Origin of the sequence: Bradyrhizobium lupini (genome assembly GCF_040939785.1) — a bacterium.
GTDB classification, from domain to species: Bacteria; Pseudomonadota; Alphaproteobacteria; order Rhizobiales; family Xanthobacteraceae; genus Bradyrhizobium; species Bradyrhizobium canariense_D.
Genome location: NZ_CP162553.1, coordinates 1,181,412 through 1,239,082, shown reverse-complemented (window position 1 = coordinate 1,239,082; position 57,671 = coordinate 1,181,412). Strand labels below are relative to the sequence as shown.

The 57,671-nt window shown below is 63.5% G+C and carries 47 protein-coding genes and 8 pseudogenes (1 of these 55 only partly in view); 34 read left to right on the top strand and 21 right to left on the bottom strand.

The window, feature by feature from the left end; all coding sequences use genetic code 11:
- Positions 1–625 precede the first annotated feature (625 nt).
- The 3 genes from AB3L03_RS06230 to AB3L03_RS06220 all read left to right on the top strand — a co-directional run bounded on the left by AB3L03_RS06230 (position 626) and on the right by AB3L03_RS06220 (position 2,732).
- On the top strand, positions 626–1,387 hold the full coding sequence (locus AB3L03_RS06230) for a sulfite exporter TauE/SafE family protein (protein ID WP_204510701.1): 762 nt from the start codon (positions 626–628) through the stop codon (positions 1,385–1,387).
- Between the two features lie 221 nt (positions 1,388–1,608).
- Entirely contained in the window at positions 1,609–2,202 is a 594-nt protein-coding gene (locus tag AB3L03_RS06225; RefSeq protein ID WP_039800453.1) for a hypothetical protein, read from the top strand.
- A 29-nt stretch (positions 2,203–2,231) separates the two neighbouring features.
- Entirely contained in the window at positions 2,232–2,732 is a 501-nt protein-coding gene (locus AB3L03_RS06220; protein ID WP_026233603.1) for a heme-binding protein, read from the top strand.
- A gap of 113 nt (positions 2,733–2,845) precedes the next feature.
- On the opposite strand, the gene AB3L03_RS06215 is transcribed toward AB3L03_RS06220, so the two are convergent.
- Positions 2,846–3,106, bottom strand: coding sequence for a DUF1127 domain-containing protein (locus AB3L03_RS06215; protein ID WP_083926524.1), 261 nt, complete (start codon positions 3,104–3,106; stop codon positions 2,846–2,848).
- On the opposite strand from AB3L03_RS06215, the gene AB3L03_RS06210 reads away from it, so the two are divergent.
- The 4 genes and pseudogenes from AB3L03_RS06210 to AB3L03_RS06195 all read left to right on the top strand — a co-directional run bounded on the left by AB3L03_RS06210 (position 3,018) and on the right by AB3L03_RS06195 (position 6,557).
- Positions 3,018–3,383 (top strand): hypothetical protein, encoded by a 366-nt coding sequence (locus AB3L03_RS06210; RefSeq protein WP_231190996.1) that lies wholly within the window; start codon positions 3,018–3,020, stop codon positions 3,381–3,383. The two genes, AB3L03_RS06215 and AB3L03_RS06210, sit on opposite strands and share 89 nt — an antisense overlap.
- A gap of 131 nt (positions 3,384–3,514) precedes the next feature.
- Positions 3,515–5,476: a PAS domain S-box protein gene (locus AB3L03_RS06205; protein WP_368508353.1), complete on the top strand. Its 1,962-nt coding sequence runs from the start codon at positions 3,515–3,517 to the stop codon at positions 5,474–5,476.
- A 233-nt stretch (positions 5,477–5,709) separates the two neighbouring features.
- Positions 5,710–5,898: a hypothetical protein gene (locus AB3L03_RS06200; protein WP_018458521.1), complete on the top strand. Its 189-nt coding sequence runs from the start codon at positions 5,710–5,712 to the stop codon at positions 5,896–5,898.
- A gap of 264 nt (positions 5,899–6,162) precedes the next feature.
- Positions 6,163–6,557, top strand: a pseudogene (locus AB3L03_RS06195) (response regulator).
- Positions 6,558–6,593: 36 nt separating this feature from the next.
- On the opposite strand, the gene AB3L03_RS06190 reads toward AB3L03_RS06195, so the two are convergent.
- From AB3L03_RS06190 to AB3L03_RS06180, 3 genes are all read right to left on the bottom strand, one after another.
- On the bottom strand, positions 6,594–6,788 hold the full coding sequence (locus AB3L03_RS06190; RefSeq protein ID WP_026233604.1) for a hypothetical protein: 195 nt from the start codon (positions 6,786–6,788) through the stop codon (positions 6,594–6,596).
- A gap of 657 nt (positions 6,789–7,445) precedes the next feature.
- Entirely contained in the window at positions 7,446–7,859 is a 414-nt protein-coding gene (gene rnk / locus AB3L03_RS06185) for a nucleoside diphosphate kinase regulator (protein ID WP_039800433.1), read from the bottom strand.
- 9 nt (positions 7,860–7,868) lie between these two features.
- Positions 7,869–8,360 carry a GreA/GreB family elongation factor gene (locus tag AB3L03_RS06180; RefSeq protein WP_018458525.1) on the bottom strand — a complete coding sequence of 164 codons (492 nt, stop codon included), beginning with the start codon at positions 8,358–8,360 and terminating at the stop codon, positions 7,869–7,871.
- A gap of 478 nt (positions 8,361–8,838) precedes the next feature.
- Between AB3L03_RS06180 and AB3L03_RS06175 the strand changes: the two genes are divergently transcribed.
- The 9 genes and pseudogenes from AB3L03_RS06175 (at position 8,839) to AB3L03_RS06135 (ending at position 16,853) form a co-directional block, all read left to right on the top strand.
- Positions 8,839–8,994, top strand: a complete 156-nt coding sequence (locus AB3L03_RS06175; protein ID WP_018458526.1) for a hypothetical protein — start codon at positions 8,839–8,841, stop codon at positions 8,992–8,994.
- 163 nt (positions 8,995–9,157) lie between these two features.
- Positions 9,158–12,079 (top strand): annotated as a pseudogene (locus tag AB3L03_RS06170) (monovalent cation/H+ antiporter subunit A).
- A complete protein-coding gene (locus AB3L03_RS06165) occupies positions 12,079–12,420 on the top strand; it encodes a Na+/H+ antiporter subunit C (protein WP_018458528.1) in 342 nt (113 codons plus the stop codon). The pseudogene AB3L03_RS06170 and the gene AB3L03_RS06165 overlap by 1 nt, the downstream one beginning before the upstream one ends.
- The gene (locus tag AB3L03_RS06160) at positions 12,417–14,045 is read left to right on the top strand and encodes a monovalent cation/H+ antiporter subunit D (RefSeq protein WP_368508352.1); all 1,629 of its coding nucleotides are present in this window, start codon (positions 12,417–12,419) and stop codon (positions 14,043–14,045) included. The genes AB3L03_RS06165 and AB3L03_RS06160 overlap by 4 nt, the downstream gene beginning before the upstream one ends.
- On the top strand, positions 14,042–14,530 hold the full coding sequence (locus tag AB3L03_RS06155; protein ID WP_247394515.1) for a Na+/H+ antiporter subunit E: 489 nt from the start codon (positions 14,042–14,044) through the stop codon (positions 14,528–14,530). The genes AB3L03_RS06160 and AB3L03_RS06155 overlap by 4 nt, the downstream gene beginning before the upstream one ends.
- Entirely contained in the window at positions 14,527–14,808 is a 282-nt protein-coding gene (locus AB3L03_RS06150; protein WP_018458531.1) for a K+/H+ antiporter subunit F, read from the top strand. The genes AB3L03_RS06155 and AB3L03_RS06150 overlap by 4 nt, the downstream gene beginning before the upstream one ends.
- Entirely contained in the window at positions 14,805–15,155 is a 351-nt protein-coding gene (gene mnhG / locus AB3L03_RS06145) for a monovalent cation/H(+) antiporter subunit G (protein ID WP_018458532.1), read from the top strand. Before AB3L03_RS06150 ends, mnhG begins: the two co-directional genes overlap by 4 nt.
- Before the next feature lie 413 nt (positions 15,156–15,568).
- On the top strand, positions 15,569–15,697 hold the full coding sequence (locus tag AB3L03_RS06140) for a hypothetical protein (RefSeq protein ID WP_018458533.1): 129 nt from the start codon (positions 15,569–15,571) through the stop codon (positions 15,695–15,697).
- Between the two features lie 253 nt (positions 15,698–15,950).
- A complete protein-coding gene (locus AB3L03_RS06135; protein WP_368508351.1) occupies positions 15,951–16,853 on the top strand; it encodes a universal stress protein in 903 nt (300 codons plus the stop codon).
- Between the two features lie 83 nt (positions 16,854–16,936).
- On the opposite strand, the gene AB3L03_RS06130 is transcribed toward AB3L03_RS06135, so the two are convergent.
- From AB3L03_RS06130 to AB3L03_RS06115, 4 genes and pseudogenes are all read right to left on the bottom strand, one after another.
- Positions 16,937–17,113 carry a hypothetical protein gene (locus AB3L03_RS06130; RefSeq protein ID WP_018458535.1) on the bottom strand — a complete coding sequence of 59 codons (177 nt, stop codon included), beginning with the start codon at positions 17,111–17,113 and terminating at the stop codon, positions 16,937–16,939.
- A gap of 425 nt (positions 17,114–17,538) precedes the next feature.
- Positions 17,539–18,123 (bottom strand): DUF1254 domain-containing protein, encoded by a 585-nt coding sequence (locus tag AB3L03_RS06125; protein WP_018458536.1) that lies wholly within the window; start codon positions 18,121–18,123, stop codon positions 17,539–17,541.
- Positions 18,120–18,699 (bottom strand): annotated as a pseudogene (locus tag AB3L03_RS06120) (DUF1214 domain-containing protein). Before AB3L03_RS06120 ends, AB3L03_RS06125 begins: the two are co-directional and overlap by 4 nt.
- A gap of 8 nt (positions 18,700–18,707) precedes the next feature.
- Positions 18,708–20,996 (bottom strand): transglycosylase domain-containing protein, encoded by a 2,289-nt coding sequence (locus tag AB3L03_RS06115; protein ID WP_085352296.1) that lies wholly within the window; start codon positions 20,994–20,996, stop codon positions 18,708–18,710.
- A 295-nt stretch (positions 20,997–21,291) separates the two neighbouring features.
- On the opposite strand from AB3L03_RS06115, the gene AB3L03_RS06110 reads away from it, so the two are divergent.
- The gene (locus AB3L03_RS06110; RefSeq protein ID WP_026233606.1) at positions 21,292–21,807 is read left to right on the top strand and encodes a YcgN family cysteine cluster protein; all 516 of its coding nucleotides are present in this window, start codon (positions 21,292–21,294) and stop codon (positions 21,805–21,807) included.
- Positions 21,808–21,962: 155 nt separating this feature from the next.
- Positions 21,963–23,542: pseudogene (locus tag AB3L03_RS06105) on the top strand (MDR family MFS transporter).
- A gap of 6 nt (positions 23,543–23,548) precedes the next feature.
- Here the strand turns inward: AB3L03_RS06105 and AB3L03_RS06100 are convergent.
- Together AB3L03_RS06100 and AB3L03_RS06095 are read right to left on the bottom strand one after the other, a co-directional pair.
- Positions 23,549–26,050: a GAF domain-containing protein gene (locus AB3L03_RS06100; protein ID WP_368508350.1), complete on the bottom strand. Its 2,502-nt coding sequence runs from the start codon at positions 26,048–26,050 to the stop codon at positions 23,549–23,551.
- A gap of 114 nt (positions 26,051–26,164) precedes the next feature.
- Positions 26,165–27,799, bottom strand: a complete 1,635-nt coding sequence (locus AB3L03_RS06095; RefSeq protein ID WP_368508349.1) for a thiamine pyrophosphate-requiring protein — start codon at positions 27,797–27,799, stop codon at positions 26,165–26,167.
- Positions 27,800–28,264: 465 nt separating this feature from the next.
- On the opposite strand from AB3L03_RS06095, the gene AB3L03_RS06090 reads away from it, so the two are divergent.
- Complete coding sequence (locus AB3L03_RS06090) at positions 28,265–28,618, top strand: hypothetical protein (protein WP_326951828.1); 354 nt, start codon at positions 28,265–28,267, stop codon at positions 28,616–28,618.
- Positions 28,619–28,695: 77 nt separating this feature from the next.
- On the top strand, positions 28,696–30,075 hold the full coding sequence (locus tag AB3L03_RS06085) for a hypothetical protein (protein WP_368508348.1): 1,380 nt from the start codon (positions 28,696–28,698) through the stop codon (positions 30,073–30,075).
- Position 30,076: 1 nt separating this feature from the next.
- On the opposite strand, the gene AB3L03_RS06080 is transcribed toward AB3L03_RS06085, so the two are convergent.
- The 7 genes from AB3L03_RS06080 to AB3L03_RS06050 all read right to left on the bottom strand — a co-directional run bounded on the left by AB3L03_RS06080 (position 30,077) and on the right by AB3L03_RS06050 (position 35,673).
- Positions 30,077–30,760, bottom strand: a complete 684-nt coding sequence (locus tag AB3L03_RS06080; RefSeq protein WP_210350868.1) for a class I SAM-dependent methyltransferase — start codon at positions 30,758–30,760, stop codon at positions 30,077–30,079.
- A gap of 8 nt (positions 30,761–30,768) precedes the next feature.
- Complete coding sequence (locus AB3L03_RS06075) at positions 30,769–31,764, bottom strand: glycosyltransferase family 2 protein (protein ID WP_085352302.1); 996 nt, start codon at positions 31,762–31,764, stop codon at positions 30,769–30,771.
- Between the two features lie 72 nt (positions 31,765–31,836).
- Positions 31,837–33,501 (bottom strand): hypothetical protein, encoded by a 1,665-nt coding sequence (locus AB3L03_RS06070; protein ID WP_368508347.1) that lies wholly within the window; start codon positions 33,499–33,501, stop codon positions 31,837–31,839.
- 185 nt (positions 33,502–33,686) lie between these two features.
- Entirely contained in the window at positions 33,687–33,851 is a 165-nt protein-coding gene (locus AB3L03_RS06065) for a Flp family type IVb pilin (RefSeq protein WP_018458549.1), read from the bottom strand.
- Between the two features lie 192 nt (positions 33,852–34,043).
- Positions 34,044–34,226: a hypothetical protein gene (locus AB3L03_RS06060; RefSeq protein WP_018458550.1), complete on the bottom strand. Its 183-nt coding sequence runs from the start codon at positions 34,224–34,226 to the stop codon at positions 34,044–34,046.
- A 169-nt stretch (positions 34,227–34,395) separates the two neighbouring features.
- The gene (locus AB3L03_RS06055) at positions 34,396–34,632 is read right to left on the bottom strand and encodes a hypothetical protein (RefSeq protein WP_018458551.1); all 237 of its coding nucleotides are present in this window, start codon (positions 34,630–34,632) and stop codon (positions 34,396–34,398) included.
- Between the two features lie 57 nt (positions 34,633–34,689).
- Positions 34,690–35,673 carry a Ku protein gene (locus AB3L03_RS06050; RefSeq protein WP_018458552.1) on the bottom strand — a complete coding sequence of 328 codons (984 nt, stop codon included), beginning with the start codon at positions 35,671–35,673 and terminating at the stop codon, positions 34,690–34,692.
- A gap of 233 nt (positions 35,674–35,906) precedes the next feature.
- On the opposite strand from AB3L03_RS06050, the gene AB3L03_RS06045 reads away from it, so the two are divergent.
- The 13 genes and pseudogenes from AB3L03_RS06045 to AB3L03_RS05985 all read left to right on the top strand — a co-directional run.
- Complete coding sequence (locus tag AB3L03_RS06045; protein ID WP_007593402.1) at positions 35,907–36,062, top strand: hypothetical protein; 156 nt, start codon at positions 35,907–35,909, stop codon at positions 36,060–36,062.
- Between the two features lie 231 nt (positions 36,063–36,293).
- Entirely contained in the window at positions 36,294–36,965 is a 672-nt protein-coding gene (locus AB3L03_RS06040; RefSeq protein ID WP_018458554.1) for a response regulator transcription factor, read from the top strand.
- Between the two features lie 121 nt (positions 36,966–37,086).
- A pseudogene (locus AB3L03_RS06035) lies at positions 37,087–38,462 on the top strand (ATP-binding protein).
- Between the two features lie 158 nt (positions 38,463–38,620).
- Entirely contained in the window at positions 38,621–40,021 is a 1,401-nt protein-coding gene (locus AB3L03_RS06030) for a hypothetical protein (RefSeq protein ID WP_018458556.1), read from the top strand.
- 100 nt (positions 40,022–40,121) lie between these two features.
- Positions 40,122–40,391 (top strand): hypothetical protein, encoded by a 270-nt coding sequence (locus AB3L03_RS06025; protein WP_007593394.1) that lies wholly within the window; start codon positions 40,122–40,124, stop codon positions 40,389–40,391.
- A gap of 131 nt (positions 40,392–40,522) precedes the next feature.
- Positions 40,523–41,638, top strand: a complete 1,116-nt coding sequence (ccmI, locus tag AB3L03_RS06020) for a c-type cytochrome biogenesis protein CcmI (protein ID WP_026233608.1) — start codon at positions 40,523–40,525, stop codon at positions 41,636–41,638.
- A 37-nt stretch (positions 41,639–41,675) separates the two neighbouring features.
- A complete protein-coding gene (ccmE, locus tag AB3L03_RS06015; protein ID WP_026233609.1) occupies positions 41,676–42,185 on the top strand; it encodes a cytochrome c maturation protein CcmE in 510 nt (169 codons plus the stop codon).
- Positions 42,182–44,164 carry a heme lyase CcmF/NrfE family subunit gene (locus AB3L03_RS06010; protein ID WP_368508346.1) on the top strand — a complete coding sequence of 661 codons (1,983 nt, stop codon included), beginning with the start codon at positions 42,182–42,184 and terminating at the stop codon, positions 44,162–44,164. The genes ccmE and AB3L03_RS06010 overlap by 4 nt, the downstream gene beginning before the upstream one ends.
- A 4-nt stretch (positions 44,165–44,168) precedes the next feature.
- Complete coding sequence (locus tag AB3L03_RS06005; RefSeq protein WP_026233610.1) at positions 44,169–44,651, top strand: cytochrome c-type biogenesis protein; 483 nt, start codon at positions 44,169–44,171, stop codon at positions 44,649–44,651.
- A 232-nt stretch (positions 44,652–44,883) separates the two neighbouring features.
- The gene (locus AB3L03_RS06000) at positions 44,884–46,467 is read left to right on the top strand and encodes a Do family serine endopeptidase (RefSeq protein WP_018458561.1); all 1,584 of its coding nucleotides are present in this window, start codon (positions 44,884–44,886) and stop codon (positions 46,465–46,467) included.
- A 283-nt stretch (positions 46,468–46,750) separates the two neighbouring features.
- The gene (locus AB3L03_RS05995; RefSeq protein ID WP_035969420.1) at positions 46,751–47,431 is read left to right on the top strand and encodes a response regulator transcription factor; all 681 of its coding nucleotides are present in this window, start codon (positions 46,751–46,753) and stop codon (positions 47,429–47,431) included.
- A pseudogene (locus AB3L03_RS05990) lies at positions 47,415–48,870 on the top strand (ATP-binding protein). The gene AB3L03_RS05995 and the pseudogene AB3L03_RS05990 overlap by 17 nt, the downstream one beginning before the upstream one ends.
- A pseudogene (locus tag AB3L03_RS05985) lies at positions 48,867–51,848 on the top strand (bifunctional [glutamine synthetase] adenylyltransferase/[glutamine synthetase]-adenylyl-L-tyrosine phosphorylase); the annotation flags it as partial. The pseudogenes AB3L03_RS05990 and AB3L03_RS05985, both read left to right, overlap by 4 nt.
- Here the strand turns inward: AB3L03_RS05985 and AB3L03_RS05980 are convergent.
- Positions 51,811–51,900: pseudogene (locus tag AB3L03_RS05980) on the bottom strand (formate dehydrogenase); the annotation flags it as partial. The pseudogenes AB3L03_RS05985 and AB3L03_RS05980 overlap by 38 nt on opposite strands.
- A 109-nt stretch (positions 51,901–52,009) precedes the next feature.
- Here AB3L03_RS05980 and AB3L03_RS05975 point away from each other — a divergent pair.
- On the top strand, positions 52,010–52,903 hold the full coding sequence (locus tag AB3L03_RS05975) for a LysR family transcriptional regulator (protein ID WP_018458564.1): 894 nt from the start codon (positions 52,010–52,012) through the stop codon (positions 52,901–52,903).
- Positions 52,904–52,906: 3 nt separating this feature from the next.
- On the opposite strand, the gene AB3L03_RS05970 is transcribed toward AB3L03_RS05975, so the two are convergent.
- From AB3L03_RS05970 to AB3L03_RS05960, 3 genes are all read right to left on the bottom strand, one after another.
- A complete protein-coding gene (locus AB3L03_RS05970; RefSeq protein WP_018458565.1) occupies positions 52,907–55,237 on the bottom strand; it encodes a PAS domain-containing sensor histidine kinase in 2,331 nt (776 codons plus the stop codon).
- Between the two features lie 227 nt (positions 55,238–55,464).
- The gene (locus tag AB3L03_RS05965; RefSeq protein WP_204510717.1) at positions 55,465–56,838 is read right to left on the bottom strand and encodes a cation-efflux pump; all 1,374 of its coding nucleotides are present in this window, start codon (positions 56,836–56,838) and stop codon (positions 55,465–55,467) included.
- A gap of 214 nt (positions 56,839–57,052) precedes the next feature.
- Positions 57,053–57,671 carry the 3' portion of a zinc-binding dehydrogenase gene (locus tag AB3L03_RS05960; protein ID WP_204510718.1) on the bottom strand. 350 nt of this gene lie beyond the right edge of the window, so only the last 619 of its 969 coding nucleotides appear in the window; its start codon lies beyond the right edge, outside the window; its stop codon occupies positions 57,053–57,055.

Here is a 57,671-nt window from a genome sequence, read left to right as displayed (position 1 = left end):
CCAAAATCAATCATCTGCGGTCCAAGCCGACAGCGACATATATGGGTGACACGTTCACGAGCACCAGCAGGTGACGAGAAGCTTGGTCGGATCCGCGCCGTCTAGTGGTTAGAAACAAAGCTTCGACGGCATTGACAAATTCGACCGGCGCGTAATATTTGCCTCACGGGGAAGCGATCTCCCCGTGAGGCGACATGCCCAAGAATCGCGTCCCGGTTTCGACAAGGACGCTGCATGTCTTCCGTTTTCCGATCCCCTCTCCAAGCCCCTTTATCCGTTTCGCGCCCACCAGGGCCTCGCTGTCGGCGGTGGGATCACCGTGCCGACGGACTCTGCCGGGCGGCAGCGATCGTGAACCATCCAACTCGAAATTCATCCGTGATCTCAATGGAGGACTGCCATTTCCTGCGTCATGAAGCCGCTGTCGTGCGACCCGAGTCGAATCCGCGGCATGTCGGACGAAGTCCATTATCGCTTCGTCTACGACCAGGACGGCACGCTTCGAAGCTATTCGATGGGCGAGAGAAGCATCTGACATAACAACTGACGATTCGGGGATACCGAGACCTCCCCGTGAGATGGAGTCCCATCCAAGCGCTCGCCACCTCGATCCCTGGACGATCATATGGACGCACTTGGCTTCGCTATCTTTGCTCTTGCCGCCCTTGCCGGTGGCTTCGTCAGCGGCTTCTCTGGCTTCGCGATGGGCCTGGTCGTCTCTGGTGTCTGGCTGCACATCATCACGCCGATCCAGACCGCCACTTTGATCGCGGGGTACGGTCTGCTCACCCAAGGCTACGGCATTTATAGGCTGCGACATGTCCTGGATCTGCGCAAGGCATGGCCTCTCGCGCTTGGAACAGTCATCGGCATTCCGATTGGCGTTGAAATTCTCGTCTATCTCAATCCCCTCTATCTGAGGTTCGGAGTCGGTGTGTTGTTGATGATTTACTCCATTTACGGCTTGGCGCGCCCTGTGTTCGCGCCCATGAGAATCGGCACCGGAGCAGACATCGCAATAGGCATCTCGAATGGGATGCTTGGCGGGTTGACGGGGCTCGGCGGCGTGATCTCCACGATATCGTGCCAATGGCGCGGTTGGCCGAAGGATTTGCAGCGGGCCGTGTTTCAGCCGGTGCTGTTCATCGCCTTCGTGGTCATCTCCTTGTCCCAGGCAGCGGCCGGCTCCATTACCAGGGAAACACTGGTGCTGTACGCGTTGGGCGTTCCCTTCATGGTCGCCGGCCTTTGGTCCGGCTTCAAGATGTTCGGGACCATCCAGGACGAGACCTTTCGCAAGGCTGTGTTGGCACTGTTGCTGTTGGCGGGGCTCTCGCTGGTCGTCTCGACCCTCCCTTTTTCCGCTGATCGGGCATCATGCTATTGAAGCGACTGGGCGTCATCGCCATCCCGAACGGACTGAACAGCGATTTCGATCACGCCGCGTTCGATCCGAAGACGCGCCGCGTCTTCACGGGGGCCTCCTCGCATTCTCCGATGAGTGATGAGTGCAGATCGAGCGCGGCAGGCCGCGCGCGAATTCAATCTTCTGCATGGGCCAGGCTTGCGCTGCCATCCATGCTGGCTTTGTTGATGGGAGGAAATGCCATGGCCGAGACCCTGAATTTCGACAGCGCTGCTGTCGGAACTTCGCCCGACGGGTGGACTTTGACGATGACCGGCAAGGGACAGCCGAAATGGACCGTCGAGGCCGAGGCTACGGCGCCAAGCAAGCCGAACGTTCTCAAGCAATCCGGACGGGCGACGTTTCCCCTCGCCATCAAGCGCGATACGTCCATCCGTGACGGCTTCGTCGAGGTGAAATTCAAGGCCGTTGCCGGCTCCGAGGATCGCGCCGCGGGAGTCATTTGGCGTGCGAAGGATGCCGACAATTACTACGTGGTCCGGGCTAACGCGCTGGAGGACAATGTCGTTCTCTACAAGACGATCAATGGCGTTCGAATGTCGCTCGAGATCGTGGGTCGCAGAGGCGGCTATGGCGTCAGCGCGCCGGTGTCGTCCGGGCAATGGCACCTGCTGCGCTGCGACTTTGCAGGAAGTCGGTTCAAGGTGAGCTATGACGGAAAGCAATTGTTCGAGGTGGAAGACGCCACCATTCCGGACGCGGGCATGATCGGCCTGTGGACCAAGGCAGATAGCGTGACCCTGTTCGATGATCTGACATATGGTGAGAGCAAATAGGCCTTTGGTCACCTATGCCGGAGATTGCCATGAACGTTCGATGCCTGTCGGTCGCGACGGCCCTGCTGATTGCGTCCATCTGCCCAGTACGGGCGGAGGAAGGTCTGGTCGCCTACAAATCGCTCGGTCCAGAACTGGCGCTCGATCTTGCGCGCGCTGCGTTGGCGAACTGCCGCACCCGTGGATACCAGGTTGCAGTTGCCGTCGTCGATCGCTTCGGCGTCACGCAAGTGATGTTGCGCGATCGCTTTGCAGGCCCTCACACGCCCTCGACGGCAGCAGGCAAGGCGTGGACAGCAGCTTCGTTCAAGACCAGCACGACCGAGCTCAATGCGATCAGCCAGCCGGGGATGATGCAGGCGGGCATTCGCAACCTTCCCGGAGCGGTCGTCATTGCCGGAGGACTGATCGTTGAAGCCGGCGGCTCCCTGGTCGGAGCGGTCGGCGTGTCCGGCGCGCCGGGCGGTGACGCGGACGAAGCGTGCGCGAAAGCCGGAATTGATGCCATACGCGACAAGCTGGACTTCTGAGAAGACGCCAACATCGCGGTCAAAAAGTCCTTCGGCCTTTCACGAGCCTGGCGGCCGTCTGATCCACAGGGACAAGCAGACGCGCCGCGTTCGCACGCGCAGGTGTGGGGCGCTCACCGACAGGAATCGACAATATCCGATTTGTCGCGCCAACCTGAGAAGTAACACCGTCGAGCTTCCCCAACGATTGTTCTCGATAAGCCGATGTCCGCGAGAAGCCGGTCATCCAGTTCGAGAAGCTCGTCGTATTGGCGGCGCCGTGTGATGCCGTCCAGCAGCGCGAGCGTGAGTTTCCAGAACCATGCAGGGCTTGGAGAAGGAACGAAGGCTGCGCTGGATGTGCCGATTGAGCCAGTGGTGCTGTCGCAAGACATGTTTCACCTCCATAATGGAGCGAAACAACGCTTGGCTCGAAAGCTGGTCGGGCGGTTGTGTTTGACCCGATGGCCTTTTCTATCATGCTCGTCTCTGCCGCACAAGCGATCCGCTGATCTGGAAGCTGGAGGCGTCGCTGGAGTGCCGGTCATGCTGAAAGGAACGTTCGGCGCCGCCCGTCCACTGGATCAAGCTGACCGCAACGCGGAGCATCACACCCTGCAAATGAGTGTATCCGACCGAGGAGCACTGATCGGAGCGCCGCCTGATGGTTAAGATCCTCGCTCCCTCAGTGGTGCAACTGAGATCCAGATCCCGACAGAGGCATGCAGCGCACGAAGCAGCACCACGGAACAATAAAAAGACTTCGCGGTTAAACGGTCTCCCCCGACACCGGAGTCGACCATTTGCAAGCCCATCAGTCAAAACTTGACGGGATCGACGATACTGCGCGTCTTCAACTGCTCATCGACGCAATCGTTGATTACGCGATCTACATGATCGACCTCGACGGCACAGTCCGCAGCTGGAACTCCGGTGCCCAGCGGTTGAAGGGCTACTCGCCTGACGAAATCATCGGCAAGTCGTTCGCATCCTTCTACACGCCAGATGATCGCGCCAATGGGCTTCCAGAGCGCGCCTTGAGCGTCGCAGCACGAGAAGGCCGCTTCAGTGCCGAAGGATGGAGAGTCCGCAAGGACGGAAGCCGTTTCTGGGCATCGGTCATCATCGATGCCGTCCGCAATCAAGCCGGTGAAGTGATCGGCTTCGCCAAGGTCACGCGAGATGTTACCGAACGTCAGGAAGCCCATGAAGAGCTTCTCAATAGTGAGCGGCGCTATCGCCAGCTAATCGAGGCGGTGGTCGATTACGCGATCTTTCAGCTCGACCCACTCGGCAACGTGACAACCTGGAATCCCGGAGCAGAGCGGATCAAGGGCTACGCGCCGCCGGAGATCATCGGTCAGCATTTTAGCGCTTTTTACACGCCCGAAGACATCGAACTCGGTGTGCCCAAGCGTGCGCTTTCAGAGGCGGCGGAGCATGGTCGCTTCGAGGCGGAAGGCTGGCGCCTGCGAAAAGACGGCTCCCGCTTCTGGGCGTCCGTCATCATCGATCGCATCACGGACGAGGCCGGAAACATTGTCGGGTTCGCCAAAGTCACGCGCGACGTTACGGACCGGAAGCGCGCCGAGGACGAGCTCAAGCACGTTCAGGAGCAACTCGCCGCATCCCAAAAGCTGGAAGCGGTGGGGCAACTCAGCGGTGGCATCGCGCACGACTTCAACAATCTGCTCATGATCGTCCTTGGCAATCTCGAAACAGCTGAGCGGCACGCCAAGGCGCCCGGAGCCAATCTGAACCGGGCGCTCGCAAACGCGAAGCGCGGCGCACAGAGAGCCGCGGCGTTAACCAGTCGCTTGTTGGCATTTTCGCGCCGACAAGCGCTCGATCCCAAGCCAATCAACGTAAACAACTACGTCAATGGCCTGCAGGAATTCCTTCAGCGCACGCTCGGAGAGCGCATCGAAGTCCAGACCGTCGGAAGTGCGGGTCTTTGGGAAATCGAAGCCGACGCCAATCATCTGGAGTCAGCCATCGTCAACCTGGCAATCAACGCTCGTGACGCCATGCCCGACGGCGGAAAGCTGACTTTGGAAGCAGCCAACATCTCCGCCGACGATGATTACTGCCGGCTCAATCCTGAACTGGCGCCCGGTCAGTACGTCGCCATTTGCGTGACTGACACCGGAGGCGGAATGTCGCGGGACGTTCTCAGTCACGCTTTTGAGCCCTTCTTTACGACAAAGGAGCCGGGCCACGGCACCGGCCTTGGCCTGAGCCAGGTCTACGGCTTCGTCAAGCAATCCGGAGGCCACGCAAAAATCTACAGCGAGGTGGGGCAGGGCACCACCATCAAGATGTACTTTCCGCGCTTCTCCGGAAGCACACGGCCCGAAGAAATCGCACCTGAGGAAATTGCCGAGGGTGAGCTATCCGAGACCGTTCTCGTCGTCGAGGACGATGAGGATCTGCGCGTCTATATTTCTGACGTCCTGCGGGATCTCAACTATCGCGTCCTCTCGGCCCGCAGCGCTCAGGCCGCTCTGACCATTCTCCTGCAAGACGATCTGAAGGTGGACCTTCTTCTCACTGACGTGGTCATGCCGGGGATCAATGGTCGCGAGCTCGGCAGGCGCGCGCATCAAATTAGACCGGGACTGAAGATCCTGTACATGACGGGCTATTCGCGTAATGCCGTGGTCCATCAGGGAAGGCTTGATGAAGGTGTCAACCTGCTGGAGAAGCCAATCTCGCAAGCAAAACTGGCGCTGAAGGTGCGAGAGATTCTGGATCAGTTTGAATGACCAGGGTCTGACCAGCGGTACTATCCTGACCGCTGGCCGGCGGCGGCCACCGTAGCACCGTCCGTTCTCTGGGCCTTAGCCGTTATCCCTTCCCTGACTGCCTGGTGCCTCAACGGGCACCAGGATCCATACTGCGCTCATCCTGAGGGAGTGGATCGGTAGCCGGACTTCCCCGCTTGACCTTTTTTCGCGCCGTGAGATTTTTAAGGGTCCGAAAAAAGCCGGGGGCGGCGATGAAACTGTTGAACGAATACCTGGAGCGTGCCGTCGGTCTGGAGAAATTGGCGGCGGGCGAGCAGGATTCGACCTTCAAAACTCAGCTGTTGAACCAGGCCGCGGCTTACAGAAAGCTGGCGGCAAAGCGCGCCTTGGAATACGGACTGCCGCCACCAAGCCCGCCAGAAGACCCGCCGCAGCCCTGAGAGAGTTAAAAGATCGATCTGGATCAGGGCCGCCTGCGGCCGTGCGGCTGGTCAGCGAGGGCGACGAGGCCCGGTGACGCATCCTCCAAGAGTATGTCGCGGGCTTTCGCGAATTGATCGGGAAGTTGCGCAAGAAGCTGCACTCCCGAAGTCGAGCTGACATCCGTTGGGCGGGGGACCCTTGCTCCCTGTGTTCAAAATGGAACATAACTCTTTATCGCGAGTTCCTTCCCGATCGCACAGCGGGGTGCGCAGGGGGCCAGCATGCAAGGGACGGGAGTTACTATCCTCGTCGTCGAAGACGAACAGCTTATCCGCGACATGGTGGCCGACGCATTGTCAGATGGCGGCTTTGAAGCCGAAGTCGCCGTCAGCGGGGAGGATGCAGTTAGTCTTCTGCAGGGCAACCAAACCAAGTATCGCGCACTCGTTACCGATATAAATTTGTTCGGAAAGCTCGATGGCTGGCAAGTCGGCCATCGCGCCAGGAGCTAAATCCGGACATCTCTGTGATTTACATGACAGGCGCGGCGGCCGATCAATGGCCCGCCCACGGCGTGCCCAACAGCATCTTGCTGACCAAGCCATTTGCACCTGCGCAAATCGTGACCGCCGTAGCTCAACTTCTGAATACCGGAACTCCGCCCGCTCAGTCCTGAGGGGAGTGGACGAAGCCTTCTCCGACCGAGGCAGCCTTAGTTCTTCGTCAAGGGCTTGGGCGGCTCTTCGGCCATGGCCTCGACATCAATGGCAGGAAGCTCGCCAGTGCGGTCTTTCAGGTCTGCCGCACGCTGGACCAAGCCAGCAGCGACCGTGGGATTTTTTGTTGTTTTTGCCATGCGCAGCAATGCCGCTGCGGCCTCACGGGCGAACTGATTTAAGCGCGACACGGTTGGACATCCGACACTTAGCTGACGTGGAATGATTCAAGGGTCGAATATTCGTTCCGAATTCGGCTTAAAAATGCGCGCACGACACAAGAAGGGCTTCAGCTCGGGGCTGGGCCAGCTGAGGTCCTTCGTGTGTCGGCACCACGTTATTGGAGCGCGGTTCCGAATGATGCCCAACTAAAGAGGTGGTTCTTGGTTCCCGGTTATCAGCCCAAATTTCGAGAAAAAAACGGGCCCCAGCTCGCGGGGCTATTGGGGGGCATGGAGCTGGGGCCACTCGGGGTCGCCCTTGGGGAAGGGCATCGGGAAAACTTGGCAATCGCAGGAATGTTCCTGTCTTTTCCAAAGAGCGAGTGTGTAGATCAACCGCACGGCCGCGACTTGAGACGTCCTCGTGAAGGACTTCATGACCCCCTGAGCCCCGGTCCTCCGGGGACACACCGCGTTGCAAACTCGCTATGATGGATCGAAGCCGCGCAGAGTCGTTGGGCGACCAGTCCTGCAATAGTGAGAGGCGCGGTGATCCACAGCGCTACGAAACCAAGGCGTGTGCGCTGTCGAATTCATACGAAAGGGCCAGATCCGGGCGCGACGCCCCCGGGACTACGCGCCCACATCGCAAGACGGCGATGCTCGGTCTGACTTAACGTACGTGCCTTATTCGGACACAGCGAGAACGGTCAGGCCCCTGGTGCGCTTGTGGGGCGTCTCGAAGTCGATCCGCTGCCCCGGCGATAGGCCGATCAAAGCCGCTCCAACAGGCGTCAGGACCGAAATCCGACTGAGCTCGATGTTTGCCTCATGCGGATAGACCAGCACGATCTCTCGGCTCGCACCCGTCTCGTCATCGCGATAGGTCACTTTCGATCCCATCCTGATCACGCCTCGCAAGTTGTTCTCGTCCGTCACCGTGGCACGTTCCATCTCTCGAGCCAGAAAATGGGCCACTCGCGGAAACAGATCCATGCTCGAATTGGCCAAGGAACTGAGGCGCCGTGATTCGTCCTCAGTAATCTTGATCGGCGGCAACGCCGACTGTTCTCGCCGGCTCTCAGCTTCGAAATTGCGCATTGGTCGCTCCTATGCTGCAGTTGGTCCGGGGTCGTCATCGAACGGGTTGCCTGACCGCGTCGGCCCTCTCCGGAAGAATGGGACGACCTTTGAATCCGATGGGGTCAGGCTTTGGACCCTGACGACATTCAGACATCCGGCGACGAAGTACGGCATCTGATCGCCGACCCGCAGTCCGATCAAAGCTGTACCCAGCGGGGTCAACACCGAAATGCAGGCGGGATCCGACCAGCACTCCTCGGGCCAGACCAGTTGCACGGTGCGACGCGGAACGCCCCAATTCGTGCAATGGGTGACCCATGATCCGATCGTCACGAAAGGACGGACGTTGTCCGTTTCGTCCGCGACGATATCGGCGCGGTTGATTTCGCCCATGAGGAATATCCCGTCCAAATCTCCTTTTTGGACGGCGAGGCGGGCGAGCTGTTCGAGCCGCGGATAGTCTGATGAGGTCAGTGCGATTTTCGGAAGAGGCAGCACGGCGCACTCCTTCTGCTTCAAGACGACCTCTCGAGTGGAGGTCACGAAAGCTGGAAAAGAGCCCGGACGGCGCGAACACCGTCCGGCTAACCGCCTGCTTGGAGGCGGCCGGCGTGAAGAGCAAAACGCGCGGTGCGCGCATCAATGTCGATGTCATAAGCCATGTTGCTCTGACTATAGTGGTTCATTTCCCTGGAAACATTGCGACGAAACCGCACAGCACCTGTACACGCGAAATATCGAGAGGAGACAAGGAGCGTCATTGAAGTGAGACATCGAACAATCACGCGGGTCTACCCAGCTGCGCAAGAACGTGCGTCGAAGATTACATCGCGTGGGATGGACAGGCTGACGTTGCTGCAGGCGAACGCTCTTGTCGCACCGGTAGGCCCCGGGCGGCGGTTTGACGTGAATGTGAGCCGTAGTTCTACAGAACCATTATTATAGTCGGCATCGATCGCTTGCACCTGGCGATGGAACACTGAACGGGCGCCATGACATGCGATACCGCTTCGAGGTCAGCCCAGCTGAGGACACCGAGCCGGTCGAGATGAGTGGCTGGCGGGGGATCGCGCTCTGCGGATTCTGTGCGTTGCTGGGCGCTCTCGCCGCCGTCGTTGCCGCCGCGACCGGCACCCTTCCACACTGGATCTGAACCGCTCAATCGCGGAGCCAGTGTCCGCCGGAATGGCGGTTTCCGGCCAAACCATCACAATGGCGCTAAAATCTAGCAGTGGAGATATCGATCCGCCTCGGCTAAGCAATTGAGGATCAGCGAAAGCATCTCTCCACCTCGCAGCCTGGGGCAATGAACGCAAATGTTCCTGCTTGCCGTTCTCGTCCTTCCTTTCGCAGGAAGCTTTATTGCGGCGCTCTTGCGGGTCAATGCACGCAACGCTGAGGCATGGCTCGCTGGAGCGGTCGCACTTACAGCTTTTTGCCTCATCGGTGCGGCTTATCCGAACGTGACGAATGGCGGCGTTGTCGGGTGGCGAACGGGCTGGGTCGCTGAACTTGGACTCGCATTTGTGCTGAGGCTTGACGGGTTCGCATGGGCCTTCGCCATGCTGATCACCGGCATCGGTTTTCTGGTGGTGCTGTATGCCCGGTACTACATGTCACCCAGTGATCCCGTTCCGCGGTTCTTCTCCCTGCTGCTCGCCTTCATGGGAGCAATGCTGGGAATCGTGCTCTCCGGCAACCTGCTCCAACTGGTTTTTTCTGGGAGCTGACCAGTCTCTTTTCATTCCTGCTGATCAGTTACTGGCACCACAACGCGGCGGCGAGAGACGGCGCGCGGATGGCGCTGGTGATCACGTCGACGGGTGGGCTTTGCCTCTTCGCCGGCGTGCTGCTCATCGGGCACATCGTCGGCAGCTATGACCTGGAGCAGGTGCTGGCTTCCGGAAACGCGATCCGTTCGCACGCGCTTTATGTCCCCGCACTCGTTCTGATCCTTCTCGGCGCTCTCACAAAAAGCGCCCAGTTCCCGTTTCATTTCTGGCTGCCGCACGCGATGGCCGCTCCAACTCCCGTTTCAGCTTATCTCCATTCGGCAACAATGGTGAAGGCCGGAGTGTTCCTTCTAGTGCGGCTCTGGCCGGCAATGGGTGGAACGAATGAATGGCTGTGGCTGGTGGGCTCGATCGGCCTGATCACGTTTTTTCTGGGCGCCTTTCTCGCCGTGTTCCAGCAGGATCTGAAGGGGCTATTGGCCTACTCGACGATCAGCCATCTCGGATTGATCACGCTTTTGACCGGACTCGATACCCCATTCGGACAGATCGCGGCGATTTTCCATATCATGAACCACGCGACCTTCAAGGCATCGCTGTTCATGGCGGCCGGCATCATCGATCACGAAACCGGCACGCGCGACATCCGCCGCCTTAGCGGGCTATGGGCCTTCATGCCGATTACGGCGACGCTGGCCATGGTGGCTGCCGCGGCAATGGCGGGAGTGCCGTTGCTGAATGGTTTTCTGTCGAAGGAAATGTTTTTTGCCGAGACGATCGAGGTCCATGACAATTCCCTCGTCGATCAGGCGCTGCCGTACATCGTCACTCTCGCCAGCACGTTCACGGTTGCCTATTCGCTGCGCTTCATTCGCGACGTGTTCTTCGGCCCGGCTCCAACCGGCTTGCCACGCGTTCCACATGAGCCGCCCCTGTTGATGCGACTTCCGGCCGAACTGCTCGTGCTGGCATGCCTCATCGTCGGTGTCGCGCCGGCTCTCACAGTGGCGCCGATCCTCGATACGGCTGCCCGGGCGGTTCTCGGCTCCGCGATGCCGGAGTACAGCCTTCGTCTCTGGCACGGAATTACGCCTGAACTTCTGATGAGCATCGTAGCGATGGCCGGTGGGTTGGGCGTCTACGTCATGCTGCGCTCCTACCTGCTCGCGCATGAGGGACCGCCCTTGCTCGGTCGCATCAATGGCAAGCGGATCTTTGACTGGGTGTTGGTGACATTGTCCTGGCGGTTTGCGCGATGGCTCGCCACCAATCTCGGCACGAGGCGTCTCCAACCACAATTGAGACTGTTGGCTGGCGTGGCGTTCGTCGCTGCCCTGCTGCCCCTCTACGCCCGCGGCCTCTCGCTGACGGGACCGTCAAGGAGGGAATTCGACCTCGTCTTTGGACTACTCTGGGTGGTGGGCGTTGGCTGCGCGGTGGCGGCCGCGGTCCAGGCCAAATTTCATCGGGTGGTGGCGCTGATACTGCTCGGGACCGCGGGTCTCGTCACCTGCGTCAGCTTCGTCTGGTTATCCGCTCCCGATGTCGCGCTGACGCAGATCGTCGTTGAGACGGTTACGACGGTTCTCCTGTTGCTCGGCTTGCGGTGGCTGCCGAAACGCATCGCGCGACCAGGCCCGGCAGAGGCGCCCGACAGCATTCGGTGGCACCGCGTTCGCGATTTCTCCATCGCGCTCCTCGCCGGGCTCGGTTTGGGCACGCTTGCGCTGGCGGCCATGCAGCTCCCGGACAACCACAGCATTTCGCGATACTTCGTGGAAAACGCCTACACGAAGGGGGGGCGGAACCAACGTGGTGAACGTCATCCTGGTGGATTTTCACGGGTTCGATACGCTCGGCGAGATCACCGTGCTTGCGGTCGTCGCACTGACCGTCTTTGCGCTTTTGCGCCGTTTCCGTCCGGCCCCCGAAAGCATTCCCGTTCCCGAACAGCAGCATGCCCAGGATGCCCACGACGAGGCTCATCCCGATCGACAGAAGGGCGACACTGCCAAAGACACGCTTGCTACCGCGGCATTGATGATGGGGCTGCTGTTTCCCGTGATCGGCGTCGTGGCCATTTTCCTTCTCTTGCGCGGGCACGACCTTCCGGGCGGCGGCTTCATCGCCGGCATCGCCATGGCAACAGCATTCATCCTGCAGTATATGGCTCGCGGCACGGTGTGGGTGGAAGCTCGTCTTCACGTCATGCCGGTGCGTTGGATGGGTTTCGGCCTCTTGCTGGCAGGGTGTGCGGGAGCTGCCGCCTGCGTTTTCGGACACCCCTTCCTGACCTCGTACTTTGCATATGCCGAACTGCCTCTGCTCGGTCGCGTCCCCACGGCCAGCGCTCTTCTCTTCGATATCGGTGTGTTCTCGCTCGTCGTCGGCGCCACGGTATTGATGCTCATCGCAATCGCGCATCAATCGCTGCGTCGCTATGGCGTGCCGCTCCAGGCGGGGCAACGCGCGCACGATGAGCGAGCGAAAGAGGAGTTGGTGTAATGGAGCTTAGCCTGGCCATCGGCATAGGTGCGCTTACGGCGTCCGGAGTGTGGCTGATCCTCAGGCCGCGCACGTTTCAAGTCATCATCGGGCTTTCGTTGCTCTCTTACGCCGTCAATCTCTTCATCGTGGCCATGGGACGGGTGCGGACGGGAGCGCCGGTGCTGATCGCAAAGGAGATCGGGGATGCAACGAAACATGCTGACCCGCTACCACAGGCGCTCGTACTGACTGCAATCGTCATCAGTTTTGCGACGACGGCGTTGTTCCTTGTCGTTCTCCTCGCGTCGCGCGGCCTGGCTCGCACCGATCACGTCGATGGTCAGGAGCCCGAGGCGTGAGCGGAATCGCAAATCTCGTCGTTGCGCCTATCGTCCTGCCCCTGCTTGCCGGCGCAGGCATGCTGCTCTTGAATGGAGAGCGGCACCGCAACATCGTGGCTGCGGTCAATGTCGCCGCAACGGTTGCACTCGTTTGCGTCGCGGTGATCTTGCTCGGAATGTCTGATTCGGGTCACCCCGGAATCAGGGAAGTCTATCGCCTGGGCGATTGGCCTGCTCCGTTCGGAATTGTCCTCGTTCTCGATCGGCTCTCCGCGCTCATGCTGCTCCTGACCAGCATCCTGGCGTTGGCGTCGGTTGTGTTCTCTCTTGCCCGTTGGCACCGGACAGGCGCGCATTTTCATCCGCTCTTTCAATTTCTGTTGATGGGCCTCAATGGTGCCTTCCTGACCGGCGATCTCTTCAACCTGTTTGTCTTCTTCGAGTTGTTGCTGGCCGCTTCGTACGGACTTCTGCTGCATGGTTCCGGTCTTGCACGGGTGAAGGCCGGGTTGCACTACATCGTCGTGAATCTGGTCGCGTCTCTATTGTTCCTGATCGGGGTCAGCCTGATCTATGGCGTCACCGGGACGCTCAATATGGCGGACCTCTCGGCGCGGATACCTGCAATCGCTGCGGAGAGCCGCGGTTTGCTCGAAGCAGGCGCCGGCATGCTGGCCGTGGCCTTCCTGCTCAAGGCCGGCATGTGGCCTCTGTGTTTCTGGCTGCCGACGGCCTACGCATCTGCGAGTCCACCGGTGGCGTCGATCTTTGCGATCATGACCAAGGTCGGCGTATATATCATCCTGCGTCTATCGCTGTTGCTTTTCGGTGAGGGCAGCGGCGCGTCAGCGGGCTTCGGCAGTGACTGGCTGTTGTGGGGCGGGGTGGCGACGATCGCCTTCGGAGCAATCGGCACATTGGCATCCCAGGACACCGCCCGTCTCGGCGGCTTTTCGGTGCTCGTATCCTCCGGAACCGTGCTGGCAGCCACCGGGACCGGGCAAGTCAGTGTCGCCGGCGGAGCACTGTTTTACCTGGTCAGCTCGACTCTCGGCATCAGCGCGTTCTTCCTTCTGGCCGAACTCATCGAGCGCGGCCGCGAACCGGGAGCTGACGTGATCGCCGTCACGCGAGAAGCTTACGGAGAAGACGACGGTGCGGACGATACCGAAGAGGAAGTCGGCATGGCCATTGTGGGCACGATGGGATTGCTCGGCGTCGCCTTTATCGGATGCGCACTGGTCATCGCCGGGCTTCCGCCGCTGTCGGGGTTCATAGCCAAATTCGCGCTGCTTACGGCGGCGCTTCAACCTTCAGACATGCATCCGGGTGGTGCCGTTCCCGGCAGTGGATGGGCGCTCCTGTTGGCGCTCCTCATATCCAGTTTTGCGGCGTTGGTCGCGCTGACCCGAGCAGGTATCCGCTCCTTCTGGGCCTCAGTTCGCACCGTGCCGCGTGTGCGCCTGATCGAAATGGCGCCCATCATGTTCCTGTTGATCATTTGCGCCACCCAGACAGTGCTCGCCGGTCCGGTGATGCGTTTCATGCAGGCAACGGCGCAATCGCTGCACGCGCCGGCGGGCTACGTCAGCGACGTCCTGGAGATCAGGGTCCAAGGCAGCCGAAAGGCGGGTGGCGAATGACGCGATTCCTGCCCTTTCCGCGGGTGAGCTTCTGTCTTCTCGCATTGTGGCTGCTGCTCAATCAAGCAGTCACGGTCGGACATGTCCTCCTCGGTTGTGTGATCGCGCTCGTCGGCGGGCAGATCCTCACCGTGCTGGAGCTGCCAAGCACACACGTCAGGCGACCCGGCGTCCTTCTTCGCCTGTTGGGATTGGTAGCGATTGATATCATCCGCTCCAACTTGGCGGTTGGCCGGATCATTCTCGGCTTTGGGCGCCGGCAGCGAAAATCCGGGTTCGTGAACATTCCGCTCGACATGCGCAATCCCTACGGACTGGCCATGTTGGCTTGCATCATCACCTCGACGCCCGGAACGCTGTGGGTGAATTTCGATGCACAGAAGGGCTTGTTGATGATCCATGTTCTCGACCTGGTCGATGAAGCCGAGTGGATCCGCACGATCAAGCAGCGCTACGAACGCCATCTGCTGGAGATATTCGAATGAGCCAGCTCTTGCTGATCTACGCGCTTGTCGCCGCACAGGTACTTCTGGTGTTGGCTATCGGCTGTGGCGCGGCTCGCATCTTTCGGGGGCCGCGAGCACAGGATCGCGTTCTGGGTTTCGACACGCTGTCCGTGAACGCGATGTTGTTGCTTCTGACGTTCGGGATTCGATCCGGCGAAACGCTCTATTTCGAGGCGGCTCTGGCCATGGCCCTCTTCGGTTTTGTTGGTACGGTTGCGCTAGCGAAGTTTCTGCTGCGCGGCGAGGTGATGGAATGAACGGCATCGAACACCTGCCGCCCTGGGCTGCGGCTCTCACGGCATTTCTCCTTCTTGTCGGCGCCGCCGCCACACTGGTCGGTTCGCTGGGCCTTTTGCGGTTCGGCACATTCTACGAGCGGGTCCACGCGCCGACGCTCGGGACAACGCTGGGCACCGTATTCATTGCAGCTGCTTCAATCGTTTGCTTTTCGGTACTTCAGAGCAGGCCCGTGCTGCACGAAATCCTGATCATCGGGCTTGGCGTGGTAACCACGCCTATTGCGCTGACCGTATTGGTGGGCGCAGCGCGATTTCGCGATACCGCCGAAAAGAGTGCGCAAGTTCGCGGACCAGAGGGCAATTAGCGCGAGACGCGCGATTTTTTGCGGCAGGTTCCTTGATCGGCCAGTCGGCCAATCCAGGCTAAATGTCGCATTTGATTTCCTGCATCGCATGCCCACCTCTAAGTACATGATGCATGACGCTGAGTAGTAGGCGAGTTCGCCGAAGTCTTTGCATGTTGGCCGCCTGATCGGAGGCAATCAGCCCCGAACTCAGTCCATGCCGCGTTCGCGAGGGCTGGAAGCTCGGTGCCCGGCAGAGCGAGCAATGCACATGCCGCTCGCAAGCGAGCCGCACCGCAAACAGAGGCAGTGATGACTACAACGCTACGACGCCGGATTTATAGGACCCAGCTGCAGATCCGCCGGTAACCCGGACGATTCAGATCGTCCGGGATGGTACCTCAACATTTCTGCAACCAAGCCGGGAGTTTCTCATGTCGGTGTTCTTCGCGCTGCTCGTCCTGACCTCATGGGTCATGTTCATCTGGATTTCAGATCCCGATGGCTTCCGCGAGGCATTCGCTCGCCGCCGAGCGCCAATTCCTCACGATCCTAAAAGGTGACGTTGGGAGGTTCACCTCCGTCACCGCGTACAACAGTTGCTTATGAGCGAGAAAGATATCGTGCGCCGCATGTTCGCGGGGCGCGATGCTTGGTTGCTTCTCGGCTCCAGATCGTCGGTCCAGGCCAAACCGGACGAACGAAGCTGGCAGGCAACAGCGTGATAGGCCCTCCGCAAGGCAACCGAATTGCCGCGCTGGTCGAGCTTGGCAGGCCATCGGGCCGGCGGCCGTTCGCAATTGTAAGGATTCTGACATGAATATCGTCGCTGCGACAGATTTCTCGACGCGGTCCAATCGCGCTTTGCGGCAGGCCGGCCTCCTGGCGCGCTCCCCTGATGCAACTCTGCACCTTGTTCATGTCGTCGACGAGGATCAGCCAGCCGAGCTGATCCGCATCGAAGTGCGTGAGGCACAGCGGGTGCTGGTTGAGCAGATCGCATCCATGCCGGAGCTGCAAAACGTTCAGTGCTACCCGATCGTGGTCAAGGGCCATCCCTTTGACGGGATATTGCGAGCGGCTGCAGCAGCCGACGCGGATCTCGTTGTAATGGGAGCCCATCGTAAGCAGTTTCTGCGCGACATCTTCACAGGCACCACAATCGAGCGTGTAATTCGCGGAGGAAGGTATCCGGTTCTGATGGTGAACAACGAGGCGCAGCGGCGCTATGAACGCGCTCTGGTGCCGGTCGATATGTCGGATACATCCGCCGATGCAATCCGCGTGGGGCTGTCCACCGGACTCTTGACACAGGGCGCAACAACGATCCTTCACGCCTTCTCGCCGATGACGAAAGCGCGATTGGTCCGCTCCGGTGCGAGCGCGGCCGTCATCAGCGGATATGTCGATAGCGAGCGTCTGAAGGCAACGGAGGAGCTGACGAAGTTTCTGGTGGCGAACAAGCTCGGCACGCAACGATGGTCTCTCCAGGTCGGCGAGGGCGGGCCCATGCAGGTCATCACCCGTGCTGTTTCGGAGAGGCAGCCTGACATGCTGGTGATGGGGACGCACGGGCGATCTGGATTGGTTCGGGCCTTGATCGGGAGCGTAACGGAAGAAGTCCTGCGTTCGTTGAGTGTGGACGTTCTCGTTGTTCCTCCCGCCGGCTCTGAACGCACAATGTCAAATTCGCTGATCGGCACCGACCCGAAGGCGTGACGCGTACCGCGGCTCATCGCTCGGCCGGCGAACCCTTCTTTCCGCGAGACCACGGCTCCCGCTCTGTCCGGATGATCGATAGACTAGCGGCGCCGTCGTTCGCTGTCGCGCGCAGCCGGCTTTGCTGCTTGTGGTTTGGTTGAGCCCCGCGTGATCTTCAGCGGATCGCTGGCCGGAAAGGTTTGCTGCAATTGCCGGTCCAATTCCTCGTCGAGTTCCCGCTTCTCCCGCTGCTTCGATGTTTCGTCATGCTTTGGCATTGCTCAATCTCCGCGTTTAGCACTTGGTGACCGGCCGTCCGTGACCGGGAACAGTTGACGCCAAACCGAGCGGAATTGAGGATTTGGAATCAGCAAGGATCTTGAAGTAACAGACCGGGGCTCGGGACATCAGCGTCGCTAGTCCCGCCCGCACGGGGGACAATAGTGTTTCTCGATCATGGCACCTGCGCTCCGGCATGAAAAAACCCGCGGCGGATTGCTCCGCGCGGGTGAACTTTCGATGATGCCATTCTGCCAGTGTTTTGCCCGACGTGTCAAAGCTGAACAGCACGACGGGCAGGGATGTATCGGTTCGGCAAACGCCTAGTTGGTGCAATCAAAATGGCTAATGATTTCAATACCCCCGCTACTGTGCATGGGGTTGTTTTTCGATTTTTTTGTTTTTGCGCCGCCGAAGCCGCGCCTCAGCGCCGTCCGCGCGGTGCTTCCGCCTTGGCCGGCGGCTCGGTCTGCGGTCCGCAGCTCGCGGCAGCGAGGGTTGATTGCGCTTGCGGCATCAGGCCGGGCTCGGGGGCGAGCGCCTTCATCACGATCAGGCCGGTGGTGCTGGGGGAATCGATGATCAGGCGGTCGGCGGCGGTGATCTCTTCGTCTTCGGGCAGCTCGTTGTGCTGCGGCTCGGTCATCAGGTCGAGCTCGATCACCTTCTTGCCCGCCGAGCGGTCGTTGATGGCGTAGTAGGCGATCTCGTTGCGAGTGTAGAACGACACCGAGGTATAGGCTTGGCTGACGGGGACCGTCAGCTTGATCGGCCCGTTCGACAGATCGTAGCGGCAGATCGCGAGCGCAAAGGCCGGGTCCATGAACGGCATCGGCGAGGTCTGCGGATCGGCGAGCGGAAGCTGCGTGACCGCGTTGAGCTTGGTCATCGGCGTCAGCCGCGAATAGGCGTCCTGGGTCGCGATCCGCGGCAACGCCAGCACGCTGACGAGATGGACCACGAGGCCCAGCACCACGCCGGCAACGATGGTGAACAACAGCCGGATCATGAGCAGCCCGCCGTCGTGATCGTGGGCATCGGCGCGTCGCGCTGGGTGCGCGTGGCAACGCCGACCGGGGTGTCGTAGAGCCGCAGCATCAGCGCGTAGCGTTCGATGCCGCCGGTCGGCAGCCAGTTGCCGGCGCGCGAGCGCGAGGCGATGCGGATCTCGAACGAGCCGTCGGACTGCCGCACGATCTCCTGGCTGGTGAAGCCGTAGCGCTGCAGCGAATTGGGAACGAGATGACCCTTGCGGTCATAAAGCGTCAGCGTCCAGAACCGTGCCGGCGGTGTCACGCCGGAGACCACGACGTCGCAGCGGCCGTCGAGCACCTTCTTCTTGTCGTCGGCGGTGGCGGTGAAGGCGACGCCGTCGCCGGTGCCGATAGGCAGCTCGCCGTTGCGCACGATGGTGGCGCGCGAATAGGGATCGACGTCGGCGGTGCCGGTGCGCGGACGCGCGGTCCAGGGGGCCGATGGTCAGCGCGCCGATCTCGGTGCCGCGCGTCGTCGTCATCCAGGTCGCGCCGACGCCCACCACGGTTGCGAGCAGAAGGGCCGTCAATGTGATCAGGATCAGCCGCACTTGTTCGGTCAGTTCTTGCGCGGGGCGGATGCGTTCGCATTCTCTTCCGCATAGTTCTGCGGGAAGGCGAGCGCGCTCGTGGACGATGCCGGTTTGGCTTGCTTGGGGTCGGTGGCGGCCGCTTTGGCCGCGGTCCTGGCCGCGTCATCCAGCAGCTTCTCGACGCGCACCAAAACGTCGGCGCCGCGCTTGGTCAATACGGGCGGCGGACCGGGCTTGGTCTCCAGCACCTTCGGCGCCGCATTGGCCTGTGCGTTGGTGATCCGCTCGGGCGGCAGCTTCTGGCCCATGCCGATACCGGCGATCTCCCGGACCTCGACGCCCTGATGCGCCGCGAGCATGATGTCGTGCCAGGTCTGCGCCGGCAGCGAGCCGCCGGTCATGCGGTTAGTCGGCGAATAGTCGTCATTGCCGTACCAGACCGCGCAGGTGAAATTGCCGGTGTAGCCGACGAACCAGGCGTCGCGATAGGCATTGGTGGTGCCGGTCTTGCCCGCAGTCGGAATGCCGTCGAGCGCTGCGCGGCGCGCGGTGCCTTCGCTGACGACGTGGCTCATCATGCCAGCCATGTCGGCGGCTACGGAGGCGGGAATCGCCTGGCGCGGCTTCGGCCCGTCGCGGTCCCAGCGCCAGACCGGATCGCCCGCGCCGGTGCGCACTTCCAGCACGGAATGCGGCGTCACTGCCTTGCCGCGGTTGGGGAAGGTCGCATATGCCACCGCGTGCTCGAGCACGGTGACTTCGTCCGAGCCGATCGGCAGCGACGGCGTGTCGGGCAGCGGTGCCTTGAGGCCGAAGCGGCGCGCGACCTCGACGATCTTGGCGCGGCCGATCTTGGCCGGGTTCGGCGCCTTCGGCTGCTCCTTCTGGCCGATCGCGATCGACAGCTTGACGGGTACAACGTTGATCGAGCGCGTGATCGCCTGCGTCAGTGTCACCGCGCCGGAATAGGAATGACCATAGTTCTGCGGGCACCAATTGCCGATGCAGACCGGGCCGTCGACCACGATCGAATTCGGCGTGAAGCCGTTGAGGAGCGCGGTGGTGTAGACGTAAGGCTTGAACGACGAGCCCGGCTGGCGGTAGGCGTCGGTGGCGCGGTTGAATTGGCTGGCGCCGTAGTCGCGGCCGCCGACCATGGCGCGGATGCCGCCGTCGAGATCGGAGACGACGGTCGCGGCCTGCGTCGCGTGATAGTCGCGGCCGAACTGGCGCAGCTGGTTCTCGACCGCGTCTTCGGCCGCCTTCTGCACGTTGGTGTCGATCGCGAGCCGGACCACGAAGACTCGCTCGGTGTAGGATTTCGGGAAGGTGTCGACCAGCTTGCGCATCTCGTCGAAGGCGTAGTCGAGATAATAATTCGGCGACGCCTCGTAGCGGCGGTCGACCGCGAAGGCGGGGTTGCGGCGGGCGCCGAACACCTGGCCCTCGGTCATGAAGCCGGCGTCGACGAGATTGTCGAGAACGACATTGGCGCGGGCGCGGGCGGCGGGCAGGTTGATGTGGGGCGCGTATTTGGTTGGCGCCTTGAACAGGCCGGCGAGCATCGCGGCTTCGGCGAGCGTCACGTCACGTGCCGACTTGTTGAAGTAGAAATGCGCGGCGCCGTCGACACCGAAGGTGCCGCCGCCCATATAGGCGCGGTCGAGATACAGTTTGAGGATCTCGTTCTTGGTCAGGCGCCATTCCAGCCAGACCGCGAGGAAGGCTTCGTTGACCTTGCGCTCGATGGTGCGCTCGTTGCTCAGGAACAGGTTCTTGGCGAGCTGCTGGGTGATCGAAGAGCCGCCTTGGCGGACGCCGCCGGCCTGGGCGTTGGTGACGAGCGCGCGCGCGGTGCCGGCGATGTCGATGCCGAAATGCTCGTAGAAGCGGCGGTCCTCGGTCGCGAGCGTCGCCTTGATCAGAACGTCCGGAAAATCTTCCAACGGGATCGAATCGTTGTGCTTGATGCCGCGGCTGCCGATCGGGTTGCCGTAGCGGTCGAGGAAGGTCACCGCGAGGTCAGACTTCTTCAGCCAGTCCTCGTCCGCGGTCTCGCGGAAGGCGGGAATGGCGAGGGTCAGCATCACCACCAGGCCGCCGAGGCCGAGGGTCGCGGCCTCCGACAGCGGCTCGATGAACACCCAGCGCTTCCAACGCCCGACATAGAAGCGGTCCATGAAGGTCGAGTAGCGCTCGTAGAGCTCGCGGATGCCCTTGGCCGAGGAGAACAGCGAGGAGTCGATGCGCGCATCGAGGTCCAGGAAGAAATTCCGGATCCGGGCCTTCCAATGCGGTGGTATGATCTGGCGCACCTAGAACCCTTGCGGCTTGGTTCGAAAGCGTTCAAGCACCCGGCCGGGGGCGGCATCGAGACGTCTTGCGGGAGTGTTGCGGCAAACCCAAGGCGCCCGGCCAGCGACGGTGGGGACTTGCTGTTCCTTCTAGCCGAGCAGGGCCTATAAACCAATGGTCACGCTTGCGATTTTGAACAACAGGCCTAATTGACCCCGGTTCATTACGGGCCTCACGCGGGCGTTGCTTGCAGCCGCATGGCCGCACGCCCTAGATGGCACCAGCCGTAGCTCTTTCGAACTTTTGTTGAGGCGCATGACCGCAGCTCCCAAACGACCTTCAGGCCAGGAAGGATTCTTCTGGAAAACCAAGACGTTGGAAGAAATGTCGGGGCCCGAATGGGAGAGCCTGTGCGACGGCTGCGGCCGCTGCTGCCTGAACAAGCTCGAGGAAGATGGCACCGGCGACATCTATTTCACGCATGTCGGCTGCAAGCTGCTCGATGGGGTGACCTGCGGCTGCAAGGACTACGCGAATCGTTCCGACAAGGTTCCGGACTGCGTCCGCCTGACCCCGGCCAATGTCCGCACCCTGAACTGGCTGCCGCCGAGCTGCGGCTACAAGCTTGTTGCGGAAGGCCGCGACCTCTATTGGTGGCATCCCCTGGTGTCAGGCGATCCCGACACCGTGCATGACGCGGGCGTCTCCGTACGCGGACGGGTCGAAGGCAGCGAGGTCGAGATTCCGGACGATGAGCTCGAGAACCACATCGTGCAGTGGCCGGCGCAGCTGCCAAAACGGGCGCGCCTGAAGCGACGTCCGAAGGACTGATCCGCCGCACCAGGTAGATCACGTCCTCGCGATGGCCGTGGGGTGGGATGCTCCCATGCGCCGCGGTGCCTGCCTGAGAAGAACTTTGCTGTCTACATTGACTGCATAGAACGAATCCTTCGCGGTGTTGCGCCGCCTCATGGCTTCCGGTCGAGATGAACAAGTTCGAGCGGCAGAGCAGTTCTGCCGACACCCAGACATTGCCCGACGACATCGCCGAGGAATTGTCGCGCCTTCCGAGCGAGGTCCTGAGCGTCGATGACGCTCCTTCGCTCGCGCCGCCGGCGCCGCTGTCGCAGGACGAGGTCCGCACCATCGTCATCAGCCTGATGTTGACGATGTTCCTGGCCGCACTGGACCAGACCATCGTTGCCACCGCGCTGCCGACCATCGGACGCCAGTTCCACGACGTCTCCAATCTCTCCTGGGTCATCACCGCCTATCTGCTCGCGTCGACCGCGGTCGCGCCGGTTTTCGGCACGCTCAGCGACATCTACGGGCGCCGTGTGATGATCATCATCTCGCTCAGCCTGTTCGTCGCGGGCTCGGTGCTGTGCGCGATCGCTCCGAACCTGCCGATGCTGATTCTTGCACGCGGTCTCCAGGGACTGGGTGGCGGGGGCATCATGCCGGTGGTGCAGACCGTGATCTCCGACGTCGTGAGCCCACGCGAGCGCGGCCAGTATCAAGCCTATTTCTCCAGCGTCTGGATGGTCGGCGGCATTCTCGGCCCGGTCATCGGCGGCGTGTTCGCCGAGCATCTGCACTGGTCGATGATCTTCTGGATCAATGTGCCGCTCGCGGCGGCGGCGATCGCGTTGCTGCTGCCCAGGATGAAGAAGATTCCGGTGTTCCACCGCAAGCGCAAGGTCGACTGGCTCGGCGGCGTGCTGCTGATGGCCTCTGCCGTCGTCTTCATGCTGGTGCTGACCTGGGGGGCACGCGCTTCCCGTGGCTCTCGCCCACCGTGCTTGCGATGGTGGGCGGCGCTGTAGCGCTCGCGGTCACCTTCGTGTGGCACGCGCGCCGGGCGGAAGAGCCGTTCCTGCCGCTGCCGCTGCTCGGAGGATCGGTTGTGCCGTTCGGGCTGACGGCCGGCGGTTGCGCGCTCGGTGCGATCACGGGCCTCACGGTGCAGCTGCCGCTCTATTACGAGGCGGTCTATCACCTCAGCGCCAGCGAAGCGGGCCTCGCGCTGATTCCGCTCGCGGCGGTCTCGACCTGCGGCGCGGCCATCGCCGGTCGCACCATGGCGCGGGCTAAGCACTACAAGCGGGTCGCCATCGTAGGAACGTCCTGGGCAGCGCTGTGCGGCCTCGGCCTCACGTTGACGACGTTGCCGCTCTGGGCGCTGCTGACGCTGATGGCTGCGTTTGCGCTTGGCCTCGGCACCACCTTTCCGGTCTGCGTCGTCTCGGTGCAGAATTCGGTCGCCCGTCCGCAGGTCGGCACCATCACGGGCGCGTTGAACTTCTTCCGCTCGCTTATGTCCTCGTTCACGGTTGCGGCGTTCGCGGCCATCCTGCTCATCGCACTCGGTGCCGACGTTCCGCTCGCCGGCGAGCATCACGGCGCCGTCAATGCGATTCCCGCGGACGACATGCGGCATGCGTTCCGCTACGTCTTCGGCGCCGCCACCGCGCTGATGGCTGGCGCCGCGCTCTGCCTGATCATGATGGAGGAGCGGCCGCTGGCCGGTCCGTCCACGACGCAACCCGTCGAGATGGCGGAATAAGAACCGCTAGCCGCGGCGTCCGTCCGGAAAGCTGCTGCTTCGCGGCAATCGAATCGTGAACTCGGTGAACGCGCCGGGCTCCGTCGCGACGTCGATTGTGCCGCCGTGCTGCTTCACCACGATATCGTGGCTCATCGACAATCCGAGGCCGGTGCCTTCGCCGGCCGGCTTGGTGGTGAAGAACGGATCGAACATCTTTTCCTTCACCTCGTGCGGAATGCCGGTGCCATTGTCGCGGATGCGGATCTCGATGCTGTCGCCCCGGTCGCGTGTCGCGGCGATCACCACCGGCTCGTAATCGGCGGCGCCGTCATCCGACTTGCGCTTGGCGACCGCGTGGAAGCCATTCGAGATCAGGTTCAGCAGCACCCGGGTGATCTCCTGCGGAAACACTTCCGCTTGCCCGGCAGCCGGATCAAGCTCGCGCTTCAGCGTCACGTCGAACTGCGGCTTCTCGGCGCGGGCGCCGTGATAGGCGAGGTTGAGGCTCTCCTCGACCAGCGCGTTGATGTCGCTCAGCCGATGCTCGCCGCCGCCCTCGCGGGAATGCAGCAGCATGTTCTTGACGATGGAGTCGGCGCGCCTGCCATGCTGCACGATTTTCGCGAGATTGTCCTTCAACAGTCCGGTCAGCTCGTCGACCTCGCTGCGGACGTCGTCCGCAAGCGGGACAGGCGCGAGCGCCTCGTTCAGCTCGTCCGTCAGCTCGGCGGAGAGCGATGCAAAATTGTTGACGAAGTTGAGCGGGTTCTTGATCTCGTGCGCGATGCCGGCGGTGAGCTGGCCGAGCGAAGCCAGCTTCTCGGTCTGGACCAGCCGGTCCTGGGCAGCGCGCAAATCGTCGAGGGATTTGGCGAGGTCCCGGGTGCGGTCCTGCACCTCGTTGAACAGGCGCGAGTTCTCGATGGCGATCACGGCCTGGTCTGCAAAGGTCTTGAGCAGGGCGATTGCCTTGTCCGGGAAAGGACCGGCCTCCGGCCGCGTCACGCCGATGGTGCCGATCGCGACGCCGTCGCGTAGCATCGGGATCACGAGGATGCTGCGATAGCCTCGCGTCCGCGCCAGCTCTCTCATGGCGTCCGTGAGGTCGGGCTCGGTCTGCATGTCGCTGCGGAATGCGAACTCTCCGCTTCTTGCCACCCGGCTGTGAATGCCGGATGCCGACAGCGGCACCGGGAACGAATTGAGCAGCTCTTCATTGCCGGCTTCGTTGTCGGTGCTGAAGGCGGCCAGGTGCAGCAGGTCGTCGATGACGCGCGTGACGGTGGAGGAATGTCCGCCGACCAGGGACTTGGCGCTGTCGGAGATCGCCTGGAACACTGGCGTCACATCCGCGGGCGAGGCCGCGATCACCTTGAGGATGTCGGCGGTCGCGGTCTGCCGTTCCAGCGCTTCCCTCGTGGTGTTGAACAGGCTGACATTCTTGATCGCAATCACCGCCTGGTCAGCGAAGGTCTGCAACAGCCGCACGTGATGCTCGCCGAACGCGCCGGTCGCGCGCCGCGTGGCGATGATGACGCCGATCGCCGCGCCGTCGCTCATCAAGGGCGCGAACAGCATGCTGCGGTAGCCCCGGGCGCGCGCGATGTCGCGGGCTGCGGGTTCGACTTCGGTGTCGGGCAATTGCGCCGCCACACCATTGGCCACGAGCCGGTAGGGCGGGAACAGCGCGAATGGCACCGGGAACGAGGCCTGCAGCACGCGATCGCCGGCCGGATCGGTCGGCGTGAACGCCGCAAGGTGCGCCGCGCCCCCAATGTAGCGCAGCACCGCGGTGGAGAAGCCGCCGATCAGCCGGTTGGCATTGGCCGCGATGGCGTCGAACACCGGCTGTACGTCGGACGGCGAGGCGGCCATCACTTTCAGAATGTCGGCGGTGGCGGTCTGACGCTCCAGCGTCTCGCGTGTCTCGTTGAACAGGCGCGCATTCTCGATCGCGATCACTGCCTGATCGGCGAAGGTCTGGAGCAGCTGGACGTGGTCGGCTGCGAACGCGCCGGGCTCGGCGCGCGTGACGCTGATCATGCCGACTGGCGTCCCCCGATTCATCAGGGGCATGAACAGCACGCTGCGGAAGCCGCGCAGCCGCGCAAGGTTCCGATTCAGCTCCGGGACCTCCGCGGCTTCGCTATCGGGAAACTGGATCGTCTCGCCGCCACGCACCAGCGCAAAGGTCGGAAAGTCGGCAATCTTGCGCGGGAACGACGCCTTGAGCCCTTCGTCCGCCTCGGGGCTCGTTGGTGTAAACGCCACGAGGTGGAGCTCGTCCTCGATGAACTGAAGCACGGTGGCGGAGAAGCCGCCGAGCAAGCGCCGGGAGCTGGACGCGATCGCCTCGAAGACCGGCCGGGCATCGGACGGAGAGGCCGCGATGGTGCGCAGAATCCCGGCGCTGGCGTTCTGACGATCGCGCGCAATCGCGAGCTCGCTGCGAAGCTGCGCGTTCTCGGCTGTGGCCGCCTGCAACAGGCGTTCAAATTCCGCGATGTCGTTGGAAGGGGCGGTCATTCGCAATCCGGCTTGATGCCGCGACAAGCGCGGCACCGAGGCGGATTATCACATCTCCTGCGGCCGGAGCCAGCCTCCGCGACAGCGAGTTTTGCTGCCGGAATCCGGCCCGCTTCACGTGCCCGGCCGCGACACCTCGGTCTCCTTGCTGGTGATGAACTCCAGCAGCACGGGAACGCCTTCCTGCGTCTTCTGGATGCCGCGCCTGATCGCGGGGGTGATGTCCTCAGGTCTCGTCACCCGCTCTCCATAGCCGCCGAAGGCGCGCGCCATCGCGGCGTAGTCTCCGGAAATGTCGGTCGAGCGATATTTCTCGGTCGAGACCGGCATCACCTTCAATTCGATCGCCATTGAAAAATTGTTCAGCAGGATCGACATGATCGGGATGCGCTCGCGCACCGCGGTCTCGAAATCCATGCCGGTGAAGCCGATCGCGGCGTCGCCCCAGACATTGATGCAGAGCTTGTCAGGCTTTGCGAGCTTTGCGCCCATGGCCAGCCCAAGGCCGTAGCCGAGTTGCGTCGTCTTGCCCCAGCCGAGATAGGTGAGGGGCTCGACCGACTTCCAGAACGGCGAAAGCTGGTCGCGGGGGCTGCCGGCATCGTGGGTGATGATGGTGTCGCGGATGTCGACGGTATGTTGCAGGTCCCACAGCACGCGATAGGGGCTCAAGGGCGCATCATTGCTGGTGAGCTTCGGCATCCATTTCGCCAGCCACTCCTTGTGCGAAGCCGCGATCTCGGCTGCCACCGCCGACGCGTCGCGATCCGCGCTGACGGTCTTGCCGATCTCCTCCAGCAGCGCGTCGAGCACAAGCCCGGCATCGCCGACGAGGCCAATCCTGGCTTCCACGTCCTTGTTGAGATGGTTCGGATCAAGTGTGGAGTGGATGATGGTTTTGTCTTTCGGCATCGCGATGCCGAAATTGGTCTCGGTGAAGGAGCAGCCAATGCCGAAAATGACGTCGGCATCAGCCAGGAATTTCGGGACGGCGCGTGGCACCGCAAGGCCGCCGGAGCCAAGCGAGAGCGGATGCGTTTCCGGAAAGGACGATTTGCCTCCAAGGCTGGTCGTCACGGGAATGGCGAGCCGTTCGGCCAGTCGTCTCAGTTGCGGCCAGGCCTGCGCGTAATGCACGCCCTGGCCGGCATAGATCACCGGGCGCTTGGCGTTGACGAGCAGGTCGGCCGCCTCCTTCACATGAACAGGGTCCGCGCCGTAGCGGGTGCGCAGCACAGGTGTGTAGTTCAGCGGCTCGGGCACCTCCTCGTTCCACATATCGGCGGGGATCTCGACGATGACAGGGCCGCCGCGGCCGTTCTTCAGCTTGGTGAAGGCGCGACGAAAAATGTTGGCGACTTCCGCGGCCAGGATGATCGGCTCCGATGATTTCGAAAACGCCTTCATCGCCTCGCTGGAATTGAAGTTCGGCTCGATATGGGCAAGTCTGCGCTGATAGCCCATCGGCAGCACCAGCACGGGAACGGATTCGCCGTAGCATTGCGCGACGCCGCCCATCGCGTTCTCCGCACCGGGGCCATGCTGCATGCAGAATGCGCCGATCGAGCGTCCCGATGTGACCCGCGAGATCGCATCCGCCATGTGGATGCCGACGCGCTCCTGCCGCACCATCACCGGCCTGATATCGGCCTTGGCCGCATGCTCGATCAGATGGTTGACCGGATACCCGCAGAGGATCTCGATCCCCTCGCGCTTCATGATTTCCGCAATCGCGGTGCCGAGCTTCATGGCGTCTCTCTCCCTGGCGTAGGCCGGTTGCTCCGGCTGATTAGGGGAGAGAGGATCAGGAAATTGGCGGAGGGTAAAGCGTGAGCGGATGGGGGTTGCGGTAGGTCAGCTATGCAGCGAGCTGCCGTAGCCGGGATGGAGCGCAGCGCAATCCGGAGCCGTGCTACCCGGGTATAACCGTGACGAATTTCGCCGCGCTCCATCCGCTACGACCGCTACTTGCAGCTTTGGCAGATCCTCAGCTTGCGTTTCAACGCCTCGTCTTCTTGATCGATCAATTGCTCAGCGGCGCCTTTAGCACCCGGGTCGGCCCTGGAGCCCTTCGCAGTGCGTGACCTCACAGGCGGGACCACCTGATGCGACGTGTCGTTGTCGTCGCCGGTGCCTACGCTGAAGCCATCGTAGTCGGCGGCTGGGTTCGGCGCCGATGGAAGCCCGCCGATCACAGGCGGCGAAGCTTCTCTGATGGATACTGCCGGCGGAGGTCTGGAATTTTTGGCGCCCGCGTGCGGCGGCGATGCATTGGGCGGAGAAAGCGAAACCGGCGGCGCGGCCGAAGTCTGTCCTCTCGCGCTGTCCTGCGACCAGACGCCGACAAAGATGAGGCTGAAAGCCAAAAGCATCACGCTTCTCATCCGCATCTCCAAGCAGCTGTGGTTGGTGGATCGAGGTGGGAAGGCTATCAGGACTCACATGGTCGTCAAAGCGGTGCAGTCCGGATTTCGCAGCCGTGACTATGGTTCACAAAGCGTGACCGGCCCGCCGCGCACCAAGGCAGGCGCCGTCAAGTCAAAGAGGAATTTAACGCTTGGGCCCTAACTTGCGCTCGCCATGAGTGACCAGGTCGTCCACAGCGAGGTTCAACCGTTTTCGGCGCGTGCGGCGCTTCCTGGCTGGTGAGCCTTGGCGTTTATGCCCTGCTGCTGATCCTTGGACCGCGGCTGCTCAATGATCCCGACAGCTATTCGCACATCGAAGTCGGCCGCTGGATCATCGCGCACGGCACGCTGCCGGCGAGCGACCCATTTTCTTTTTCGCGGCACAGCGCACCCTGGATCACCTTCGAATGGCTCTCGGAGGTGATCTACGCCGCAGCCTACGCGCTCGCCGGCTGGCCAGGCGTCCTCGTCGTCGGCGCCGCGGCGATAGCGCTCGCCTTTGGCCTGTTCACCTTCTTCCTGCTGCGCGAGCTTTCGCCGACCCAGACGCTGCTCATGGTGATCGTGGCCGTCATCCTCTTGGCGCCGCATATGCTGGCGCGGCCACATGTACTGGTGCTGCCGCTGATGGTGACCTGGGCGGCGGCCCTGGTACGCTGCATGGATTGTCGAGGGCCTCCGCCGTACTGGGCCCTTCCGCTGCTGGTCGTGTGGGCCAATCTGCACGGCAGTGTGGTGCTGGCGCTTGGACTGATCGGCCCTGCAGGGCTCGAGGCGCTGCTCTGCGAGAAGCGGAGTGAATGGCCACGCGTATTCCTGCGTTGGCTGCCGTTCACGGCGCTTGCGGTCGCGGCGTCCTGCCTGACCCCCTACGGGCCCGAACCGCTGCTGATGCCGTTGACCACACTCGGCCTCGGCCCCGCGCTCGGTTGGATCGCGGAATGGCGGCCGCAGGATTTCAGTCACGTAAGTTTCTTCGAGCTGCTGCTGCTGGCCGGCATCTTCGCGCTCTCGCGTGGCGTGACGCTGCCGGTGGTCCGGGCCTTGGTCGTGATCGGCTTGCTGCATTTCGCGCTGGCCCAGATCCGCAATGCGGATCTGCTGGCCATGCTGGCGCCGCTCTATCTGGCGGCTCCGCTGGGGCGAAAGTTCGGCGGACCGATTGGGGACGATGCTGCCGGCTCGTCACGCGGCCTAAACCTGGCCGCACTCGGTGTGATGATCGTGGTGAGCGGGGCGACGCTGGCGCGTGACATACGGCCGGCTCCGGCCATTACCCCTCAGACTGCCGTCGCTGGAGCCAAACTCGCCACGGCGGGGCCTGTGCTCAACGATTATTCCTTCGGCGGCTATTTGATCTTTGCCGGCATTCCCACCTTTATCGACGGTCGCGGTGAACTGTACGGAGGAGCGTTCATCAACCGCTACAATCGCGCGCTGGCGCTGGTCGATCTCGGCGACTTTCTCAAGCTGCTCGACGAGTACAACATCGCCGCGACGCTGCTCGCGCCGGGGACGCCGGCGATAGCGATGCTGGACCGGCTGCCCCAATGGCAGCGCGTCTACAGCGACGACGTGGCGGTCGTGCACAAGCGGCGAGATATGCCGCAAAGATAGATCAAGCGGTCCCGAAGGCGGCGTATTGGCCGCCGAGCGGCACGCCGCTCAGGGTCGCTTCGAGACGCCGCGACGGCTTGGTGTCCCAGGGCAGCAGCAGGAAATGGCGCGCACCGATCTCGCGCAAGCCGCCGGCAGCCATCAATTTTCGGGTTGTGCCGGCCCCGAGCAAGACGGCGTCCCGGTCGAACTCACAACGCGCGACGGCAAGACGGGTCAGCGGGTTGTACGGATTGTGCTCGATGACGCAGACGAGTCCACCGGGGCGCGTCACGCGCCGCATCTCCGCGATGAATTGCGCCCATTCCGTTGGCACGAGATGGTGCATCACGCAGACGGCCGTGACCAGATCGAAGCTGGCATCGTCGAAAGGAAAGGTGCGGCCGTCGAACTCACGGTAGTCGACCCTGCCGTTGTCAGCGCGCGCCTGCGCCAGGCTGGCCGACGAGACGTCGATGCCGCTCAAGCGGCCGACCATGCCGTGCAGCAGTGGATGAAGGCTGCCTACGCCGCAGCCGACGTCCAGCATGTCGGGCCTCTCCGTGTCGAGCCGCTGCGCGATCAGGTTGCCCAGCAGATCGGCCTTGGCGCGCATGAAGAAATGATGCGGCAAGCCGGAGAAGTCGATCGAGGATTGGACCACGTCACGGTAGTTGTCGTGATAGCCGTCGAAGAGCTCGGTCATGCGCTGTGTCACTCGTTGACGGCGTGGATCGCGGGTGCGGCTGCCGCCTCGTTGCGGTCGAAGCCTGCGCGGGTCTGCACCACGTAGAGCGGTCGACGTTTCACCTCGGCATGGATGCGGCCGACGTAAAGCCCCACGATACCCGTCATCAGCATGTTCATTCCACACAGCAGGGACACGACGACCATCGTCGAGGACCAGCCGGTCACGAGATGACTATCGTTGCTAAGCCACAACAGGATCACCCAGCCGCCATAGAGCAGTGCCAGACCTGAGACCGTCAATCCGCACCAGATTGCCAGGCGCAAGGGCAGATCGGAAAAGCCGAGCGCGGCGTTCATCGCGAGCCGCAGCATCTTGAACAGCGGATATTTGGTCTCGCCCGCTGCTCGCTCGAGGCGGTGGAAGGTGACCTCCGCCTGCCGGAAGCCGAGCCAGGCGATCATGCCGCGTACGAAGCGGTCCTGCTCCGGCATCTGCCGAAGCGCGTCGAGCACCTTGCGATCGATCAGGCGGAAGTCGCCGACGTCGGCGGGGATGCCGACCGAGGACATCCTGCCGAGAAGCCGGTAGAACAGATGCGCGGTCGCGCGCTTGAATCGGCTTTCGCCGTCGCGCGACAGGCGGCGGGCGTGGACGATGTCGTTGCCTTCCTGCCATTTTGCGATCAATTGCTCGATCACTTCGGGCGGATCCTGCAAATCGGCATCCATGACGATGATCGCTTCACCTTGCGCGGCGTCCATGCCGGCGGTGATGGCGATCTGATGCCCGAAATTTCGCGACAGGCCGATATAGCGAAAGCGCGGGTCGCGCGTGGCGAGCGCCTGTAGCACGATCGAACTGGAATCGCTGCTGCCGTCGTCAACGAAGATCGCCTCTGCCGGCCCGTCGAGCCGGGACAAGACCAGGTCGAGCCTGCGCAGCAGCACCGGCAGAACGGCTTCCTCGTTGAACACGGGGATGACGAGGCTGTAGCGGATCGACTGGAAATTGGCCGCCATGCGAGAGAGTCCAACTCGTTGCAGGAGCGGAAGTCTATGCCGGCGGTGGTTAAGGTCGCCTTGCCACAACCATTAAGGATATGGGGCACCGCAGTGGCTTCCAAAAGGCGGGTGCAGATGGTGATGCCCGATTAACCACGCTGGGCAGCCGCGGCTTCGGCCTAGGACTTGCGGTCTAGGACTTGCGGCGGATCTTGTAGAGAACAAATCGCTCAGAGGTGTCCAGCGCTTCCAGCAGATCCGGCAGCGGGTTTGCGGCTCGCGGCCCGAGGACATAGAGATAGTCGAAGTCCTGATGCCAGGTGCGGACGAACGGCGGAACGCCTGCCGGCGGCCGGCTTGCCGCAATCGCGGTAAGCACGCCCAGCGGCACCGGCCCCCGTAGGGAATGGCAAGACGGCGCACGTCCTCGCGTGGCCGCACGGGCTGCTTGCCCGCTTCCGTGAATAGATTGGGCACGAACGCGTTGGCATAGTGCACGGCCAGCGTAGGTGCATAGTACATCGGATATGAGGTGAGGTCGGCGAAGGGCGGGTCTCCATTGTCGTCCGTGCTGGCGACGAGGATGCGCGAGCCGCGATCGATCTTGTGGAACGACTCGACGATGGCCGCATAGTCGGTGCGGTAAGGCAGCCACACCGTGAGCACGACGGCGAGATTGATCAGTATGGCGCCACTGATCGCGGCGAGCGCTGCCATTCTCCACGCCCGGCTGGGCAGCGTCAGCGAGCAGAAGGCCGGCAGGATCAGAGCCGCAGCGGGAATGACGCGCAGGTCGACGAACGAGGTTCCGAACAGCTTCGAGGGAATGACGACGTAGAGCAGCGCGAAGCCGATCGCGAGCCAGGTCCCGGCTGTTTCGAGCTTGAGGACGCCGCGTCTTGCGGCGAAGAACAGCGAGACCATCAGCGTAAGCCCGGTCGCCGCTGCGATCGTCAGATTGTAACCGTTCATGATGCGCAACGGCCAGATCGGCTTGAATCCGATGAACCAGCTCGTTCCTTCGCTTCCGATCGATCCCGCGGTCATGCGCATGATCCCAAAGAGGGCAAGCGTCGGTATGGCCAACGCGCCGAGCCGCGCGGCGGCGACCCCGTACGACCTTCGCCCATGGCGGATGCGCGAGAGCTCGTAGACGCCGAGCGTCGCGCCATAGACGCCGAGGGAGAAGAAATGTGCTGCAAACAGCGCAGCGACGAAGACCATGTTGACGACGAAACGCAGTGGCCATGGGCGCTCCGCGAGCATCAGATAGACGGCGATGCCGCAAAGAGCGAGGCCCAGTCCGAACTCGAAATTCACGAAGCCCCAGCTGAACGGCAGACAATAAAGGAAAGCGAGCGCCGCAAAGCCGGCGAGATGGACCCGTCCCTTCCGGGCCCATTCGAGCAAAAGCGCGCCTCCGACGATCAGCAATTGGCTCAGGAGCAGAAACAGGCGCGTGGCGTTCTCGACGTTGATCAGCCGCGCCATTTGCGGGACCAGCAGATCCATTCCAAGGTTGGGATAGAATGCCCAGGCCACTTCGTAATACGGATTGGCATTGGGAGTGCCGTTCTGGCTCAGAATGTACATCCGGGCGAGATGATTGGGATAGTCGACCATCGCGGGGATAGGGGTCAGCAGCACCGGAAGAAACGACAGGGCCGCCAGGACAGCAAGAACGCTGATCGGCGTCGATCGGTCCGAGCCAAGACGAGCCCAGATTGTCGAGGTCGGCTTGTCGGAAGGAATCATGTCATAGGGCCGCTAGAGTTTGAGCTTACGCTCTACGACAGCGCAACCGCGCGACACAACGCCAATAATGCGAACTTCGCGAAAATCAAACTGGGGTCGCCGCCGCATCGGAAGGAGGAGCCTATCATCCGGCGCGCTGCACGCGGATTCGTGCTGATGCGATTGCGGCGCGCCGGCTATGCCGGCTACTTCATCGCCGCGCTGATCGAGTTGAATTTGCTGCTCAGGAGTGCGCTGCCCGTGTTGTTCACGGCCGTGATGATCGCGAACGCGATGCCGGTGGCGATCAGACAATACTCGATGGCGGTGGCACCATTTTCGTCGGCAAGAAATGACTTGAGCAAAGTCATCGTCAACTCCTGTTCATCCGTCCAACCTAGGCCGGTGCCGTTTTCGGAATGGTAAATTGATTCACTAAGTTTTCGTGAGCGCGCCAAAACGCAGGGCGGATGGTCCTCACCTGCCGTTTGATATGGTGACATCGATTGACTTAAGGTTTCGTCACCCAATTCGGACGCATTTGGCGATGTCGTCATCCCGTCTCAGGACGAGATCTGGCGTTCCGGTGCGGCCTTGCTGGAGCGTTTCAGCACTATCGCCAGACGTCCGACCAGATAGCTGACCACGGACGGCTGCGCTCGCGCGGAGCTGCCGGCCAGGCTTTCTTCCTCGGCCGCGTCGTTGACGATGCCGATGTAATTCTTTCTGGCGTCCTGCTGCTTCACGAGCCTGCAACCCCGAGTTCAATCGAGGGGCGACGATGCTGCGCTGAGCGGGAAGCGTCGGTTAATTTTGTCTTCCGTAGGATTACGTGCCCTCCGGCCGCAGGCAGACGCTGAAAGCGCGGCTTGACTTAACGGATTGTTGAGCCTGTTCTCGAGCGGGGCGCCCGGCTCACTCGCGCCGACCGTCCGCATTCAGCGCCCGCAACACCGCGATGCGGGCGAACATCATCCAGCCGCCGCCGGTCTCGGCCGCGTTGATCAGGGTTTCGATCGCGGTCTGCCAGTGGCTCGCATCCTGCGTATCCTCGGGCAGTCGCATGATGTGATCGGCAGCTTCTTGCAGCGTCCGCAGCTTGCGCCCGCCACGTAACGAGATGGGTTCGTCGAACGCGGTCGACCAGGGCATGTCAGGTCGGCCGATCGACGAGGGGCAGCATCACGGCGTCGGCGCTGTGCGATACCGCTAGCCGGCCTTCTTCGCCCGGGCCGGCGCGCGCACCGGCTTGTCCGCCTTTTTGGGAGCGGCTTTCGCAGCAGTGTCCTTGCCGCCCTTGCCGGTGATCGGCAGCAGCATCTCACGCTGGCCTTCGACGCGCTTCTTCGGCTTCTTGCCCTTGACGGCGTCCTTGGTCACGTCCTTGGCCACCTTCGCCGCGGGGCCTGCGTCCTTCTCGTTCGCGATGCTCTTCTTCAGCGCGTCCATGAGGTTGATAACGTTGCCGCTGGTCTTGGGCGCGGCCTTTGCTGCGATGGGCGCGCCGCTGCGCTTCTTGTTGATGAGGTCGATCAGTGCGGTCTCGTAATGGTCCTCGAACAGCTCAGGCTCGAACGCGCCGGACTTCTTCTCGACGATGTGCTTTGCAAGGTCGAGCATGTCCTTGGTCAGCTTCACGTCCTGGATGTCGTCGAAATAGTCCTTCTCGCCGCGCACCTCGTAGGGGTAGCGCAGCAGCGTCCCCATCAGGCCGCTCCCGAGCGGCTCCAGCGCGATGATGTGCTCGCGGTTGGTCAGCACCACGCGGCCGATCGCGACCTTGTCCATGCTCCGGATCGTCTCGCGGATCACCGCAAATGCGTCGTGGCCGACCTTGCCGTCGGGCACGAGATAGTAGGGGCGGATCAGATAGCGGCTGTCGATGTCGGTCTTCGGTACGAACTCGTCGATCTCGATCGTGTGGGTGGACTCCAGCGCGATGTCGTCGAGCTCGTCCTTGGTGACCTCGATATAGGTGTCGGTGTCGACCTTGTAGCCCTTGACGATGTCCTCCGAAGTCACCTCGTCACCGGTCTCGGCGTCGACCTTGAGGTACTTGATCCGGTGGCCGGTCTTGCGGTTTATCTGGTTGAACGAGACTTTCTCGGTATCCGAAGTGGCCGGATAGAGCGCGACCGGGCAGGTCACGAGCGACAAACGCAGAAAACCCTTCCAATTGGCGCGGGGGGCCATGGGCTACTCCAAACGCAACGGGGACAGAAGACGAAGATACCATCGGGGAACACCGAATCATAGCAAGGCGGATCGCTGAATCTTGCAACTGCGTTAATCGGCCGCCCGGCGCGCGGTTGCAGCCCGATCCGGCTGCAAAAACCGGAACATCATATCCGATCATGCGTTGCCACTGGACATTCGCCGCGAGGAGTCGCGGCCATCCGATGCGACGGCCAGAAATTGAGGTCACCATGGCAACCACGCGAGACCAACGTCAGATCGTGGAAACTCCGACGGAGGCGCGCCAGGGCGAGCCTGGGCCGTCGGTGGCGGCGCTGCTCGCCATATCAACCGGGCTCGCGATCCTGATCCTCGCGGTCATCTGGTTCGTGTTCTTCCGGACCTGATCGGCAGATCGACCGGACGGTTTGCACCTTCCGACTCGCCGCGTAACGCGGCACATTGCGCCCGCCATGCCGTCGGTTCGTCCGGTGGCATGGCGGGCGCAGTGCGTTGACTGCGAACTGGTCGGATATGACCAAAAAGTAACGCGGCCGGTTCCCCGGTGTTCATATTCAGTTCACGCCGGAATTGCTCATCTGTGCAGGTGTTCATGCGGCCTAATTCTGGAGAGAAGCGTGCGCCTGCTCGTCGTTGAGGACGACCCCGATCTCAATCGCCAGCTTACCAAGGCGCTGACCGACGCCGGCTATGTCGTCGATCGCGCCTTCGACGGGGAGGAGGGGCATTTTCTCGGTGACAACGAGCCCTACGATGCCGTGGTGCTCGACATCGGCCTGCCGAAGAAGGACGGCATCTCGGTGCTGGAGGCCTGGCGGCGCAACGGCCGCACCATGCCGGTCCTGATCCTCACCGCGCGCGACCGCTGGAGCGACAAGGTCCAGGGCTTCGATGCCGGTGCCGACGACTATGTCGCAAAGCCGTTCCACCTGGAGGAGGTGCTGGCGCGGATCCGCGCGCTGCTGCGCCGCTCCACCGGCCACGCCCAGAGCGAGCTGACCTGCGGCCCCGTCACGCTCGACACCAGGACCGGCCGGGTCAGCGTGTCGGGTAATCCCATCAAGATGACGTCGCACGAATATCGGCTTCTGGCCTACTTGATGCACCATTCGGGGCGTGTCGTGTCCCGTACCGAGCTGGTCGAGCATCTCTACGACCAGGACTTCGACCGCGACTCCAACACGATCGAGGTCTTCGTCGGCCGCATCCGCAAGAAGCTCGACGTCGACATCATCCAGACTGTCCGTGGCCTCGGCTATCTCCTGACCCCGCCGGCCCCCGGCGCTTGAAGCGCGGTGTCTCGAACTATCTCGTCTAGACGTATCTTGGCTTGACGGGCGGCGCAGCAGGGGCCTTGTTCGGGTCATGAGTTCCGACGCCATGCCACCCCGCGCCTCCGGGATCATTCCGATGCCCGCCAGCTCGCTTGCGAACCGCCTGTTTCTGTCGGCGACCGCGTGGCTCGTCGTGATCCTGGCCATCACCGGCGTGGTGCTGTCGTCGGTCTACAAGAACGCCACCGAGCGCGCCTTCGACCGCCGGCTCAATCTCTATCTCCGCACGCTGATCGCCGAGGTCGCCACCCCCGACGAGCCGCCGGACCGCCAGTTCCAGTCGCTCGGCGAGCCCTTGTTCGAATTGCCGTTGTCCGGCTGGTACTGGCAGATCACGCGGACCGACACCGAAAAGCCGGAGGTGCGCTCCTCGCGCTCGCTCTGGGACAAGAAGCTGCCAAAGCTTGAAGAGCAGGGCACCGAGCTCACAGCCGCGGGCATCCGGATCGCTTATGTCGACGGTCCAGAGGGACAGAACCTGCGCATGGTGGAGCGGCCGGTCGATCTCGGCGCGGACGGCAAATTTCTCGTCAGTGTCGCCGGTGACGACACCGAGATTTTCGACGAGACGCGCAGTTTCGATTACTACCTCGGCGGCACCTTCACCGCGCTCGGTATCGTGTTGCTGCTGACCACCGTGTTTCAGGTCCGCTTCGGTCTCGCGCCGCTCAAGCGCATCTCCGAATCCATCGCCGACATCCGGTCCGGGCGGGCGGAGCGGCTCGAGGGCGAGTTCCCGGTCGAGATCGCACCGCTGGCGCGCGAGACCAACGCGCTGATCGACGCCAATCGCGAGATCGTGGAGCGCGCGCGCACCCATGTCGGCAATCTCGCCCACGCCATCAAGACGCCGCTCTCGGTCATCGTGAACGAGGCCGGCGCGCATGCCACCGATCCGTTCGCGGCCAAGGTGATGGAGCAGGCCGACGTGATGCGCGACCAGGTCGCCCATCATCTCGAGCGCGCGCGCATCGCGGCGCGGGTCTCGGTCGTTGCGACGGTGACGGAGGTGGCACCGGCCATCGAGGCACTGCGGCGGACCATGGAGAAGATCCACCGCGGCCGCGGCATCGTGGTCGAGGCCGAGGCCGATCCGTCGGCGAAATTTCGCGGCGAGCGGCAGGATCTGGAGGAGATGGTCGGCAACCTCGTCGACAACGCCTGCAAATGGGCGGCGTCGCGGGTCTTCATCGAAGTTCTGGCGGAAGCGCCGCAGCAGGCGAGCATCGGTCCGCGGCTGCATATCATCGTCGACGATGACGGCCGCGGCCTGTCGGAGGCCGAGCGCACCCAGGTCTCACGGCGCGGCCAGCGGCTCGACGAGTCCAAGCCCGGATCGGGCCTGGGACTGTCGATCGTGACCGAGCTCGCTGCGCTCTATGGCGGCAGCCTCTCCCTCGGCCGCGCACCGACGGGGGCCTGCGGGCGGAGCTGGTCCTCCCCGGAATATAATCCCTTGTTCCGACGCGACTATTTGGCTTGCGGCACCCCGATCCGGACGAAACCAGGGGTATTCGGAGCGACTTCCTAAACGGCTTCTTAAGTGGCCCCACCTATGATCGAGGAGGACGGATCCCACGTCCGCCATTTACCGTTCATTACCCGGGCGCATGAGCCAGACATCGATCGAGCGGCTGAGGGACTATCTCGCGCAGCTCCCGCCGCAGGCGCAGGCGCTGCTGATGCGAGAGTTCGAGCGTGCGCTCGAGCGCGGCCAGGACACGGCCGTGGCAACCCTCGTGCTCGATCAGCTGCGCAAGATTGTCCGCAAGACGGAAGCCGACGAGGCCGCACCGCCGCGTACGGACGATCTGTCGCGGCTGCTGTTCCAGGTGCTGGAACCATTCCTCGTCGAAGCAGGCGCTCCGATCCGGGTCGGGCAGGTCCGCCGCTCCTCGCTGGCTCCGATCTGGCAATGGCTCGGCCGCGACGGTGCTCCGGACAAGCTGAAGGAACTCGAGGCGGCGCTGGCGCGCACGCCGGCCGACAGCGCAGGCCAGGTCGAAGCGCTGACCTCGAAGCTCCAGGCGGTCGCTGCGGATGCCATCTTCGAGCTGACGGGGCCGGGCGGGGGCGACAAGTCGCGTGCGCTCGCACGCGTTGGCCCGCCCAACGTGATCGAGGACTTCTATTCGAGCGGGGCGGTGCTCGCGGTCCGCGACGCCATTGCCACCTTGAACGAGAAGCTGCCGCGCTCTTTGCGCGCCTTCGGCGATGCCCAGATCGCATCGGTGACTGCAGCGCTCAACATTCCCGTCCTCCAGACCCCGCAGATGCTGCCCTTCGCGCTCTCCATCGTCGTGCAGCGGATGACCGCGCCGTGGCAGATCATCCGCCTCGCCATCAAGATTGCCGCATCCGACGACGAGATCCGTGTTGCGGCAACGCCCTATGGCGTCGCCGTCACGATCGCGCTGCATGATCTGTCCTGCGTGGCGGCCATCCTGCGCATGGACATCAAGCGCGGCCATTTCGACAATGTCGCCGCCAATCTCAAGACGCTGCACGACGGCGTGCGAGGCCTGCGTACCGAGCTCGACCTGCGCAACGATTCCGCCTGGGGCAAGCAGTTGACCTCGATCCGGGCCGACATCTCTAACGCGCTGCAATCCGAGATCGACAGTGTTCCCGGCCGCGTCCGCCGCATCCTGCGCCAGCGCGCCGAGAAGGACATTCCGCCGGGCGCGCGGATCGACAGCACCGAGGTCGAGGAAACCGTCGCGCTGATCGATTTCGTCGCCACCTGCCGCAATTATGCGAGCGAGCTTGCGATCAACGAGGTGACACTGCGCACCTATTCCGACCTCCAGCAATATGTCGAGCGTTCGACTGAGCAGCTGGTGCAGTCGCTGCGCGGCGCCGATCACAAGGTCCGCACCTATCGGCAGCAGCAGGTGCAGGCCGCGATCCGCTTCTGCCAGGTGCTGTTCGGCGATGATTATGCCTCGCTGATGAGCCGCGCCGCGGAGAACGCGGCCACGGGCGAGCGCAAATCGTCGCGCGCTAGCTGATCCAGGCGCATATTTCAGTAGTCACAATTTCAGGTTGACGGTGTCGGTGGCTGGCCCTACGGTCGCCGTGCAGGTTTTTTATATTTCTATCTGTGGGCGCATGAAATCCGTTATCAGTTCCATCGAAATCGAGAATCGCGTCGTTGTTGCCAAATATCAAAGGCTGATGGTCGGCGCGAAGGTGGTGCTGGTCGAGAAGGCAAGCGGTCGGCAGCTTCCTGAGACCGTCACCAGGGTTGCATCACCCGTTCCCGTCGGGGCGTTGCGCATCAGATTGCCCGACGCTATCGAGCCGGGAACATATTTCCTGAAGGCCTTCAACGGGCATGGCGAGGACGCCGCTCAAAGCGCGGACTTCGAGATCGGCTAAGCCGTTGGATTTTCACCATTTCGGGACTGTGCGCGGTCGCGCCGAATTGACAATTGTCAATTGCCGCATCGTCCGGCCGTGGTGTAAAGCGACCTGTGGGCGCGGCTTGCGCGCTGCCGGAAGCTTGCCAGATGATGCTATGGTTCGTGTTCGCGCTGATGACGGTCGCGGCGATCTTCGCCGTGCTTTTGCCGCTCGGCCGTAGCGGACGCGCGCAAAATCAGGGCAGCGAGGTCGCGGTCTACAAGGACCAACTCGCCGAGATCGAGCGTGATCTTGCCGCAGGGCTGATCGCCGCGCCCGAAGCCGAGGCCGCGCGCGTCGAGGTCAGCCGCAGGCTGCTTGCCGCGGCCGGCAGCGAGCCCGCAACGGCACCGAAATCCAGCCTCAAATGGCGCCGCGCGGCGGCCGTGCTGGCGCTTGCCGGCCTGCCGCTGGTTGCGATTGGTGTCTATGTGCCGCTCGGCTCGCCCAGGCTTCAGGACTTTCCACTGGCGCAGCGGGAGCGCGGATCCGGGTCCGGCATGGCGCAGTCGCTCGAGAATCTGGTCGTACAGGTCGAGCAACATCTGGAAAAGAATCCGACCGACGGGCGCGGCTGGAACGTGATCGCGCCCGTGCTGGAACGGCTCGGTCGCTTCGACGACGCCGTGCGCGCCTATCGCAACTCGCTCACCTACAATGGCGAGAGCGCGGAGCGCCGGTCCGATCTCGGCGAAGCGATCTCGGCCGCCGCCGGCGGCGTCGTGACCGCCGAAGCCAAGACCGAGTTCGAGCGCGCGCGCGCGCTCAGCGCCGACGACCCCAAGGCGAACTATTTTCTCGGTCTCGCCGCCGAGCAGGACGGCCGCAAGGCCGATGCCGCCAATATCTGGCGCGCGCTGCTGGCGAAAGCGCCGGCGGATGCGCCGTGGCGACCTCTGGTGCAGACCTCGCTCGCGCGGGTCGGTGGCGGTGGCGCGACGATGCCGGCGCTGTCGGATGAGACCCTCGCAGCTTCCAAGGACATGAAAGAGGTCGATCGCAACGCGATGGTTCGCGGCATGGTCGAACGGCTCGCCACGCGCCTCAAGCAGAACGGCGACGACGTCGAGGGTTGGCTGCGCCTGGTGCGCGCCTATCTCGTCATGGGTGATCGCGACAAGGCGGTGGGGGCATCGACCGATGCCCGCCAGGCGGTTGCCAACGATGCAGCACGGTTGCGCCAGCTTGATGAAGGCCTCAAGACACTCGGGCTCGACGGATGATGATGTCAGGACGAGACGGGCAGGGAATGGATACGCCATGACGCGCAAGCAGCGACGTATGACCATCATCGGCGGCTCGCTTGCCGTGCTCGCCCTCGCGGCCGCGCTGGTGCTCAACGCTCTGCGCGATTCCATCGTGTTCTTCTCGACGCCGACCATGGTCGCCGAGAAGCACGTTGCGCCCGGCAAGCGGTTTCGCCTCGGCGGCCTGGTGCAGCCCGGCTCGCTCCAGCGCGGCGACAATCTCGCTGTGACCTTCGAGGTCGCCGACGGCGGCGCAAAGCTTCCGGTCGCCTTCAAGGGCATTTTGCCCGATCTGTTCCGCGAAGGGCAGGGCGTCGTCGCCGAAGGCGCGCTCGATGCTGACGGCGTGTTCAAGGCCGACACCGTGCTCGCCAAGCACGACGAGACCTACATGCCAAAGGACGTCGCCGATGCCCTGAAGAAGCAGGGGCACTGGAAGGATGATTACGGCGCCAAAGCTTCCGACGGCGTCAAGCCCGCGGCCACGACCGCGCAGGGCAATCCGCAGGGAGCAGTTCGGTGATCGCGGAGTCAGGACATTACGCGCTGGTGCTGGCGCTCGGACTGGCACTGATCCAGTCCATCGTGCCCCTGATCGGCGCGCGGCTGCGCGATGACGCGCTGATGAATGTGGCGCGCTCCACTGCGCTGGCGCAGCTTCTGTTCGTCGGTGCGTCGTTCATCGCGCTTGTGATGCTGCACGTGGAGTCGGACTTCTCCGTCGTCAACGTCTACGAGAATTCCCACTCCATGAAGCCGCTGCTCTACAAGATCACTGGCGTGTGGGGAAACCATGAAGGCTCGATGCTCTTGTGGGTGTCGATCCTCGCGCTGTTCGGCGGATTGGTCGCGGCCTTCGGCAACAATCTGCCGCTGTCGCTGCGCGCGCACGTGCTGGCCGTACAGGCGTGGATCGCCAGCGCCTTCTATCTCTTCATCCTGGTGACCTCCAACCCGTTCCTGCGCATCACCAACCCGCCGATCGAGGGACGCGATCTCAATCCGGTGCTTCAGGACATCGGTCTCGCCGTGCATCCGCCGATGCTCTATCTCGGCTATGTCGGCTTCTCAATTTCGTTTTCCTTCGCGATCGCGGCGTTGCTGGAGGGGCGGATCGATGCCGCCTGGGCGCGTTGGGTGCGGCCGTGGACGCTGGTCGCCTGGATCTTCCTGACGCTCGGTATCGCCATGGGCTCGTACTGGGCCTATTACGAACTGGGTTGGGGCGGCTGGTGGTTCTGGGACCCGGTCGAGAACGCCTCGCTGATGCCTTGGCTTGCCGGCACCGCGCTGCTTCATTCGGCTCTGGTGATGGAGAAGCGCAACGCGCTGAAGGTCTGGACCATCCTCTTGTCGATCTTGACCTTCTCGCTATCGCTGCTTGGGACCTTCCTGGTGCGCTCGGGGGTCATCACCTCGGTGCATGCCTTCGCGACCGATCCAACCCGCGGGGTGTTCATTCTCCTGATTCTCTGCCTGTTCATCGGGGGCAGCCTGTCGCTGTTCGCGGGGCGCGCGACGTCGTTGAAGCAGGGCGGCCTGTTTGCACCGATCTCGCGCGAGGGTGCGCTGGTGCTGAACAATCTGCTGCTCACTGTGGCCTGCGCGGTGGTGCTGTTCGGCACGCTCTATCCGCTGGCGATGGAGATGCTCGCCGATTTCAAGATGTCGGTCGGCGCGCCGTTCTACAATCTCACCTTCGCTCCGCTGTTCACGCTATTGCTGCTCGCCGTGCCGTTCGGGCCGATACTGGCGTGGAAACGCGGCGATCTGCTAGGCGTCACCCAACGCCTGCTGGCGGCCGGCGTTGCCGGGCTTATCGCCGTCGCGATGGTCTGGGGCTGGGTGCGCGGCGGCAGCGCGCTCGCGCCATTGGCAATCGGACTTGGCGTCTTCGTCATTGCCGGCGCCGTCACGGATCTGGCCGAACGAACCGGCTTGTTCCGGCTGCCGTTCGCGACGACGCTGCATCGTGCCCGCGGTCTGCCGCGCTCGGCCTGGGGCTCGGTATTTGCGCATGCCGGCCTCGGCGTTGCGCTGATCGGAATCGTCTGCGAGACCACCTGGAACAGCGAATATATCGCGACGATGAAGCAGAACGACGTCGCCCATGTCGCCGGCTATGACGTCAAGCTGGACGGCCTGTTTCAGCGCCAGGGACCGAACTTCCACGAGATGATCGCCGAATTCAACGTCAGCCACGACGGCGAGATGCTCAGCGTGATGACGCCGTCCAAGCGCAGCTTCACCACCCGCGGCTCCTCGACCACCGAGGCCGCGCTGCTGACGCGCGGCGCCAGCCAGCTCTACATCTCGCTCGGCGACGCCACTGCCGAAGGCGCCATTGCCGTGCGCATCTATCACAAGCCGCTGGTGCTGCTGATCTGGTGGGGACCGGTGCTGATGGCGTTCGGCGGCGTGCTATCGCTGTCGGACCGGCGCCTGCGAGTCGGCGCGCCGAAACCGGCGCGTGCCAAGCAGCGCCTGCAGCCGGCGGAGTGATCTGATGCGCCGAATGATGGTCGCGTTCATCGCGCTGATGCTGCTGGCCTTGCCTGCGGCGCATGCCGTGCAGCCGGACGAGATCATGTCGGATCCGGTGAAGGAGTCGCGTGCACGCGATCTGTCGCGTGAGCTGCGCTGCATGGTCTGCCAGAACCAGTCGATCGACGATTCCGATGCGCCGCTGGCGCGCGATTTGCGGCTCCTGGTGCGCGAGCGTATCGCGGCCGGCGACAGCAATTCGCAAGTGCTCGATTTCCTGGTCGCGCGCTACGGCGAGTTCGTGCTGCTCAAGCCGCGCTTCGAGCGCCAGAACATGCTGCTGTGGCTGCTCGCGCCGTTGCTGCTGATTGGCGGCAGCCTGGCGCTATGGCTGCAAATCCGCCGGCGCGCGCGAAATGGTGCAGACCTACCGGCTCCGCCGCTCACGCCCGACGAGGAAGCGCGGCTCGCCGCATTGATGGCGGATGAAGCCAAATCCAGCTAGCTACGTTGCTGCGCGCATCAAGCCGGCACTGCGCGGGGGTTCCTGGAACTTGGTTAAGTTCCTGCAGGTTCACTAGTTTTGGCCGCGATAAACTGCCGCATCCGCATGTCCGGTTCATTACAAAAGTTTAACCCCGCCGCCAGCGCACGGTAAGGCGACAGCCCCCATCTTCAGGTCCGTAAGGTGCCGCCGTCAGGCGCCAAATGGATTTCAAGGCCCTGGAGATCTCTGCATGACCGACCGTTCCGACCTCTCGAACCTTCCGTCCTACCGGCAGCCCCGCCGGCCCGTTTTCTCGGCCCGCAAGATCGCGCTGATGGCCTCGGTCGTCGCCGGCCTCGGCGCCGCCGTCTACGGCTTCGGCACGTCAACCTCGCCCGCCGACCTGTTCTCGACCCCGGCGCTTGCGCAGGTCAACAACGAGGTCCGCAAGGTCGAACGCCCGATCGGTTTCGCCGACATTGTCGAGCGCGTGAAGCCGTCGGTGATCTCGGTGAAGGTCAACATGAAGGAGAAGACCGCGAGCAACGACGACGGCGATGATTCCTCCTCGCCGTTCCAGCCGGGCTCGCCGATGGAGCGGTTCTTCCGCCGCTTCGGCGGTCCGGATGGCGTCCCGGGCCTGAAGGGTGGTGGCGGTCGTGGCCGCGTCGTGCAGGGCCAGGGCTCCGGCTTCTTCATCTCGGCTGATGGCTTTGCCGTGACCAACAACCACGTGGTCGACGGCGCCGACAAGGTCGAGGTCACCACCGACGACGGCAAGACCTACACCGCCAAGGTGATCGGTACCGACCAGCGCACCGACCTTGCCTTGATCAAGGTCGAGGGCAGCTCGAACTTCCCGTTCGCGAAGCTTGCCGACGGCAAGCCGCGGATCGGCGACTGGGTGCTCGCGGTGGGCAACCCGTTCGGCCTCGGCGGCACCGTGACTGCCGGCATCGTTTCGGCCAGCGGCCGCGACATCGGCAACGGCCCCTACGACGATTTCATCCAGATCGACGCCCCCGTGAACAAGGGCAATTCCGGCGGTCCCGCGTTCGACACCAATGGTGAGGTGATGGGCGTCAACACCGCGATCTACTCGCCTTCCGGCGGCAGCGTCGGCATCGCGTTCTCGATCCCCGCCAGCACCGTGAAGAGCGTGGTGGCGCAGCTCAAGGACAAGGGCTCGGTCAGCCGCGGCTGGATCGGCGTGCAGATCCAGCCGGTGACACCCGACATCGCAGACAGCCTCGGCATGAAGAAGGCCGAAGGTGCGCTGGTTGCGGAGCCGCAGGCGAATGGTCCGGCGGCCAAGGCCGGCATCGAGTCCGGTGACGTGATCACGTCGGTCAACGGCGAATCGGTCAAGGACGCGCGCGAGCTCGCCCGCACCATTGGCGGCCTGGCGCCCGGCGCGACCGTGAAGCTCAACGTGCTGCACAAGGGCCAGGACAAGGTGGTGAACCTCACCCTCGGCCAGCTGCCGAACACGATCGAAGCAAAGGCCGACATCGACAAGGACAGCGGCAAGGGCGCGAGCCGCGGCACCGACGTGCCCAAGCTCGGCATGACCGTCGCGCCCGCCGATTCCGTGGCCGGCGCCGGCAAGGAAGGCGTCGTGGTCACCGAAGTCGATCCGAAGAGCGCCGCAGCCGAACGCGGCTTCAAGGAAGGTGACGTGATTCTCGAAGTCGGCGGCAAGAGCGTGAGCACCGCCGGCGAAGTTCGCGACGCCATCAACACGGCGCGGACTGACAACAAGAACAGCGTCCTGATGCGGGTGAAGAGCGGCGGTCAGTCGCGCTTCGTCGCCGTGCCCATCGCGAAGGGCTAACCAAGGGCTCGGCCTCAGGAGGCCTCCGAGATGAAGGGTGTCGCCGGCATCAGTCGCCCCCGCCGACGGCGCCCTTCGGGGGAGCAGCGCAACGTTTGCTTCCCCTATCTACCTTCCGGTGGAATACGCCCCCCTCCGTCGGAAGGCCTAGGGCGGTGAAGTCCCCCCAGCTTCACCGCCCGCCTTTTTCTCGATGCCAGAGTCTCTCACTCGGCTTGCATGCGATTGCCGCTCGCGCCATGTTTAGAGAAGGTTCACTCCCTTGACCGTTGCCGAACGCACGATGCGCCTCCTCATCATCGAAGACGACCGCGAATCCGCCGACTACCTCGTGAAGGCTTTTCGTGAGGTCGGGCACATTGCCGACCACGCCGCCGACGGCGAGGAAGGCCTTGCCATGGCCGAGAACGGCGATTACGACGTGCTGGTGGTCGACCGCATGCTGCCCAAGCGCGACGGCCTGTCGGTGATCGGCGCGCTCCGCGACAAGGACGATTCGACGCCAGTGCTGATTCTCTCGGCGCTCGGCCAGGTCGACGACCGCATCAAGGGCCTGCGCGCTGGCGGCGACGATTATCTGCCGAAACCCTATTCCTTCGCCGAGCTGTTGGCCCGGGTCGAGGTGCTGTCGCGCCGCCGCGGCGGTCCGGCCGAGGACACGCTGTACCGCGTCGGCGATCTCGAGCTCGACCGGCTCTCCCATCGCGTCGCGCGCGGCAAGGACGAGCTGACGCTCCAGCCGCGCGAATTCCGCCTGCTCGAATACCTCATGAAGCATGCGGGCCAGGTGGTGACCCGCACCATGCTGCTTGAGAACGTCTGGGACTATCATTTCGATCCGCAGACCAACGTCATCGACGTGCACATTTCGCGGCTGCGCTCCAAGATCGACAAGGGTTTTGAGCGGCCGCTGCTGCACACGATCCGCGGCGCGGGATACATGATCCGTGACGGCATTCGGTAAACTCGTCCGCACCACGGCATTCCGGCTGACGCTGGTCTATTTGCTGTTGTTCGCGATGTTCGCGGCCTCGCTGCTGGCCTATTTCGCCTGGAATACGCGGCGGCTGATCACCGAGGAGATCACGCAGACAGTCAATGCCGAGACCTCGGAGATCAGCGAGATCTACGGCCGCCGCGGCTTGCGCGCTCTCGTGCTCGCGATCGAGTACCGGGCGCTGCGTCCGGGTGCCAACCTCTATCTCGTGACGACGCCGACCGGGCAGGCGATCGCCGGCAATGTCGGCTCGCTGGCGCCCGGCGTGATGGCGAAGCGCGGCTGGTCCGAGACCGCCTACCGGCGTATCGAGGACGCCGACGATCGCGACCACCTTGCGCTCGTCCGCGTCACCGAACTGGAAAACGGCTTCCGGCTTCTGATCGGACGCGATCTGGCCGAGCGGCGACGGCTGTTCGGCATCGTGGCGAAGGCCGCGCAATGGTCGATCCTGATCGTCGTTGTGCTCGGCCTGGGCGGCGGCATCTTTGTGGCGCGCAGGGTTTTGAGGCGCATCGATGCGATGAGCGGCACCGCCCATCGGATCATGACCGGCGATCTCAGCGAACGCCTGCCGGTAGGGCGCAGTGGCGACGAGCTCGACCGCCTCGCCGAAAATCTCAACGCCATGCTGGAGCGGATCGAGGCGCTGATGGCGGGGCTGAAGGAGGTCTCCGACAACATCGCTCACGATCTCAAGACGCCGCTGACGCGCCTGCGCAACCGCGCCGAGGAGGCGCTGGCGAAATCCGGCGGCGAGGTCGATTACCGCGCCGCGCTGGAGCGGACCATCGAGGAATCCGACGGGCTGATCCGTACCTTCAACGCGCTTCTGATGATCGCGCGCGCCGAGTCCGGGCAGGCGCGCGGTAACATGGATGATTTCGACGCGGCCGATGTCGCCAACGGCATTCACGAACTCTACGAGCCGCTGGCCGAAGACGACGGCATGACTTTGAAGGTCAGGTGCGAGCCGACGCCGGTTCACGCCAACCGCGAGTTGATCAGCCAGGCCCTCGCCAATCTTGTCGAGAATGCGGTCAAATACGGCAAGCCGGTCGCGCAATCCGCGGGAACCGTGGTCAGCATGGAGGGCAGGCAGATCACGATCGAGATCGAGGCGCGAGGGCGATCAGGTGCTGCTCAGCGTCACCGATCGCGGTCCCGGAATCCCCGAAGCCGACCGCAAGCATGTGGTGGAACGATTCGTGCGGCTGGAAGCGAGCCGCACGCTGCCTGGATCCGGCCTCGGTCTCAGTCTCGCCTCCGCGGTCGCGACATTGCATGGCGGTGAGTTGAGGTTGGGTGACGCCCAGCCCGGTCTTGTCGCCACGCTGGTGCTGCCGGCGCGCGCGGGCGACAGGGTTGCTCCGCCAATGCCGGATGTGCCACAGAAGGTGGCATGAACCACTCCGCGCCGGGAAACGCGGACAAGCATGGTGAGAGACTTGCCGCACGCTTCGCGGAGGCTCCCCATATTGCCGCTTCCGTCACCGACCAAGGACGTTTTGAAAGGTGGCTGGCCGAGCTCGAGCCAGCGCAATTCACCCGTCTTGAAGCGCTGCTGGCTCACCGCTTCGCGCGGGACATCCTGGCCGGCATCGCGGAATTCTCGCCTTATCTGTTTGAGCTGCTGCGCGCTGATCCGCAGCGCCTGATCCGGCTGCTGGAATGCGATCCGGATGCGCATCTCGCCACGCTGATCGCGGAGGCGAACGGCGCCGTGCTCGCGGCATCCGATGAAGCCGAGGTGATGCGGCTGCTTCGCCGCATGAAGGCGGAGGCCGCGCTCCTGATCGCACTGTGCGACATCGGCGGGGTCTGGCCGGTGATGCGGGTGACCGCAGCGCTCACCGATCTCGCGGTGGCCTCGGTGCGGGCGGCGCTTCAATCCCTCCTGCGGCAAGAAGCCGCGCGCGGCAAGCTCTCGCCGCCCAATCCCGAGGCGCCGGAGGAGGGGCTGCGGGCTGATCGTGCTTGCGATGGGCAAGATGGGCGCAGGCGAGCTGAACTATTCCAGCGACATCGATCTCATCGTGTTCTTCGATCCCGACAATACGACGCTTGCCGCGGATATCGAACCCCAGCCGTTCTTCGTGAGGGTGACGCAGGGGATGGCACGCATTCTCCAGCAGCGCACTTATGACGGCTACGTCTTCCGCGTCGATCTGCGCCTGCGTCCCGATCCATCCTCGACGCAGGTGGCGATTTCGCGCGACGCCGCGCTGAACTATTATGAGCGGGAAGGGCGTACCTGGGAGCGCGCCGCGATGATCAAGGCGCGAGTCTGCGCCGGCGATCCCAGGGCGGGCGCGGCGCTACTCGCGGAGATCGCGCCCTTCGTCTGGCGCAAGCATCTCGACTTTGCCGCGCTTGCCGACGTTCACGACATGAAGCGGCAGATGCAGACCTATCGCGGCCAGAGCGAGGTTGCGGTCGAAGGGCATAACGTGAAGGTCGGGCGCGGCGGAATCCGCGAGATCGAGTTCTTCGCCCAGACCCAGCAATTGATCGCCGGGGGGCGACATCCCGAACTGCGTGTGCGGCCGACGCTCGCCGCGCTCGGCGTGCTTGCTTCCAGCAACTGGATCACGGTTTCGGCGCGTGACGAGCTGACCACGGCCTACCAATTCCTGCGCCGGGTCGAGCATCGCCTCCAGATGATCGCAGACGAGCAGACCCACACGCTGCCCGAGGACAAGGAGGCGGTCGAGCGTTTCGCCTGGTTCTTCGGCTATCCGGATCGCGAGGCCTTTGCCCGCGACCTTCTGCGGCAGCTCGAGATCGTCCAGGGCCACTACGAAAAACTGTTCGAAGGCGACGATCCGACCGGCACGGCCAAGCTGCCGGCGCTCGACTACAGTGCGGGTCCCGACGATCCGCGGCTGCTTCAGTATCTGGCCACGCTCGGCTTCAAGAAGCCTGCCGCCGTCGCGCAGACCGTGCGTGACTGGATCACCGGCGAGTACCGCGTGTTCCGCGTCGAAGCGACGCGCAACGCATTCGTCGAATTCGTGCCGGCTCTGATCGACGGTCTCGCTCATGCTGAGGAGCCGGATCGGGCCGTCGTGGCGTTCGACCATTTCCTTGGAGCGCTTCAGCGCGGCGGCCGGCTGATCACGCTGCTCGGCCAGAACCGCGATCTCGTCGCGCTGGTCGCCCTGGTGCTGGGCGCGGCGCCCCGGCTCGGCGAGATGCTCGCCCGGCAGCCGCAGCTCATGGATGGCCTGATCGATCCGCGCTTCTTCGGCGCCATGCCCGACAGGCAGGAATTGTCGGGGCGGCTTGCGAGCACGGTGCAGGATGCCGGCTCTTACGAAGAGTTCCTCGACCGCCTGCGCCTGTTCGGGCAGGAGAGCCTGTTCCTGATCGGCACGCGCATTCTCTCGGGCACGGTCTCGGCGCAGCAAGCGAGCACGGCCTTTGCTGACGTCGCCGAGGGCATCGTCCATACCGTGCATGGCCTCGTCGCCGACCGCTTCGCCGCCCAGCATGGCCGGATCAAGGGGCAGGAGACCGCGATCATCGCGATGGGCCGGCTCGGCAGCCGCGAGATGACCGCGTCGTCCGATCTCGACCTGATCCTGCTTTACGATTTCGACGGCGACAGTCCGGACTCCGACGGTGCGAAGTCGCTGCAAGGTGCACATTACTTCGCGCGTTTCACCCAACGCCTGATCAGCGCGTTCACGACGCGCACCAATTACGGAGTGCTCTACGAGATCGACATGCGGCTGCGCCCTCGGGGCGTGCCGGCCCTGTGGCCTCGAGCCTCGTCTCGTTCGCGGACTACCAGGCCAACGAGGCCTGGACCTGGGAGCACATGGCGCTGACGCGCGCGCGCGTCGTGTCCGCTTCGCCCGAATTCCGGGAACGGATCGAGCGCGTCATCCGCGATGTCCTGACCCGCCGCCGCGATCCCGGAATCATCGCCAACGATGTTGCCGACATGCGGCGCGCGATCGCCCAGGAGAAGGGCGAGGCCGATTGCTGGGATCTCAAATATGCCGCCGGCGGCATGGTCGACATCGATTTCATCGCGCAATATCTCCAGCTCGTGCATGCGCACGAGAAGCCGGAGATTCTCGACGCCGGCACCATGCAGGTGCTGGAAAATGCATGTAGGCTTGGCGTGCTCGCGCAATCGGAGACCGAGATATTGCGGGCCGCGGCGCGGCTGTATCACGACCTGACGCAGATCCTGCGGCTCTGCGTCAGCGACCGGTTCAAGCCGGAGACCGCCGGCACCGACCTTCTGCGCGTGATGGCACGCGCCGGCGATGCGCCGCATTTCTCCTCGCTGGAGGCGCGCGTGAAGGAGACGCAGAGCGAGGTGCGCCGTGTCTTCAGGGCGCTGCTGGAAGGGACGTCGTCGTCGGCTTCAGCGAGGTGAGCGCCTCCCGCACGTTCGGCTCCAAGCCCGCGCCGCGGGCGTCGCGGCGACGCGCTGGATGCAGCGCTAGGCATTCGTGGCGGTTTTTGCGTGTCGCAAGGGGTAGGGCATGCTAGCTTGCATGCCACCATACGATCCGAGGGAACGAACGGTTGCTCGACAAGCTTGAACTATTGCTGGCGCTGGCGAAGGAACGGCATTTCGGCCGGGCCGCCGAAATGTGCGGCGTGACGCAACCGACGATGTCGACCGGGCTGAAGCAGCTCGAGGAGATCCTCGGCGTGATGTTGGTCCAGCGCGGCTCCCGCTTCCAGGGTTTTACGCCGGAAGGCGAGCGGGCGCTGGATTGGGCGCGGCGGATCGTGGGCGATGCCCGCGCGATGCGTGACGAGATCAACGGGCTGAAGCATCAGCTCTCCGGCGAGATCCGAATTGCGGCAATCCCGACCGTGCTCGGTATGGTCGCTGCGCTGACGACGCCGTTCCGCGCCAGGCATCCCGAGGTGCGTTTCCGCATCCAGTCCACCACCTCATCCGAGGTGCTGGGGTTGCTCGAGAATCTCGAGGTGGATGCAGGCCTGACCTATATCGAGAACGAGCCGATCGGCAAGGTGCGCACCATTCCGCTCTACAGCGAGAGCTATCGTCTGCTCACCGCGCCGGATGGAATGTTCGGTGATCGCGAGACGGTGACGTGGCGGGAGGTCGGACAGGTGCCGCTGTGCCTGCTGACGCCCGACATGCAGAACCGCCGCATCATCGACCGCGCGTTACGTTCGGTCGGCGCCGAGGCGACGCCGACCTTGACCTCGAATTCGCTGCTGGTGCTGTTCACGCATGTGAAGACGGGGCGCTGGGCCAGCGTGATGCCGGCCAAGCTCGCCGAGACGCTCGGCCTGTCCGATACGGTGCGCTCGATCCCGATCATCGATCCCGATGTCAATTACAGCATCGGCATGGTGATCCCGCAGCGTGATCCGATGACGCCGCTGATCGCGGCGCTGGTCAATGTCGCGCGAGAAGTCGCGCCGTCGCTGCAATCGTAGAATTCAGGCCGCGGCCGATATTCCGGACGCCGACTTGATCGCGTTGCGGGGCAGGGTGACGCGCACGACGGTGCCGACCTCGAGTTTGGAGCGCAGCCGCATCGAGCCGCCATGAAGCTGCGCCAGCGAGCGGGCGATCGCCAACCCCAGTCCCGAGCCGTGATAGGTCTTGGTGAGCTGGCTCTCGACTTGCTCGAAGGGGCGGCCGAGCCGCGCCAGCGAATGCGGCGCGATGCCGATGCCGGTGTCGGCGATCATCAGCACGATCCTGTCGTCGAGCTGCCGGCTGCGCACCACGATGCGTCCGCCGTCGGGCGTGAACTTCACGGCGTTGGAGAGCAAATTGACGATGATCTGCTTGGTGGCCCGACGGTCGGCGACGACGGAGATGGACTTTGCGATGTCGGCGTCGAGCGTCAGGTGCTTGTCCTGCGCGCGGCCGGTGACGACCCGCAGGGATTCCGCCAGCGTCTGCGCCAGGTCGAGCTCTTCCATGTCGAGCTTCATGCGGCCGGCCTCGATCTTGGACATGTCGAGGATGTCGTTGATGACTTCGAGCAGGTAATGCCCGCTGGTCAGGATGTCGTGGCAGTATTCCTGGTACTTCTCCGAGCCGAGCTCGCCGAACATGCCCGAGCCCATGATTTCGGAAAAGCCGATGATCGCGTTCAGCGGCGTGCGCAGCTCGTGGCTCATATTGGCGAGGAATTTCGACTTGGTCTGGTTGGCTTCCTCGGCGCGGGTCTTCTCGCGCTGGTATTTCTCGGCGAGATCGGCGAGTTCGCCCGCCTGGCGCTCCAGGGCTGCCTGCGAGCGCTTAAGGTCGATGACGGTGGCGCGCAGGCGTAGATCGTTGTCGACCAGCTTCTGCTCGTGCTCCTTGATGCGGGTGATGTCGGTGCCGACCGAGACGTAGCCGCCGTCCTTGGTGCGGCGCTCGCTGATGTGCAGCCAGCTGCCGTCGTCGAGCTGCGCCTCGAAGGTCCGCGCACCGGGGCCCTGGCTCGCAGTCTCGTTGTGCCGGGTGCGAACCTCCGGCATGCGGCCGACCTCCAGCACGGTCTCGTAGGAGGTGCCGGGGATGACGGCGCTGTCGGGCAGCTTGTGCAGGCGCTGGAAGTGCGAATTGCAGAGCACCAAGCGGTCGCTGGCGTCCCACAGGACGAAGGCTTCGGGAATGGTCTCGATCGCGTCGCGCAGGCGCAAATCGGCTTCCACGGTCCGCTCGGCGAGGCTCTTCTGCTCGGTGATGTCGACCGCGATCCCGATCAGGTGAACGCTGGAATCGGTCGCGCCGCTGGTCTTCTCGCAGCGGACGCGGAGCCAGATCCAGTGGCCGTCGACATGCTGCATGCGGAAGGTCTGGTCGATGTGGTCGATCTTCTCGGAGATGAGCTGGTCGGCGATCTCGAACAGGTCGATGTCGTCGGACTTCACCAGCGCGTTGACCTCGCCGAAGGTGAGGAGCTCGTTGCGGCCGTCGAGGCCGAGCATTGAAAACATTGACTGCGACCAGAAGATGCGGCCGCGCGACAGGTCCCAGTCCCACAGCCCGCAGCGGCCGCGGTTGAGCGCGGTGTCGATCCGGCCGCGCACGGCGTCGTTGATCAGGTCGCCCTCGCGGGCACGGGTGGACTGCCAGTGGAAGGCGAAGCCGAGGATCAGGACCACGAAGCCGGTGGTGGCCGACAGCGTCACCGATAGCGCGGCGTCCGAGCCCCAGATCGGCTCGTTGCGCTCCTGGATCACGGTCACGAAGCCGGGCAACGATTTGATCTGCCGCGCGGTCGCCATTGCGGCGTTGCCGTTCGGCAGCGTCATGTCGGAGATGTTGTCGTCGCGCGGCGGTGCCGCCAGCAGTTGCGCCGTCGTGATTGCGTCGAGCAGGCGGTCGTTGCCCGAGGGATCGCTGTCGATCGGGATGCGAGCGAGGATGCGGCGGTCGATTCCAGCCGAGGTGACGATGACGTGGCGGCCCGAGGCGGTGCCCCAGGTTGGGATGAGGTCGGGCAGCAACGCCGGGAGGCTCTCGATGTTCTTCAGCCGCTCCTGTCGCCCGGAGGTGAGGCGGTCGATACGCTCGGCGAGCAGGTCGGCGAGCGCCGAGATGTCGTGGCGGATCACCAGCCGCTTCTGGCGCGTCTGGTCGACGACCTGCACGAACGCGCCGAGGCAGATCGTGATCAGGAATGCGATGATGAGCGTCGGCACGGCGCGGCGTAGCGCAGGCTCCGCGATCAGGAGCCGATGATAGGCAGGTTTCGCGATCGATTGCGCCAATCCTTTGATCGAATCGGATTGGACGCACGCGTTCGCGGCGTCTGCACGCGACATGCCTAAAGCCCCCTGGAAACCTGCTTGCAACTTGAGTTCGGAAGCAGCCCCACATCGCTTCCGAATCATGCTCGATTTGAATCCAGATTTCGCGGGCTGTCGAGAGTCAACGAATCGTTAACGCGAATTTATTCTTATCCAACGCGCAGTTTGTGCGTCGTGCGTCCGCAAACTTACGTGCGCGGCGAGTCCGAAACGAGAACGTGTGACTCCTCGCACATTCTCTGTCACGCACGCGGCGGTTCGGCGTGACTGATGACGCGCTTCACGCTCGGGAACGCGCGCCGCAACGCGCGCTCGATCGCATCGACATGCTCGTGCACCCTGATGACGCTCATCGACGGCTCGGCGCGGCAGTGGAAATTCACGATCTCGCCGGCGTCGGTGTTGCGGACGCGAACATTATGGATGTCGTGGATCTCGCCGCTGGCGGCATATTCCGTCAAGGCTGCGGCGATGGCCCGCACCCGTTCCGGTTCGGCATCGACCCCGAACGGCAGTTCCGGTTCCAGCGGCTCGATGTGGACGTCGACCTCGACATCTGCGCCGAACTCTTCCTGGATGTTGCGTTCCAGCGTGTTGGCGACGTCATGGGCGGCGTAGAGCTGCATCCCCCCGTCGACCTCGAGGTCGATGCTGACGATCAGCTTGGCGCCGAGATCGTGCACGGTGACGTGGTGGATGGCGAGGCCCGAATTGTGGGCGATGACCATGATGCGGTCGCGCACGGTCTCGTTGTCGCGCGCCACGGGGACTGCGGTGAAGGTGAGGTCGGTATCGCCGAAGGCCGTCTCGACGGCTGCTTGCGCGTTGCGCTTGATGTCCTCGACCCGGTCGATGGGGTAGGTCCGCGGCACCTTTGCGATCGTGTCGATAAACGTGGTGGCACCGACCATGCGCACGCGGAGCCGCTCGATGTCGATCACGCCCGGCACGCTGCGGATCGCGGCCGTGGCCGTCTCATGCGCGCCTTCCGGAGCGCGGTCCACCAGCGTCTGCACGGTCGAGCCGGCCATGCGCAGGCCGAGCAGGGCGATCATCACGGCCACTGCGGCGGCGGCAGCCGCGTCGCCCCACCAGAAGCCGAGGCCGGCGAGGATCAGGCCCACGATCACGGCGAACGAGCCCATCACGTCGGAGGCGAAATGCAGCGCATCGGCGGCGAGCGCCTGGCTCCTGGTCTCCCGTGCGGCACGGTGCAGGGCACGGGCGCGCCAGAAATTGACGGCGATGTCGATCACCAGCACGACGAAAGGGACGGCGGAGATCGTCGGCGGCGCAACTCCCTCTCGGAGATGGCTGTAGGACTGGACCAGGATTCCACCGGCGAGCACGTAGAGCAGGGCGGTGACGCCCAGTGCCGAGACACTTTCGAGCTTGCCGTGGCCGTAATGATGCTCTTCGTCCGCCGGCTTGTCGGACACCCGCACCACCGCCCAGGTGATGATGGTGGCGACCAGGTCGATCGACGAATGCAGCGCCTCGGAGATTAGCGCCAGCGAGCCGATCGCGATCCCGACCGCGAACTTGGCCGCCGCCATGCCGCCGCTGGCGAATATCGAGATCGCTGCGACTGAGGTCTTGTTGTGTTGGGAGCTCATGGCGGGGATTTAGCAGGCCGCGGGTGAACATCAAGCGACGATCCACAGGCGTAGACGCTAGTGAGTTGCAGGAGCGGGTGAACTCCGTCGTGCCCGGACTTGTCCCGGGCATCCACGTTCTTCGGAGCGACAAAGACGTGGACGGCCGGGACAAGCCCGGCCATGACGAGTGGAGAGACTGGTGCGCTGCCGCTCTCTCTGGTCGTCGCGGCCACTACACCGTCACGACAATCTTGCCGAGGTGCTTGTTGGCCTCCATGTGCTCGAACGCCTTGTCGATATCGTTGAAGGCAAACACCTTGTCGATCGGCAGCCGCAGTCTTCGCGACTCGACCGCGCCCCAGATGTCCTTCTTGACCTCGTCGAAGATCTCACGGATCTCCTCGATGGTGCGGGTGCGGAAGGTGACGCCGACATAGTCGATGCGGCGGGCCGCGTGCAGGTCGAAATTGAAATCGGCATGGGTGCCGCCGAGCCGGCCGACATTGACGATGCGACCCTTGACCTTGGTCGCCGCGAGGTTCTGGCTCGCGACCTTTCCCGAGACCTGGTCGACGATGAGGTCGACACCTTCGCCGTTCGTCGCCTTCAGCACCTCGTCGACCCATGTGGGGTCGGAGGAATTGACCGCGAGGTCGGCGCCATACTCCTTCAGCCGGCCGCGGCGATAAGCATCGGTCGAGGAGCCGATCACGAGCCTGGCGCCCTTGAGCTTCGCAATCTGCATCGCCATCAGGCCGACGCCGGAGCTGGCGCCCTGGATCAGCACGGCTTGCCCGGGCTGCACGCCGCCGATGGTGACGACGGCGTTGTGCATGGTCGCGAGTGCCACG

Bases quoted from the DNA above. Each gene is read 5' to 3' on its own strand.
- AB3L03_RS06230 (WP_204510701.1), top strand. From the start codon at position 626: ATGGACGCACTTGGCTTCGCTATCTTTGCTCTTGCCGCCCTTGCCGGT.
- AB3L03_RS06225 (WP_039800453.1), top strand. From the start codon at position 1,609: ATGGCCGAGACCCTGAATTTCGACAGCGCTGCTGTCGGAACTTCGCCC.
- AB3L03_RS06220 (WP_026233603.1), top strand. From the start codon at position 2,232: ATGAACGTTCGATGCCTGTCGGTCGCGACGGCCCTGCTGATTGCGTCC.
- AB3L03_RS06215 (WP_083926524.1), bottom strand. From the start codon at position 3,106: ATGTCTTGCGACAGCACCACTGGCTCAATCGGCACATCCAGCGCAGCC.
- AB3L03_RS06200 (WP_018458521.1), top strand. From the start codon at position 5,710: ATGAAACTGTTGAACGAATACCTGGAGCGTGCCGTCGGTCTGGAGAAA.
- rnk (WP_039800433.1), bottom strand. From the start codon at position 7,859: ATGCGCAATTTCGAAGCTGAGAGCCGGCGAGAACAGTCGGCGTTGCCG.
- AB3L03_RS06175 (WP_018458526.1), top strand. From the start codon at position 8,839: ATGCGATACCGCTTCGAGGTCAGCCCAGCTGAGGACACCGAGCCGGTC.
- AB3L03_RS06165 (WP_018458528.1), top strand. From the start codon at position 12,079: ATGGAGCTTAGCCTGGCCATCGGCATAGGTGCGCTTACGGCGTCCGGA.
- AB3L03_RS06155 (WP_247394515.1), top strand. From the start codon at position 14,042: ATGACGCGATTCCTGCCCTTTCCGCGGGTGAGCTTCTGTCTTCTCGCA.
- AB3L03_RS06150 (WP_018458531.1), top strand. From the start codon at position 14,527: ATGAGCCAGCTCTTGCTGATCTACGCGCTTGTCGCCGCACAGGTACTT.
- mnhG (WP_018458532.1), top strand. From the start codon at position 14,805: ATGAACGGCATCGAACACCTGCCGCCCTGGGCTGCGGCTCTCACGGCA.
- AB3L03_RS06140 (WP_018458533.1), top strand. From the start codon at position 15,569: ATGTCGGTGTTCTTCGCGCTGCTCGTCCTGACCTCATGGGTCATGTTC.
- AB3L03_RS06135 (WP_368508351.1), top strand. From the start codon at position 15,951: ATGAATATCGTCGCTGCGACAGATTTCTCGACGCGGTCCAATCGCGCT.
- AB3L03_RS06130 (WP_018458535.1), bottom strand. From the start codon at position 17,113: ATGCCAAAGCATGACGAAACATCGAAGCAGCGGGAGAAGCGGGAACTC.
- AB3L03_RS06125 (WP_018458536.1), bottom strand. From the start codon at position 18,123: ATGATCCGGCTGTTGTTCACCATCGTTGCCGGCGTGGTGCTGGGCCTC.
- AB3L03_RS06110 (WP_026233606.1), top strand. From the start codon at position 21,292: ATGACCGCAGCTCCCAAACGACCTTCAGGCCAGGAAGGATTCTTCTGG.
- AB3L03_RS06100 (WP_368508350.1), bottom strand. From the start codon at position 26,050: ATGACCGCCCCTTCCAACGACATCGCGGAATTTGAACGCCTGTTGCAG.
- AB3L03_RS06095 (WP_368508349.1), bottom strand. From the start codon at position 27,799: ATGAAGCTCGGCACCGCGATTGCGGAAATCATGAAGCGCGAGGGGATC.
- AB3L03_RS06090 (WP_326951828.1), top strand. From the start codon at position 28,265: ATGGATACTGCCGGCGGAGGTCTGGAATTTTTGGCGCCCGCGTGCGGC.
- AB3L03_RS06080 (WP_210350868.1), bottom strand. From the start codon at position 30,760: ATGACCGAGCTCTTCGACGGCTATCACGACAACTACCGTGACGTGGTC.
- AB3L03_RS06075 (WP_085352302.1), bottom strand. From the start codon at position 31,764: ATGGCGGCCAATTTCCAGTCGATCCGCTACAGCCTCGTCATCCCCGTG.
- AB3L03_RS06070 (WP_368508347.1), bottom strand. From the start codon at position 33,501: ATGATTCCTTCCGACAAGCCGACCTCGACAATCTGGGCTCGTCTTGGC.
- AB3L03_RS06065 (WP_018458549.1), bottom strand. From the start codon at position 33,851: ATGACTTTGCTCAAGTCATTTCTTGCCGACGAAAATGGTGCCACCGCC.
- AB3L03_RS06055 (WP_018458551.1), bottom strand. From the start codon at position 34,632: ATGCCCTGGTCGACCGCGTTCGACGAACCCATCTCGTTACGTGGCGGG.
- AB3L03_RS06050 (WP_018458552.1), bottom strand. From the start codon at position 35,673: ATGGCCCCCCGCGCCAATTGGAAGGGTTTTCTGCGTTTGTCGCTCGTG.
- AB3L03_RS06045 (WP_007593402.1), top strand. From the start codon at position 35,907: ATGGCAACCACGCGAGACCAACGTCAGATCGTGGAAACTCCGACGGAG.
- AB3L03_RS06030 (WP_018458556.1), top strand. From the start codon at position 38,621: ATGAGCCAGACATCGATCGAGCGGCTGAGGGACTATCTCGCGCAGCTC.
- AB3L03_RS06025 (WP_007593394.1), top strand. From the start codon at position 40,122: ATGAAATCCGTTATCAGTTCCATCGAAATCGAGAATCGCGTCGTTGTT.
- ccmI (WP_026233608.1), top strand. From the start codon at position 40,523: ATGATGCTATGGTTCGTGTTCGCGCTGATGACGGTCGCGGCGATCTTC.
- ccmE (WP_026233609.1), top strand. From the start codon at position 41,676: ATGACGCGCAAGCAGCGACGTATGACCATCATCGGCGGCTCGCTTGCC.
- AB3L03_RS06005 (WP_026233610.1), top strand. From the start codon at position 44,169: ATGCGCCGAATGATGGTCGCGTTCATCGCGCTGATGCTGCTGGCCTTG.
- AB3L03_RS06000 (WP_018458561.1), top strand. From the start codon at position 44,884: ATGACCGACCGTTCCGACCTCTCGAACCTTCCGTCCTACCGGCAGCCC.
- AB3L03_RS05995 (WP_035969420.1), top strand. From the start codon at position 46,751: ATGCGCCTCCTCATCATCGAAGACGACCGCGAATCCGCCGACTACCTC.
- AB3L03_RS05970 (WP_018458565.1), bottom strand. From the start codon at position 55,237: ATGTCGCGTGCAGACGCCGCGAACGCGTGCGTCCAATCCGATTCGATC.
- AB3L03_RS05965 (WP_204510717.1), bottom strand. From the start codon at position 56,838: ATGAGCTCCCAACACAACAAGACCTCAGTCGCAGCGATCTCGATATTC.